The organism is Gammaproteobacteria bacterium (genome assembly GCA_016195665.1).
Lineage (GTDB): Bacteria > Pseudomonadota > Gammaproteobacteria > SURF-13 > SURF-13 > JACPZD01.
This window is the reverse complement of the sequence record JACPZD010000013.1, coordinates 1-51,580: the sequence shown is the minus strand read 5'-3', so window position 1 is coordinate 51,580 and position 51,580 is coordinate 1. Positions and strand designations below refer to the sequence as shown.

Sequence of the window (51,580 nt, the reverse complement as noted above, 5' to 3'; positions counted from 1 at the left end):
CGGTCGGACGTTCCCCGCGCTCCAGCGCACCTAACACACGGTCACGCAAGTCTCTTGAATACGCATACATAGTCGCCCCTCCCCTATGACAGGGACACTATAACACATAAATGTAAATACTTAAATCAAAAATGCTCTAGCGATAACCCTGGAGCGCTTTGCTCCGCTGTGAACAAACTGACCAGCCCTCAGGGTTATATCTTGCAACTTGAATTTACCCGTCCCCAAGTGATGCACTTTGATGTAGAATTCAGCCAACCTAAAATGAAGGGTCGTTCGCTGTGCGCTCCCTGATACTTAAAGAGTTTCCACGGAGCACATCATCTTCAGTTTCTGCTTCTATTTTTAGTTGGCACGGTTCAGAAACGGGCAGGGGCGAAATTGCTATGATCGCCACCACTACATGCTGCTCTGCATCAGAGAGCGCTACTTGATCTTGGTATGATTGCGCCATCTTCTGTGCAGGAACATCAACTTCCGCGATGGACTCACCGTTCAGTACGGCACGTATTAGTAACTTTGTGAACGGCTGGTCAATTGGCGTGAACACCCGAACCTGTACGCATAGTTTTGGTAACAGTGCTGGAAGCTTGTCGATAATCATCTCTCCGCCGTAACAGCCCATCAACGAGTACTTGTTTCCGACTTCGTGCCTGATGTCGTCGCAGAACTGCGCGATGACAACGCGCGATTCATTCATGCTCATGCCTGTTGCCCACGAGAGGCAAGTTGGTTTCGAATCGCACGGAAGGTGTGCGCTTCGTCCGCCCCTAAGGCTTGCGCGATGCGCGCAATAATGTCAGTGCCAGGGTCTGTCTGCCCACGTTCAATCCGAGCAATGTAGGGTTGAGTCGTGTCAGCACGAGCCGCCAGTTGAGCTTGTGATAGCCCAGCCGCTAGACGCAAGGCGCTAAGTGTCTCGGGCTCGTCCGCGTATAACGTAGCAGCAATATCACGCCGAGCCTTCACCATATGCTTAGCCATTTCGGAGTCTGACTCAAACTCGCTAACCAGTGAATCGAGACTAATGGTGTGTGGCAATGGTAGTGGTCTAGAGGTGCTAAACTCCCTATACAGCACTGGCGCAGCGGAAGCCGAGGGACTAGAGGGTGCGCCAATCGGCAAGAATTCTGCGGGCGAGGTCGCTGTTGAGGTCGTCATAATCGAATTTCTCCTTATGCGCTACGGCCAAGACGCAAATCTGTCGTGTTTGCCAGTGGTATCCATAAACGATGCGGTAGACCGTTGCGGGGGTGTCCAATACTCTAAAGCGCCATAAGTTACCTTGGCCACGGACGCTCTCCCATCGCTTGATATTGAGACGTGCTGCACCAACAGTGTTATTACCGAAAGTCGTAAGCTTATCAATTGCCTTGGGGTCTACTTGAATCTGCTCCAGAGCAACCGTCACCGCAGCGGCAGCCCCCGGATTGACCACCCGTAAGTCACGCAGGTCCTGGGCGGCGTTTTGGTGAATATCAAGATGCATTATATACAATTACATATAATAACGGCAAATATGGGGGGCAGCTTGAGCATTTTACGTCATGGTATTTCCCAAGTATCACACTATCTTATTGTTTATAAAAGTCTTTTTAATAAATTTGTAATCAGCGAATTGGGTGCAATTCCGCTCGCCAGCTCCATCTAAATATAAGCAACTAACTGCCTAATCCACGCGCGAGGTCGTTCTTTAAGTCCTCGATATCTTCCAGCCCCACGCCGGTGCGTATCAGGCCGTCGGTGATGCCCGATGCTGCGCGCGCTTCGGGGGTAAGCCGCCAGTGGGTGGTGGTGGCGGGGTGGGTGATGGTGCTCTTGGTGTCGCCGAAGGTGGCGGTGATGGAGAGGAGGCGCGTGGCGTCTATCACCTTCCATGCGGCCTCGCGTCCACCCTTGACCTCAAACGCCAGCACGCCGCCGAAGCCGGACTGTTGACGCGCCGCCAGCGCGTGCTGGGGATGGGACTTGAGGCCGGGATAATAGACGCATGCGACCGCGGGCTGCTGTTCCAGCCATTGTGCGAGTTGCAGTGCATTCTTGCTGTGCGCCTCCATGCGCAGACGCAAGGTTTCCAGGCCCTTGAGATAAATCCAGGCGTTGAACGGGCTCATGCTGGGCCCGGCGGTGCGCAAGAAACTGTAGATGTCGCCACCCACCAACTGCTGACTGCCGACCACCGCGCCGCCTACGGCGCGCCCCTGTCCGTCTATATATTTACTCGCCGAATGCACCACGATATCGGCCCCCAGCTCAAGCGGCCGCTGCAGCGCGGGGGTGAGAAAGCAATTGTCCACCACCAAGAGGCATCTGTGACGGTGTGCGATGTCAGCGAGCGCCTTGATGTCGGCGATTTCACTGAGCGGGTTGGACGGCGTTTCCAGAAACAACAGGCGCGTGTTGGGCTTTATCGCCTGTTCCCAAGCGGTATTATCCGTGAGCGATACAAACGTGGTCTGCACGCCAAAGCGCGCGAGGATGGTGTTGAATAAAATCACGGTCGGCCCAAACAGGCTGCGCGAGGCGACGATGTGGTCGCCGTTCTTTAGTAAGCCCATACACGCGGTGAGTATCGCGGCCATGCCGGAACCGGTGGCGACACAGCGTTCACCGCCTTCTAAACTCGCGAGGCGCTGTTCGAAGGTGCGCACCGTGGGGTTAGTGAAGCGCGAATAGATGTTGCCGGGCTCGGCGCCTGAAAAACGGGCGGCGGCTTGCGCGGCGCTGTCGGCGACAAAACTTACGGTGGGGAAGATCGGCTCGGACTGTTCACCTTCCTGGGTGCGTACCTGTCCGGCGCGTACCGCGCGTGTGTCGAAGCCGTAATTGTCATTGTCGTCTAAGGGCATGGCAGCGGGTACAACACGCAAGTCTGTAGTAAGGGGATGGCGATTTTATACCAAGTTTTTTTGTTTCTCCACTCCTTAAGAAGTGTTGTACAAATCCAATGCCGCATTGCTGTTGGAGTGTTGTGGCTTGGCCATGTCGCAGCGGATTTTCTCCAGATAGTCGAGATAATCCTGGCTCACGCTGCCGGTAATGTATTCGCCGCTGAAACAGGAGGTATCAAACCCGCCGATCTTCGGATTGCCTTCACGGACGGCCTCGATAAGGTCCGGGAGGTCCTGATAAACCAGCTTGTCCGCGCCTATGGCGTGTGCGATTTCTTCTTCGTTACGTCCGTGCGCGATGAGTTCGTTGACCGAGGGCATATCTATGCCGTACACGTTGGGATAACGCACGGGTGGCGCGGCGGAGGCGAAATACACCTTGCGCGCGCCGGATTCACGCGCCATCTGGATGATCTGCTGGGAGGTGGTGCCGCGCACAATGGAATCGTCCACCAGCAGCACGTTTTTGTTTTTGAATTCCGAGCCGATGGCGTTCAATTTCTGGCGCACGGATTTTTTGCGCTGGCTCTGTCCTGGCATGATGAAGGTGCGGCCGATGTAGCGGTTCTTTACGAAGCCTTCGCGGTAGGGAAGATTCAATACCTGGCAGAGCTGCAACGCGGCGGTGCGGCTGGTGTCGGGGATGGGGATTACCACGTCTATGTCATGATTCGGCCAGATGCGTTCGATCTTGTGCGCCAGCTTTTCGCCCATGCGAATGCGCGCCTGATACACCGAGATGCCGTCTATCACCGAGTCCGGGCGCGCCAGATACACATATTCAAAAATACAGGGCGAGGATATGGGATGCTGCGCGCACTGGCGGGTGGAGAGCTTACCATCCACCGAGATGAACACTGCCTCGCCGGGCGCAATGTCGCGCACCACTTCAAAGTCGAGCACGTTCATGGCTACGCTCTCAGAGGCGATCATGTACTCCGTTCCCTGTTCCGTTTCGCGCTTTCCGAACAGGATGGGACGGATACCGTAAGGATCGCGGAAACCGACGATGCCGTAGCCGTTGATCATGACGATCGCCGCGTAGCCGCCTCGGCAGCGCTCATGCACGCGCGTCACCGCGTGGAAGATGTCGTTTTCATCTATGCGCAACTTACCGGGGTGTTGCAGTTCATGTGCGAACACGTTGAGCAGCACCTCGGAGTCGGAGTCGGTGTTGATGTGGCGCTGCTCGTCGCGGAAGATTTCTTTTTTTAACTCATCGGCGTTGGTGAGGTTGCCGTTGTGCGCGAGACATATCCCGTAGGGCGAGTTCACGTAAAACGGCTGCGCCTCGGCCGAGGTAGAGCAGCCTGCGGTGGGGTAGCGCGCGTGACCGATACCCATGCTGCCGTGCAGGTCGCGCATGTGACGGGTATGGAACACGTCGCGCACCATGCCGTTGTCCTTGCGCATAAACAGCCGGTCGCCGTCACAGGTCACAATCCCGGCCGCATCCTGACCGCGATGCTGGAGTACGGTGAGGCCATCATACAGCGCCTGGTTAACCGCGGACTTGGCGACGATTCCGATGATCCCGCACATCTACCACCACCTCGTCAAATCATCAAAATATACATTCATCAACGCGCCCTCGATCGTACTGGTAAACCCTTCATGAGTCCTGGTAGGCAAAATGACTGGCAATGTCGGCGGGCAACAGGTTGCGCGCTACCATGGCCAAATCCTCGAAGTAAAAGATCAGCATAGACTGACGCCACCACGGGTCCTTGGGAAACGGCGTGGCGCCGGCCAATAACACCAGGATGGCGATTACGACGACACCGCGAGCGATGCCGAATACGACTCCGAGCATTTGGTCGGTGCCGCCCAGGCCGGTCTTGGCCAGCAGCCGCACGATGAGAAAATTGATGATCCCGATCAGGATCAAGATGCCTAGAAACAGGGCCGCAAAGGCGGCAATCAAGCGTAGCGAAGGCACCGGAATGTATTGCGTCAACACCGGCGCGAGCCGGCCGCTAAATTCCACGGCGACCCAAATGGCGACCACCCATGCGGTGAGCGACAGGGCCTCTCGCACAAAGCCGCGTAGCAGGCCGATCAGCGCGGAGAGGGCAATAATCCCGATAATGGCATAATCAACCCAGGTCATGGCGGCCTTTGCCGGCGCATCAAATCAAACTGTGATTATAACACTGCAACGGTCAAACAAAAACCGCGCAGGAAAGCAGTGCGGCCTTCGGCCGCAGGATCATGGGGAGGGATAGCGCTCAACGATACCCTTTTGTTTGGTTTCCTTTTCCAACTTGTCGCGTAGGGCATCGGCGCGGGCGCGCTCCAGCTCGGGGCCCACGCGCACCCGGAACAACTGGCTGTCGCCGCTCTTGATCTTCTCGACGAAGGCCGTATAGCCCTTGGCGCGCAATTGATCGCGCAGCGCCAGGGCGTTCTGCTCGCTGCTGAAACTGCCCAGCTGGATAATCCAGGCGGTGATATTCATGCGTTCATTGGAGGGTGCGGTTGCCGCTGGCGCCGCAGAAGCGAGCGGCTTGCTGGGAGCCGGTTTACCGGCCTTGGGTTTATCTGTGGGTGACTTGTCGGCTACCGGCTTATCGGTCACCGGTTTATCGGATTGGGGCAGGGTATCCGGCTTGGGTGACGTCGCTCCCGGCATCCTGCCTCCCGCGACACTAGTACGTCCCTGTACGTCGTCGGATTTAGCGGCCGACTGGGTGTCCGTTTTATCTGCCGATGGCGCTGTAGCGATGGCCCCCGGCGCCTTCTCACTCATCTGCGGGGACACACTGGCGGGCGCTGCAGAGTTGTCCGCAGACGGAGCAGGCACGGGCAACGGCGTGCTATCAATGACGGCAGGTTTCGGTGGAGCAGGGGCGGGTTCCAACGGTGTGATCCTGGAGCTGAAGCCGGTATCCAGTTTGGGCGGTATAGTGGCAACGCTGCTATCGTCTTCCTTCCCCCCCGTCAACAACATGGGAATAAGGATTATCGCCAGAACGACCAGCACCGTCGCGCCCACCAGGCGCTGCTTCAATTTATTCCCTTCCATATCTTGATCTCATGGTCTGCAAGCCGTTACTTATTATAGTCCTGACGCAGCGCCTCGGCGACAGTATAAAACGAACCAAACACCACTATCCGGTCTTGCGCCCCCGCCGCAAGCAACGCGGCGTGATAGGCCTGTTCCACCGTCTCATGGCTGCTGTATACCTCGGCCTCGGGGATGACATCCCGCACGTGTTGCGCCACCCGCTCAGCCGAGCTCCCGCGCTCCACGGAGAGGCTCGCTGCATACCAGGCATCCACCACATCGCGCATCTCCCGCACCACGCTTGCGATATCTTTATCGGCCAGCATACTGAACACCGCCAGGGTGCGGCCCGCGCACGGCTGCTCGCGCAAGGTCCGGGCGAGCGCGGCGGCGGCGTGAGGATTGTGCGCCACGTCGAAGATGCGCGTGACCATGTCTGTGCCCGTTGAGACCTGGAAACGCCCCGGCAAGTTCACTGTGCTGAGCCCTTGCTTAATGTCGTGCCCGGACACAGACAACTGCGCTGGTCGCTCCCGGTGTCCTGCCTCCCGCGACACTAGCACGTCCCTGTGCGTCGCAAGTGTCTCCAGGGTCATCAGCACGGCTGCGGCATTTTGGAGTTGAAAACCACCTTGCAATCCCGGTATCGGCAGCGCTTCGATGACACGGCCCGGCCCCCACCACGACCAGTCTTGACCCTGAGTTTTATAATCAAAGTCGCGCTTGAAACAATAGAGCGGCGCGGCAATCTCTTTGGCATGAGCAACAAGACTCTGCGGCGGATCGGCTTCACCATAGATAGCCGGACGTCCTGGGCGAAAGATTCGGGCCTTCTCAGCGGCGATGCTCTCGCGGTCCGGGCCCAGCCACTCCATGTGATCCAATCCGATGGTGGTCACCAACGCGGCGTCGGCATCGAACAGATTGACCACGTCGAGCCGGCCGCCCATTCCCACCTCCAGTATGGCCACATCGAGTTCCGCCCGGTGAAAAATGTCAAAAGCAGCCAGCGTACCGAATTCAAAATAACTGAGCGAGATCCCGCCGCGCGCCTCGTCTATTCGGGCAAAGGCGGCGCACAGTTCGTCATCGGTGGCCTCTATGCCGTTAACACGAATGCGTTCATTGTAACGCAGCAAATGCGGCGAGCTGTAAGCGCCCACCCGGTAACCCGCCGCCAACAAGACGGCCTCCAGCATCGCCACACTGGAACCCTTGCCGTTGGTGCCGCCGACGGTGATGACCGTATACGCCTGAGGCTTCAGGCCCATACGGCGCAACACCTCGCCCGAGCGCTCCAGGCCCGGATCTATCTTTTTGGGGTGTAAGGTCTCTTGCCAGGACAACCAGTCGGCGAGTGTAGTAAAGCGCATAAATACAGGGGACAGGGAAAAGATACAAGACACAAGAAAAAAAGAGCAGCCCTTAATTGCTTGTATCTTGTACCTTGTATCTTTTACCTAGTTTTGATGCGTAAGCAAGGCAAGCAATTTCGCAATCCGGTCGCGCATCTCACGCCGGTCAACGATCATGTCCACCACCCCGTGCTCGAGTAAAAATTCGCTGCGCTGAAATCCCTCGGGGAGCGTCTGACGCACGGTCTGTTCGATCACCCGTGGGCCGGCGAAACCAATCAGGGCCTTGGGCTCGGCGATGTTGATATCACCCAGCATGGCGAGACTCGCCGACACGCCGCCCATGGTGGGATCGGTGAGCACCGAGATGAAGGGGATGCCGCGCCGGCTCATCTGCGCCAGCGCCGCGCTCGTCTTCGCCATCTGCATCAGCGAAAGCAGCCCTTCCTGCATGCGCGCGCCGCCGCTTGCCGCGAAGCACACCAGCGGCACCTTCTCCTCCACGCAGACGTTTACGCCGCGCACAAAGCGCTCGCCGACCACCGAGCCCATCGAGCCGCCCATGAAACGAAACTCAAAGGCGCAGGCCACCAAAGGCATGTCCTTGAGTTGTCCGCGCATCACCACCAGGGCGTCCTTTTCCTGCGTAGCGCGCTGCGCCTGGAGGAGACGATCCTTGTAACGCTTGCTGTCGCGGAATTTAAGGGGATCTAGCGGCGCCAGGTCGGCGGCAAGCTCGGTGCGCGGTTCCGGATCGAGGAAACTGTCCAAACGGAGCCGCGCGCCGATGCGCATGTGATGACCGCATTTCGGACATACGTCGAGATTGCGCTCCAGCTCCGCGCGGTACAGCACCGCACTACAGCCCGCGCACTTGGTCCACAGCCCCTCCGGGACGGCCTTCTTGACGCCGTTGCCCTGGGTGCGGATGCTGCTGGGCAGTAATTTTTCAAACCAGCTCATGGCGTGGCGGCGCCGGTCGCTCCCGGCATCCTGCCTCCCACGACACTAGCAGGATCCTTCGCTAGCGCTCTTCCTTGTGCGTCGGAAGTCGCCTTGTCCATCGCCGCGCGCATCTCTTTCAACAGCGCGGGTATTTCGGAGAGGATCTGGCCGGGTTGTGCGATGAGCGCCTCGATTTTCTGGACCAGCGCGCTGCCCACAATGACGGCGTCGGCGAGTTCGGCGATGCTCGCGGCGGAGGCGGCGTCCTTGATGCCGAAGCCTACGCCGAGCGGCAACGAGGTGATCGCCCGGATATCTATAAGCTTGCGCCCGACGTCCTCGACATCGAGCGTCGCCGCGCCGGTCACGCCTTTTAACGAAACGTAATAGAGATAGCCCTGCGCCAGCGCACTGATCTTTACAATGCGCTCCGGCGTGCTGGTGGGTGCAAGCAGGAAGATGGGCGCGATACCCTGCGCGCGCAGCGCGTGGATCAAATCCTGCGCCTCTTCGGGCGGCATGTCTACGGTAAGCGCGCCATCCACGCCGGCTTCTCGCGCGGCATGCGCGAAGGTATCGTAACCCATGACCTCAATGGGATTGAGATAGCCCATGAGTACGATGGGGGTGACGTTATCGTTGATACGAAATTCACGCACCAAATCGAGCGTGTGGCGCAGGCTCATGTGATGTTTAAGCGCACGTTCGCTGGCGCGCTGAATCACCGGGCCGTCGGCCATCGGATCGGAAAACGGCACACCCAATTCGATGATGTCCGCACCCGCGCTTACCATCGCGCGCAGCAACGGCACGGTCACTTCCGGACTCGGATCGCCGGCGGTGATAAACGGGATCAGCGCCTTGCGCCCTTGCGCGCGCAACCGGTCAAAGCAGTGCGTGATGCGATTGCCCGCTTGTTCAGGCTGGACCCTGACTTTCTCGCGCGGGGCGCTGTTCATACCTTAATGCCCTCGCGCGCCGCCACGGTGTGGATGTCTTTATCGCCGCGGCCGGACAGATTGACGATGATAATCTGGTCATTTTTCATGGTGGGCGCGAGCTTGGCGGCATAGGCGAGCGCATGGGACGATTCCAGCGCGGGCATGATGCCTTCTATTCTGGTCAGATCATGGAATGCCTGGAGCGCCTCGTCGTCGGTGATGGCGACATAGTTCGCGCGTCCGCTGTCCTTCAGCCACGCATGCTCCGGGCCGACGCCGGGATAATCGAGACCGGCGGAAATCGAATGCGTCTCGATGATCTGGCCGTCGTCGTCTTCGATAAGATAAGTACGATTGCCGTGCAGCACGCCGGGGCGGCCCTTGCACAGCGTCGCCGCATGATGACCCGTTTCGAGACCCTCGCCCGCTGCCTCGACGCCGTAGAGTTTGACGTTCACATCTTCCAAAAATGAATAGAACAATCCGATGGCGTTGGAACCGCCGCCCACGCAGGCGACCAGCGCATCAGGCAGCCTGCCTTCCTGTTCCAGAATCTGCGCGCGCGCCTCGCGGCCGATCACGGACTGGAAATCACGCACCAGCATCGGATAGGGATGCGGCCCGGCCACGGTGCCGATGATGTAAAAGGTGTTGTCCACGTTGGTCACCCAATCGCGCATCGCCTCGTTGAGTGCGTCTTTCAGGGTTTTAGAACCCGATTCGACCGGCGCCACGGTGGCGCCCAGCAGCTTCATGCGAAAGACGTTGATCGCCTGGCGTTTGATATCTTCGCTGCCCATGTACACCACGCACTCCAAACCCAGCCGCGCGGCCACCGTGGCGGTGGCGACGCCATGCTGCCCCGCCCCGGTCTCGGCGATGATGCGCGTCTTCCCCATGCGCTTGGCGAGCAGCGCCTGGCCGATGGTGTTGTTGATCTTGTGCGCGCCGGTGTGATTCAAATCCTCGCGCTTGAGATAAATGCGCGCTCCGCCCAGTTGCCGGCTCCAACGTTCGGCGAAATACAGCGGCGAAGGCCGGCCTACGTAGTTTTTTAAATCATTTTCAAATTCTGCGATGAAATCAGGGTCGTTTTTGTAACGTTCATAGGCTAGTCGCAACTCTTCGAGCGGCTGCATCAGCGTCTCGGCCACAAAGCGTCCGCCGTAGGGGCCGAAATGCCCGTTGGCGTCCGGTAATGATCCGAAAGGCGCGCTTTGCATGGATTTAGGAGATGCTGACATGGTTGACCTCGTTGATAAATTTCGCCATCTTTCGATGATCCTTAATGCCCTTTTCAGATTCCACGCCGCCGCTCACATCCACGGCGTAGGGCCACACCCTGCGTATCGCATCCGCCACATTTTCGGGGTTGAGCCCGCCGGCCAGGATCAGCGGTTTATCCAAACCGGCCGGCGTCAGCGACCAGTCAAATGTCAGGCCCGTACCGCCTGGGACCCCTTCGACATGAGCATCCAATAACAGCGCGGCACTGCCGGCATGGTCGCGCGCGTAAGCGGCTACATCCACCCCTTGGCGCATCCTCAGGGCCTTAATATAAGGCCTGCCATAGCGACCGCATTCGGCCGCCTTTTCATTACCGTGAAATTGCAGCGTATCGAGACGCACTGCATCCAGGACTGCGGAAATTTCTGCGGGCTTGGCGTCCACGAACAGGCCCACCACCGTGACAAAAGGCGGCATCGCGGCGACGATGGCCCGCGCCTGCTCCACGGTTACCGCGCGCGGGCTGGACGGATAAAACACCAAGCCGATCGCATCGGCGCCCAGCCTCGCGGCCTCAAGGGCATCTTGAGGTCGGGTAATGCCACAGATTTTAACCCGTGTACGCATAATAAGGCAGAGAAAAGTGCAAGATACAAGAGAAAGGGGAAGAAAACGCCACTATTATAGATTATTCTAACTCAAAAAAACGGTTCTGCGCCGGGCGCGGGCAGGGCAAAGGTTTCAGGGTATTCAACAGCCATCAGGGTCAACCCCTGGGGCGGCGCGGTGACGCCGCCCAGCGTGCGATCACGCGCCTCCAGCACCTCTTTTGCCCAAACCGGTTCGCGCTCACCGCTCCCTATCGTCATCAGCACACCGGCGATGTTGCGCACCATGTGATGCAGGAAGGCATTGGCGACAATGTCAATGACGACCCTCTCCCCGTGGCGGGCAACGTCCAGCCGGTGAACCGTGCGCACCGCATGTTTCGCCTGACAGGCCACTGCGCGATAGGAGGAAAAATCATGTTCGCCGATCAAATAGCGCGCGGCCTCACTCATGCGGCCTTCGTCGAGCGGCCGATAACACCAGCTCACCCTATTTGCAAAGACGCCGGAGCGCACCGTCCTGTTGAAAATCACGTAACGGTAGTAACGGGAGACCGCCGAATAACGCGCATGAAAATCATCGCTCACTACACGTGCCCAGATCACGCTGCAATCCTTGGGGAGATGGGTATTCGCGCCGAACACCCATCCGCGTTCGTTGCGCACGGCCTCGCTATCAAAATGGATTACCTGGCCCAGCGCATGCACACCCGTGTCGGTGCGTCCCGCGCAGATCACGCGCACAGGATGATCGGCGACCTTGGCAAGAGCCTGCTCTATACACGCCTGCACAGTGCGGACACCCTCTTGCACCTGCCAGCCGCAGAAATCCGTACCGTCGTATTCCACTCCGAGGGCGATTCTCATAAGGAAGCTCTGGAAGATATATCGCCAACCGCCAAGACGCCAAGGTCACCAAAAAAAGCTTGAATTGTAAGTAAAAATCTTGGCGTTCTTGGCGTCTTGGCGGTTCAACATTAGAAGTCATACGCCCAACGCGCGCAGTTCCGGATCCGGCTCGCTGCGCTCCCAGACCTCATCAAAAAAATTCAGCAGCAGGGCGGCCTCTGACGGCGCATTGAAATTCACAATCGCGCGGTAACTCTCGCCGGTCTTGTTATGTATTACCCCACGCCGGTCCACCACTAGAAAAGAGCCGTTGTAGTGGTGGTATTCTTCAGTAACTTTACGAATCTTGATTAGACTCTCCAGGCGGCGGCTGAGTTCGATGAGACGATGCCCTTGTTGCACGATGCGCTCCGAATTCTGCACCAGGATCTTGATCTCCGAAACCCGGCTGCGGATGGCCAACTGCCGGACTGCTTCAACCAATTCGGGGTTGTCATACACGGCGTGGTCGAGATCGCGGCTGTAGATAGTAAGAGCACGCTTGCTCTGATTGATTGAGGAAAGTGCAGCGTTGCGCTGGTCTGCGCTGGTGCTGACCTCTATCGGATCCGCATCGCGCCCTAGCATGAATTCATCCCATTGCTGCATAGCGGCTCGAGGGCGAAGGGTCTTCTACCCCATCCTCCAAATCACGAAAGCCAGCGCGAGGGGGTAGAGCCATTGATACAGTGGCGGGTGATAACTCTCCGGCAGCACAATGACCTGCGCCGTCATGGACTCGGCCCGGGCGACGGCCGTTTGGAAAAGCGTTCCGGCGGTATCCGTGATGCGCCGCCAGCGCGAAGACCTTTCTTCTTTTAAGCGTTCTTGGATAAATATACGCCGGGCGTGAGTGACGGTCTCCAACGTCAGCACCGCACGTACCGCGAAGCGGTCGCCGGCGCCGCTGAAGATATTGAGGGGCTTGGCTAACCAGCATAGCGCCGCCACCCATTGCGCGCGCCCTGTGGTCTGCAACAGCAGATGCACCGCGAAGACGAGCAGGATTAACGCGGCGATGCGGAGTGCGCCGTCCTCGACGCCTTCTACGGTGGGCATGCCGTAATACGGTAACACCGCTCGTCCGGGGGAAAACCAAAAGTAGAGGATCAACAAGGAAAGGAACAGCCAGCGTGCGCGCCGCAGCAGTGGCCAGGCGCCGGCGGGTGAAGTGCGGCTACCGAGATAGAGCGCCGCCACCAGCAACGCAAGCACCGCTATTTCTTTCACTCCGCCTGCCATCAGCCCAGCCCCTAACACCATGAACCCAATGAGGCGTATTACCGGATGCATGGCCGGCTAGCCGATCTTGCGGAGCAATTCCTCGGCCTCTCGACGTTGAGGCTCGTTACCCTCTTTCATGACCTCATCCAGGATGCCTTGCGCGCCGTCGGGATCGCCCATATCCATATAGGCACGCGCGAGATCGAGCTTGGTCGCCACCTCGTCCTCCGCCGTGAGATCATCGGATTCGAGATAAGAAGGCCTGTCTACGTCTGGAAGCGGGGCCGACTCGGCGCCGGCATCGGCCAATCTCTCGGCCTCCTTCTCCAGATCGAGATCGAGCGGATAGTCCCGGCCCTTGTCCTGAGCGGTATCGAAAGACCACGTCGGGGTCTGTTCTGAGCTGGGTTGCGGTTCAAAAGGCTGGAGTGGACTGGCTTCGGTTTGCGCCGGCGAACCCTCCAGAAGGTTCGGTTCGGGCTGGCTGGCGGCCGAGGCGGCCTGCTCCACCGCGGGCGGGGTTAGGGAGGTCTGATCGAACTCGATGACGTGGCCGGTATGTTCGCGGTCGAGCCAGGAGCCGCCGGTCTCCACGGCAGGAGGGGGAGACGGCGGGACCTCCAGCGTTTCATTGGCGGCAAAGCCGGTAGCGCCCGCCATACTGGTTACCACCGGGGTCTGACCGCCGAACAAGGGCTCGTTGGGATCGAGTTCCTTGCCCATGGCCAAGACCTTGTCCCACAAAGGCCCGTCATGGCCGCGTAAGTGGTCGTGCAGATCTCGCGCCTGCGAGGTAAATGCCTCGACATCTTTAGTGCGGGAATACACTTCGAGCAATTTGAGACGGAGTTCATTGCGCTCCGGTTCGTTGGCGATGGCTTGCCTCAGCACGGTCTCCGCTTCAGCATAACGCTGATGGTGGATATACGCTTCGGCCTCGTCAAGCGGATCAGTCACCTCTGGAGCAGGCGCTATGACAGCCAAGGCCGGCGCCTCAGTAGTAAAGGTCTGAGCCGCGACCCTGGGCTCGACCCTCTCCTCGGCTACGAAGGTATTCGCTTCGTGACGCCGTTTGATGAGCCAGAGCATGCTCACGAGCAACAAACCCACCGCCGCCACCATGCCTTGACCCAGGGGATTGCCGATCAGGGCCGACCACATCGCCTCCAGGCTGGACTCGCCGGCGGCATCCGCGGCGAGCTGCGGCTTTTCCGCTCCGGAACCCGCATTTGCGGCGGTCTTCGTTGCCGAGGATTGCCGGCCCTGCTCGATCTCCTTCATCTTGGCCTGCAGGGTGGCGAGTTCCTCGTCCTTGAGTTTAATCAGCCGCTGAGTAGAGGCGGTCTGTTCTTCAAGCGCCGCGAGCCGTGAGCGCAACTCGTCATTCTCCTGGCGCCTGGCCTCCACCGCTTCGTTCGCGAGCGTAAGCTCTTTGTGTACCCTGTCCAACTCAGCGGCCTGCATGGCGGTGGTATCGGTCGTAGAGGCCGCATTAGGCGTTGCTGCGGACGGAGGCGGAGTGGAGACAGTGGCGGATGGGCTTGCCGTGGTTGCTGTAGCGGGCGGCTGCGTAGACGTCGCAGCGGGCGGGCTGGGAGAACCGTTTGCAGGCGTCCCCGCAACCGCGGCCGGCGGGGCTGGCTTGACCTCCTCCGCCGGCGCGACCAGCTTTAATTTGGCCCCCGACTCTTGCTGCGGCGCAGATTCAATCTGCGGCTCGGCGGGTTTAGCCTCAGCCGCGGCGGGCTTTTGATTCGAGCTCCTCCAACCCGCGTTATGTTCCTTGACGATGCCCTTCGCCTCATCCTTGGTCAGGGCGATGATCGCGTCGAAATCCGGGATAGTCAGTACGGCGTGGGCCTTGAGGGTGTTGACGTTCTTATTCAAAAAGGCGTCAGGATTTTGCTTTAAGATGGCCAGCATGATCTGCTGGGCGCTGACCGTATCATCCGGTTTCAGCCTTTGGGCGATGGACCACAGCGTTTCACCCGGCTTGACGGTGTAGTCCTCGCGCGGTTCGCTCGCTCGCGACCCGCTCACAGGCGGGATAGTTGATTCTGGAGCTACCGCAGCCGGAGGGCTTATCTCGATGGGCGCTTCCTGCACTGGGCTCGGCGCCGGTTCAGCCGGCGTGACTGGCGCGGGAGTCGCCACTGCCGCCTTGGGCGCCCGGATGGGAGGCGGAGCAATCTCGGCCAGCGTGGGAGGATCCAGCAGGACGGTGAACTCTTTCACCAGGCGTCCGCCCCGCCAATTCACCTCAAGCAGATACTGTAGATAAGGTTCCTTGATGGGCTCCTGACTGTATGCGTGTATATAAGGCTTACCGCCCTTTTGCTCGACCTTAAAGCGCAACTGCGTGAGGTGGAAGGGGCGCTCCACCCCGGCCTGCTCAAACGCCTCGGGCGAAGCGAGCCCTACATTCAGGGTATCAATCTCGTCGCTAGCCACCGACAGCAGTGGGATCTCGGCCTCTAAGGGCTGATTCAGCCCGGAGCGCACATTGATATCCCCCAGCCCCAGAGCCAAAACACTCATGGGCATCGCCAGCAGCGTCATCACAAACATTCTACGGATCATGTGTACACCCCTTGCCAGCCATAGTCGCTGGGTATCCTGCTTCTGGGACAAGTAAGATAGGCAATGATATCTCGAATCACCTTTATTTATATCGGCTAAGTATATAGTCTATAAATAGTCTTTTACCAGAATTTCGGCGATTTGGATACTGTTCAGGGCCGCCCCCTTGCGCACGTTGTCCGACACCACCCAGAGGTCCAATCCGCGCGGATGAGAGATATCCTCGCGGATGCGTCCGACAAACACGGGGTCATGCCCTGCCGACTCGGTCACCGCGGTGGGGTAGCCGCCCGGTTTGTGTTCGTCGTAGACCACCACGCCGGGGGCATGCTCCAACAGATCGCGCGCCTGTTTGGCGCTGATCTTCTTTTTGGTCTCGATGTGCACCGCCTCGGAGTGGCTATAAAACACCGGCACGCGCACCGCGGTGGGATTGACGAGTATGCCCTCGTCTTCCATGATCTTGTGTGTCTCCCACACCATCTTCATTTCTTCCTTGGTATAGCCGTTGTCCTGAAACACGTCAATCTGCGGCAGCACGTTGAAGGCGATCTGCTTGGGATAGACATGCGGCGCCGACTCTTTACCGCTTAACAACGCTGCGCTCTGTACGGCCAACTCTTCAATCGCTTCCTTGCCGGTGCCGGAAACCGATTGATAAGTACACACGTTGATACGCTCAATGCCGACCTTATCGTGAATGGGTTTCAGCGCCACCAGCATTTGAATAGTCGAACAGTTCGGATTGGCGATGATACCGCGTTTTTTGTACTGCGCGATCGCGTGTGGATTCACCTCCGGCACCACGAGCGGAATGTCATTGTCGTAACGGAACTGCGAGGTGTTATCAATCACGACGCAACCCGCCGCAGCGGCCTTGGGCGCATAGATGGCCGACACCTCGGCGCCGGCCGAAAACAGCCCGATCTGCACCTTGGAAAAATCAAAGCTGGCGAGGTCTTCGACCTTGTAATGCTTGCCCTTGAACTGCACCAGCGTGCCCGCCGAGCGGCTGCTCGCCAAGGGGTAAAGATTGCGCACCGGAAAATCGCGCTCTTCCAGTATCTCAATCATGGTCTCGCCCACCGCGCCGGTGGCGCCGACCACGGCGACGTCAAATAACTTACTCATGTTCAGCTATCCTGAAAAATAAAATTTAATGCAATGCGGCAATCACCGCATCGCCCATTTCCTTCGTACCCACCTTACGCATACCGTCGGTGTAAATATCGGCGGTACGACAGCCTTCATCCAGCACGCGGCTCACCGCCCGTTCCACGCGCGCGGCCAGCTCGGTCTCATGCAAAGTGTAACGCAACATCATCGCCACTGACAGCAGCGTGGCGAGGGGATTGGCGATGTTCTTGCCCGCGATGTCCGGCGCCGAACCGTGTATCGGCTCGTACATGCCCTTGCCGTTGGCGTCGAGCGAAGCCGAGGGCAGCATACCGATGGAGCCGGTGAGCATCGAAGCCTCGTCGGACAAAATATCTCCGAACATATTACCGGTCACCATCACGTCGAATTGCCTGGGCGCGCGCACCAGTTGCATCGCGGCGTTGTCCACGTACATGTGGGTAAGCGTAACGTCAGGATAATCCCTGGCGAGGCGCGTCATGACCTCGCGCCACAGTTCCGTGCATTCCAACACGTTCGCCTTGTCCACCGAGCAGAGCTTTTTGTTACGCTTGCGCGCAATATCAAATGCGACACGTCCGATGCGCTCGATCTCCGATTCTCTGTACACCATCGTGTTGAAACCTTCGCGCTCGCCACTCGGCAAATTGCGTACGCCGCGCGGTTGGCCGAAGTAAATGTCGCCGGTCAATTCGCGGACTATCATGATGTCGAGCCCCGCGACAACTTCGGGCTTGAGTGTGGAGGCGGAGGCAAGCTGCGGGTACAAAATGGCCGGGCGTAAATTGGCGAACAGATTTAATTCCTTGCGTAATCCAAGCAGACCCTTTTCCGGCCGCACGGAAATATCGAGCGTCTCCCACTTCGGCCCGCCCACCGCGCCGAGCAACACCGCATCGGCCTGCTTGGCGAGCGCGAGCGTTTTCTCCGGCAGCGGATAACCGCTGACGTCTATCGCTGCGCCGCCCACCAGCGCCTGTTCCATTTCAATCCGGAGACCAAAGTCGCGGCGCAGACATTCCAAAAGCTTCACCGCCTCGGCAATGATTTCTACACCAATACCGTCGCCGGGCAAAACTGCAATTTTTTTTGCCATTTTTTAGCTAAATAACCAGGGAATTTCCGCACGTCTCCGCGCTTCGTAGGCTTTGATTTCGTCCATGTGTTTCAAGGTAAGGCCGATGTCATCCAGGCCGTTCATCAAACAGTGCTTGCGAAAGGCATCCACTTCAAAAGAAATAGTTTCGCCTTTGGGTGTAGTGATGCGCTGCGCAGGCAGGTCAATGGTAAGTTGATAACCCGGCGCGGTTTCCACTTCCTCGAATAAACGGTCAACAGTTTTACTATCGAGCACAATAGGCAACAGGCCGTTTTTGAAACAGTTGTTATAAAAGATGTCGGCATAGCTCGGCGCAATCAGTGCGCGAAAGCCATAATCCTCCAAGGCCCAGGGCGCGTGCTCGCGCGACGAGCCGCAGCCGAAATTGTCGCGCGCGAGCAAGATGCTCGCGCCCTGATAGCGCGGCTGATTGAGCACGAAGTCGGAGTTAAGCGGGCGCTTGCCGTTGTCCCCGCCCGGCTCGCCGTGATCGAGATAACGCCACTCGTCAAACAGATTCGGCCCGAACCCCGTGCGCTTGATCGATTTCAGGAACTGTTTGGGGATGATGGCGTCGGTGTCAACGTTGGCGCGATCCAGCGGCGCGACGAGGCCGGTCAATTTCTCAAATTTTCGCATTAGTCGCTACTGTAGTCTCACATCCACAAAATGTCCGGCAATCGCTGCGGCGGCGGCCATGGCGGGGCTGACCAGGTGCGTGCGGCCTCCCTGACCCTGGCGGCCTTCAAAGTTGCGGTTCGAAGTCGAGGCGCAACGCTCGCCCGGCTCCAGCCGATCCGCATTCATGGCGAGACACATCGAGCAACCTGGAGCACGCCATTCAAAACCGGCGGAGACAAAAATTTTGTCGAGACCTTCCTTCTCCGCCTGCTGCTTCACCAGGCCGGAGCCCGGCACCACCATGGCGAGCTTGATGCTCCTAGCCACTTTCTTACCGCGCACCACGGCCGCCGCTGCGCGCAAGTCTTCGATGCGCGCGTTGGTACAGGAGCCGATGAAGATTTTGTCGAGCGCGATATCGGTGATGGCGGTGCCTGGTTTCAAGTCCATGTAACTCAGCGCGCGCTCCATGCCGCCGCGCTTCACGCTGTCTTTTTCCTGCGCGGGATCGGGCACGCGGCCGTCTACGGTCGTCACCATCTCCGGCGACGTACCCCACGTGACTTGTGGCTTGATCTCGGCGGCGTTGAGCCGCACCTCTTTGTCAAACACCGCATCGTTATCGCTCTTTAACTCGCGCCACGCCACGACGGCCTGCTCCCACAATTTTCCTTTCGGCGCATAGGGACGATCTTTCAGATAGGCAATGGTGGTGTCGTCCACCGCCACCATGCCGCAGCGCGCACCCGCCTCGATGCTCATGTTGCACACCGTCATGCGCCCGGCCATGGAGAGCGCGCGGATCGCGGGGCCTGTGTATTCGATGGCGTAACCGGCGCCACCCGCGGTGCCGATCTTTCCGATGATGGCGAGCACGATGTCCTTGGCGGTGATGCCCGGTGCGAGCACGCCATCCACGCTGATGCGCATGTTTTTCGCCTTTTTCTGCAACAGGCACTGCGTGGCGAGCACATGCTCGACCTCAGAGGTACCGATGCCTTGCGCAAGCGCGGCGAAGGCGCCGTGCGTGGAGGTGTGCGAGTCGCCGCACACCACCGTCATACCGGGGAGTGTCGCGCCCTGTTCCGGACCGATCACGTGCACGATGCCCTGGCGCACGTCGCTCATCTTGAATTCGGTGATGCCAAACTCCGAGCAGTTTTCATCCAGCGTTTCGATCTGTATGCGCGAAACGGGATCGGTCACACCATGCTCCAGCCCCGTGGTCGGCACATTGTGATCGGGCACGGCAAGGATGCTTTCCGTGCGCCATGGTTTTCGCCCAGCGAGGCGCAGGCCTTCAAACGCCTGCGGCGAGGTAACTTCGTGCACCAGGTGACGATCTATGTAGAGCAGCGTCGTGCCGTCGGGCTCGGCGTGCACCACGTGGGCGTCCCAGAGTTTGTCGTAGAGAGTTTTGCCGGCCATGTTGCTTTAATGACGTTCAGTCAGGAGAATTTCAAGAGAAGTCGGTATTTTACGCCGATTACGCTTGGCGCGAAACAGCAGGCTTTAAACGTGCTCGCGCAACAGGCGCCATGCAATCAGAAACGAGCCCAGACTGAGGAGAGCGGCGACGGAAAAGGTGAACGTAGGCCCGGCGGACTCCCACAGATAGCCGCTATACAGGCTCCCCGCCGCGCCGCCGCCGCCGAAGCTCAGACTGCTGTAGATGGCCTGGCCGCGGAACTGGTGGCGCCCGGTGAAGAAGCGGTACACCACCTGCATACCGGCGGCATGAAAGGTGCCGAAGGTCGCCGCGTGCAGTGTCTGTGCAATGACGAGCATCAGCAGGCTGTCGGGGAAATGCCCGATCAATAACCAGCGCACGGTGGCGAGTGCGAAGCTTGCCATCAAGACTTTGCGCAGTGACACGCGCGTCATCAGCCGCTGCATCAACAGGAAGACGCCGATCTCGCACAACACGGCGAACGCCCACAGCGCGCCTATCACCGTTTTGCTGTAGCCGTGGTCTACCAGATAAATGGAATAAAAGGTGTAATAGGGGCCGTGGCTCGCCTGCATCAGAAAACAGGCGAGCAAAAAAAGCGCAACTTCCGGGCGCAGAATTGTTTTCAGGAACGGCGAGGGGTGCTCCGCACGCCCGCCTACTTCCGATTCCGGTAAGACCAGACTGAACACCCAAATGCCGGACATGAATACCAGCAAACTCGGCAGCACCCACCACGGCCCGTAGGCGTCTATCACCGGCCCTAGCGCCGACACGCTCAAGATAAAACCGATGGAGCCCCACAAACGCACGCGCCCATAAGCGCCGGCGCGCTCACCCAAGTGACGCATGGTGGTAACTTCAAGCAGCGGCAGCGAGGCGTTCCAGAAAAAGCTGAACACCAGCATCACCAAGCCGAGCCACCAGAAGCTCGCGCCAAAGAATACACCGGCGAAAAAAACAATGGTAAGTAAGGTGGTGAGCCGCACCATGCGCATGCGGCTCTCGCGGTGATCGGCAATCCACGCCCAGATGTTGGGCGCGACGATGCGCGAGATCATCAGCAGCGACATCAGGTGCCCGATATCCACCGCACTGTAGCCGACGGACTTAAGGTAAAGTCCCCAATACGGCACCAGCGCGCCCAACACGGCGAAATAAAACAGATAAAAACCGGAGAGGCGCCAGTAGGGCATAGGGACGGTTACAAGTGGCGAGTTGCAAACGGCAAGAATGGGAACCGCTCATTCTTGTATGGGCGGAAGTGTAAATTCATCATGTTGTCTTACCTGCGCTGTTCTTTTCGTATCAGCTTGAAGGTTTCTTCATAGATACGCTCGCGCGGGCCGACGGCGATGATCTCGATCTGTTGCGCGCCGCGCATCCGGTAAATAATTCGGAAGCGGCTGACCCTGAAGCTCCATAATCCGCTAAGCTCTTCTTTCAATGCCTTGCCGGAAGAGAGGTCGGACAGTATGGCCTGTAAGGAAGCCCTGAGTTTTTTCTCTAAATGCGGATGCAGGCTACGGATCAATCCTGCCACCTCGTCAGGAAGCTTGAGGCGGTAAGAGCGCTGATTCATCCGTGATCCGGTAGGATGGGCAAACGGCTAGACAGTTACTTGAATAGCTGCTCCAGGGTATAGAGCTTCGCCTTTTTCCCCTTTAGCGCAGCCAGCCCGGCCCTGATTTCGCGCCGCAAGGCTTCGTCACCGCGCACGGCAACCGTTTCTTTCCAGCTGTCGAACTCTTCCGGGCTCACCAGCACCGCGGCAGGCCGGCCGTTCTTGGTGATGACCACCTCTTCGTCGCTGCCCCCTATTTTTTCCACCAGCGCGCTCAGCTTCATCTTGACCTCGGACAGCGGCAGGGTAATCATGGATGGGCTCCTTTCAGGTTAACCATAATTCGGTCTATATTAGCGCAACGCGGCACGACGGTCAACCAGACCCTGGTATTATGGGCGTAGTCCGCGTCACATCCATATTCTGCGCGCGATGGCGCAAGGCGTGATCCATCAGCACCAGCGCCAGCATGGCCTCGGCGATGGGCGTGGCGCGTATGCCGACGCAGGGGTCGTGGCGGCCGTGGGTGACCATCTCCATCGGCTCACCTTGTAAATTGATGCTGCGCGCAGGCAGGCGCAGGCTGGAGGTGGGCTTGAGTGCGATGCTCACCAAAATATCCTGCCCCGATGAAATGCCGCCCAGGATGCCGCCCGCGTTGTTACTTAAGAATCCCTTGGGCGTGATCTCATCACGGTGCTCGGCGCCTTTTTGTTCGATGCTGGCAAAACCCGCGCCGATCTCGACGCCTTTTACGGCGTTGATGCCCATCATGGCGTGCGCAATGTCGGCATCGAGCTTGTCGAATACCGGTTCGCCCAAGCCTGCCGGCATGTGGCTCGCCACCACGTTGATACGTGCGCCTATGGAGTCGCCTTCTTTGCGCAGGCGATCCATGAATTCCTCCATCGCGGCGACTTTGCTTTTATCAGGACAAAAGAATGGATTATTTCCGACTTCATTCCAGTCGAAGCTTTCGATTTTGACCGGCCCCAATTGCGCGAGGTAGCCGCGTATCACAACGCCGTAACGCTCATGCAGATATTTTTTGGCGATCGCGCCCGCGGCGACGCGCATCGCGGTCTCCCGCGCGGAAGAGCGTCCGCCGCCACGATAATCACGAAAGCCGTATTTTTGCGTGTAGGTGTAATCCGCATGGCCGGGGCGGAAGGTCTGGCCGATGTTGGAGTAATCCTTGGGGCGCTGGTCGGTGTTATGTATCAGCAGACCAATCGGCGTGCCGGTGGTCTTGCCTTCGAATACGCCCGACATGATTTGCACCTGATCTTCCTCGCGCCGTTGACTCACATGGCGTGACTGACCCGGCTTGCGCCTGTCCAGGTCGGGCTGAATATCGGCTTCGGATAATTCCATACCGGGAGGACAGCCATCTACGATGCAGCCGAGCGCGGGCCCGTGGCTTTCACCAAAAGTAGTTACCACGAACAGTTTTCCAAAGCTATTACCGGACATATTCTTTATATCCTTATTATTTCGTAAGGCGGACGGTTGATGCTGGCGCCGACGTTGATGAGATGCTCGTAATCGCGCAAGTGTTCTAATGTAAATTCAGTGATGGCCGCCACCCCGTCGCGCGCATAGGGGAACAGAGGGTGGGCGGTCGCTCCCGGCATCCCGCCTCCCGCGACATTAGTAGAACCCTTCGCTGCCGCTCTTCCCTGTACATCAGGGTCGCTCATTGCCAAAACGATCGCGGTATATTCCAGAAATTCGTCTTTAGTCCAGGCGGGATAATCCGGGGCTTCGCTGAACCGCCCGGTGCGCTGCATGAACTTGAACCAGCGTTTGTGCTGCGGACCACTCGATTTGATACCCAGTTCCTTCAATACGCCTAGCGCCATGAGGCCGTGAAACACGATATCGTCCACGTCAAAGCTGTTTTTGACGAGCTCAATCCGAGGGCTGTCTATCATCGGGGGGTAGCCAGACGCATCACAAGACCAAGCCCCGCGCCAGACGCGATTGCCAACCGGCGATGCCCATGCTGCGGCGCATCAGCGCCTGCTTGAGCGGCGGAAACAGGCCGGCCAGCACCATGCCCGCGCTGCGCGCCATCGAAAGCGGTGCAAAGCTCTTTGAGAAAAGGCGAACGGGCGTATCGGTGAGCGCGGTGACGGCGAGATGGTCTGCGCGCCGCGAGCGCGCGTAATCCTGCAGAACTTGATAGTCACCCGGATCTCTACCTGCACGCCTTGCACTCATCAGTATCTCCGCAAACGCCGCCACATCGCGCAACCCCAGGTTGAAACTCTGTGCCGCAATCGGGTGATGAGTACAGGCGGCGTTGCCTAACAGAGCGACACGCGGCCGCACCAGTTCCTGCGCCCGTGAGAGGACCAGCGGATAGGCATGACGTTCCCCCGCCTTTTGCAAACGTCCCAGGCGTTCGCCGAAGTGGGCTTGCAGCAGATCGGGAAAGGCAGCATCATCGAGGGCCATCACCGCATCGAGGTGTTCATTGTTGAGCGACCACACCACGGCGCAGCGTTCTTCACTCATCGGCAACAACGCGAGGGGGCCGCGCGGGGTAAATCGTTCATAGGCCGTATTGGCGTGGTGTCGTTCCGGAGTAATGTTGGTGATGATCGCAGTCTGCAGGTAGTCGTGTTCGCTGCTGGATATGCCGAGCAATTCACGCGCGGCGGAGTTGCGCCCATCCGCCACCACCAGCAGTCGCGCGGTCAAACGCACTACTCCGCCATGCTCATGCTCTGCCGTTACCGTTACGTGTTCTGTTTCGATGTTTAACCCGCTCACGCGCGCCGGGCAGATAAGTTGAATATTATTTGCTGAATTTAAGGTCTCGGAAAATAGCTGACCCATGCGCCGGTTCTCGATAACGTAACCCAGCGCCTCCACGCCTTGCTCAACGCTGTCCATGCGCAAAAAACCGGGCCTGCCCTGTTCGGAGACGTGTATTTGCTTGATCGGGGTGACGTGCTCCACGATACGCCCCCACAAATCCATGCCCGCGAAGATGCGGCGCGAGCCATAAGACAAGGCGATAGTGCGATCGTCATAACTGGGTTGGCGGCCGGAGCGGAACGGGACGGCCTCGATGACGCCGATACGGAGCGGCTGACCGCGCAGCGCACAGGCCAGGCTCGCGCCCACCATGCCGGCGCCGACAATCAGGATATCGTAGTCGGTGTCCACGTTTTGCTACTATACCCGGCCTTTAGCCATCCAGCTTTCGATCTCCGCGACGGTCTTGGGAGCACCGGCACTAAGCACTTCATGGCCGCTGCGAGTGACCCGCACATCGTCTTCGATGCGGATACCGATGTTCCACCACTTTTTCGCAACGCCCTTGCTCCCTGCCGGGATGTACAGGCCGGGCTCTACGGTCAGCGCCATGCCGGGTTCCAGCACACGCCACTCGTCCCCGATCTTGTAGTCGCCGACATCATGCACGTCCATCCCCAGCCAATGACCGGTGCGGTGCATGTAAAAACGCCGGTAGGCTTCATCTTTTATAAGCGTGTTCAACCGGCCCTTGAGCAGGCCCAGCTTAATCAGGCCTTGCGTCAACACACGCACCGCCGCCGCGTGCGGATCATTCCAGTGATTACCGGGCCGCACCTTGTCCAGCGCCGCGAGTTGGGCGGCAAGCACCACCTCATACAGCGCGCGTTGCGCAGGGGTGAACCGGCCATTGACCGGATAGGTGCGGGTGATGTCCCCGGCATAGCAATCGAACTCGGCGCCGGCATCCACCAGCAGCAGATCGCCGTCGTTAAGCGGTTCATTGTTCCCGGTGTAGTGCAGGATGCACGCATTGGCGCCGCCGCCCACGATGGGATTATAGGCCGGGGCGGCGCTACCGGAGCGGGTAAACTCATAACGCAATTCGGCCTCGATCTGATACTCCATCATGCCCGGCCGGCAGGCCTGCATGGCGCGCCGGTGACCGGCGGAGGAGATCTGCGCCGCGCGGCGCATGGCCTCGATCTCGGCGCGGCTCTTGAACAACCGCATCTCATGTAACACATGATCGAGCGCCACAAATTCATGGGGCGCGTGGGTGCCCGCGCGTGACTTGTTGCGGATCTGATTTACCCACTCCATGACACGTTGATCGAAGTCGGGATAGAGGCCCATGGTGTAGTACACCCGCTCGCATTTTTCCAGCAGGCCCGGGAGGATTTCATTGATATCGCTGATGGGGAAGGCGTCATCGGCGCCATGTAGCGCGGTCGCGCCTTCAGTTCCCGCGCGCCGGCCGTGCCATGTCTCCTGTTGCAGATCGCGCTCGCGGCAAAACAGGATGTACTCACCCTGCTTGCGGCCGGGGATGAACACCGCCACCGCTTCGGGCTCCGGGAATCCGGTCAGATAGTAGAAATCGCTGTCCGCGCGGTACGGATACTCCGCATCACGGTTACGCAGGCGCACCGGCGCAGCGGGCAAGATGGCGATCGCGCCGGCGCCCATCATCTGCATCAGGCGTTTGCGGCGGTTGGTGAATTCTGTTTGCTGCATCGCCCTATTATGCCTCACTGGCTCGTAAGGCGTAAGGCGTGAGGGGTGAGTTACGCTGCTTTGCAGCGTGGCGCTTTTTTACGCCTCACGCATTACTCCTCACGCCTCACCTTTTTCTAACGCCTCACATTTCTGCCATACACGGCCCGTTCCGTCACCACAGCATCCAAGGGCACATCCCACGGCGCGGACTCAATGTTATCCACCCGCTGGAAATCATAACCCACGCCAATTAACCGCGGCCGGCGCCAATGACGGCGGCGGTTAAGAAAGGCGAGCGTCCGGTCATAGTGCCCTGCGCCCCAGCCAAGACGATTCCCCGCCGCATCGAACGCAACCAGCGGAACGATGATGAGGTCAAGCGCCGCCGCAGCGACACGCTTATTACCCGGCGCACGGGGCTCGGCTATACCCAAGTGATTCAGGCGCAGCACCGCATCGGGTTCGTGACGGGCGAAGCGCAGAGTTCGGGGATAGCGGCTGGATACAAGGGGTAAATAACACTGCTTGCGCAGCTCCCAGATGCGCTGCATAAAGGGGTGAAGATCCAGCTCGCCCTGATACGGCCAGTAACACGCGATACGGCGGCCGGTGCGAAATACCCGTAACCTCGTCAGCCGCCGGGCAACGGCGAGAGCGGCTGCGGCGCGGTCCCGGAGTGGCAACGCACGGCGTTGCGCGCGCATCCGGGCACGTAAGCGGTTGCGATCATTCATAGGGCGCCTCTAAAAATGCGTCTTTCCACTATTTTTAGAGGCGCCCCATAGAAAAGGTAGGGGGCGCCCTCCGCATGTGCCGTCGTAGATTTTCGTCCTTGAACCAACGGTTCAGGTGGGACCCTATGCGATGTATCAGGCTTTCCGTCGCGCGGACATGCACAACAACATCGTTAATGTAGGGCCCCGGGGCATTGAATTAGGCTCAAGAAAATACCCAATCTACTAACAAACACCGCAGGGGACGCCCAAACTGTCAACGGCCGGGGCAACGCGCCCAACAGCCGTTCAAAACTCCATCTGCTTACTCTTATGCAGCGCAACCTCAATCTTGTCCTGCAAGGCGCGGATCTTATTCCCGAAGACCTGAGAATAATCCTCTTTGCGCCCACGCTGCTGCAGCAATTCATGCGCCATGTTCAAGGCCGCCATCACCGCGATGCGCTCCGTTCCTATTACTTTACCACTGTCGCGGATCTCTTTCATCTTGCTATGCAAGTAGTGGGCCGAATCGAGCAACGCCTCCTTCTCGTTCTCGGCACACACCACATGGTATTCCTTTTCCAGAATATACACCGTGACCGGCGCGGCGTCGCGGCTCATGCCCGCTGCTCCAGCAGCTTGAGCCGTTGGATCATGGTCTCGACGCGCGTCTGGCTCAGCGTCGTCTTCTCCAGCAGCTTGGCCCGCTCGGCCATCAGCGTACGCTGCTGCTTGCGCAGCGATGCATTCTCCTCACTGAGCCGCGCACAGGCGCGAAGCATCTCGTCTATGCGCGTCTCCAGTTTTTTGAGTTCCGATTCCGCCATGCTGATCTTTGCGTTGCTTTTCATGTCCGACATCTGCAATGTCATTCGGTGAATATAGGTACCAATATAGAACGGCATTCATGCAGCGTCAACCACTGGTGCGCTGGCCGAATGAATTCGGCCCTACCCAACCTTCAGCCCGCTACCGCTCACCTGTAAACTGAGCCGTCCCTCCACGATGCCCAGCAGATCATCGCCGACCAGCGCGCGACGCCAGCCGTGCAACGGTGCGACGTCGCGCCGCCCCAACACAATGTGTTCGAGATCCTTGCGTGTCGCAAGGCTGGTGGAACTTACCCTGCTCTCCTCGCCGCGCAGACGCACTACCGCCATCAGCACATCGGCCAGGGCCGCTTGACTGCTGTCCAGCCGCGGCGGTACCTGGGGTTCCGGCCATTGCTCTTTGGGTAACTGCGCCGCGCGCGCGATCAACTCCAGAAGGTCGGCCCCATGGCGCTTAGCGGCGCCCGCCTCCAGTCCGCGTATCTTGGCGAGCCCCGCGTCATCCTTCGGCATCTGGCGCGCCAATTCAAACAGGACTTCATCGGCAAGCAACCACTTACGCGGTTTATTGGCCGCCTTGGCGCGTTCCTCACGCCAGGCGGTCAAGGCCTGCAAGATCGCCATCTGGACGCCTTTCAAGAGATGCGCATGATGAACTTTACGCCAGGCCAATTCCGGGGAACCGGCGTAACGGCGGCTGTCGGTGAGTCCGGCAAAGTCCTCGCTCAGCCAGTCCAGCCGCCCCATGCGGGACAGTTCATCGTGCTGGGCATGATAGATGTGACCCAAATAGCGCACGTCATCGGCGGCGTAGTGCACCTGCTCGGGGTCGAGCGGCCGCCGGCACCAATCGGTGCGGGTGTGCGCCTTGTCGAGTTGCACGCCGCACATCGCACGCACCAGCGCCCCGTATCCGACCTGATCGCCGTGACCCAACAGGGTCGCGGCGATCTGCGTATCGAACACGGGCCGCGGCAATTCGCCGCGCAGATCGTAGAAAATCTCCAAATCCTGCCGCGCCGAGTGCATGACCTTGACGATCACGGGATCATGAATCAGCTCCAGCAGCGGGTTCATATCAGCCAAAGCGAGCGGGTCCACGCAGGCGATAATGTCCTCGCTCGCCACCTGCAACAGACACAGTTGCGCGTAATAGGTCTTCTCGCGCATAAACTCCGTGTCTATTGCAAGCCAGCGGCTATCCTGCAACGCCTGACACAACGTAATCAGTTGTTGCGGTGTGTTAACGTAAAATTCTTGCATGAAATTATTGCGTGATAAGTAGGGGTTCCGGGGCGTGCAATTGCGCCGCCATGGTATAGAATAAGCTGTTATGCCCCGAGAGTCACGGACGCACCCGCCAGAAGGTCATGCGCTTGCTGAACATATTTAAGCTGTATATGGACATCTGTTTGCTGCGCGCCGGCCCGCAAGACCTCCCCGCTACTCAATCCGCGCTCACGTTATCGTTGCTCGCCTACACCGCCACGAGCATCGTGCTCAGCGTCACGACACAGTCGTTCGGGAGCGCCGTAGTATACGGACTCGCGGATACCTTGACCCTCGCGGCGCTTACTTATACCCTGCTGATGGTGCGCCGTCTTCCCCAGCGTCTGACGCAAACCCTCTCCGCCCTCGCGGGAACGGGGGTGGTGATCGGACTGTTCGCCCTGCCGCTCGTGCTCATCCAAAACGCCCCGCCGTTGCTGCTGTTGCTGATCACGGTTTGGAGCTTGACGGTGATAGGCCACATCTTGCGTCACGCGCTGAATGTGTCTCTGCCGATGGGTATCCTCGCCAGCATGGGCTATCTGCTGGCCTCGCTCGCGCTGGCGTCGCTGTTGGCCCCTTCGGGCCTGTAGCTATGCGCCTGCACATCCTGGGCATCTGCGGCACCTTCATGGGCGGCATCGCGCGGCTGGCCCAGGAGCTGGGCCATGAGGTCAGCGGCTCGGACACCGGCATCTATCCGCCCATGAGCACGCAGCTTGCGGACATGGGCATCACCCTCATGCAGGGTTACGAACCCGCGCATCTTCAGCCGCACCCGGATTGCGTGGTAATTGGCAATGCCTTATCGCGCGGCAATCCTGCGGTCGAATACGTGCTCGATCAGGGCTTGCCCTACACTTCGGGCGCACAATGGCTGGCGGAGCACGTGTTAAGTGACCGTTGGGTGCTGGCCGTCGCGGGCACCCACGGCAAGACCACCACCTCGGCGATGCTGGCGTGGATATTGGAGTATGCGGGGCTGAATCCCGGGTTTTTGACTGGCGGGGTGCCCAACAACTTCGACGTCTCGTCTCGGCTGGGCCGGACGCCGTTCTTTGTGGTCGAGGCCGATGAATACGACACCGCCTTCTTCGACAAGCGCTCGAAATTTGTCCATTATCGCCCACGCACCGCCATTCTGAACAATCTTGAGTTCGATCATGCCGACATCTTCTCCGATCTTGCAGCCATTGAATAGCAATTTCACCATTTCGTGCGGACTATTCCGGGTACCGGCTTGATCGTCGCCAATGACCGGGACGAGGCCATCAAGCGGGTACTGGCGCGCGGCTGCTGGACGCCGGTCGAGCCCTTTGCCAGTGAACAGGGCTGGAGCTGCGGGCCACAAGCCGCGGATGGCGGTTTTGAGACCGCCTGGCAGGGCAAGGTTCTAGGGAAAGTAACGTGGGAATTGCTCGGCGAACACAACCAGTATAATGCCCTCGCCGCAATCGCCGCCGCCCGGCACGTGGGCGTTCCTCCCACACAGGCCATCGCGGCGCTGGGGGAATTTAAGAACGTAAAGCGCCGCATGGAGGTGCGGGCCGTTGTGAAAGGCATCACTCTGTACGACGACTTCGCCCACCACCCCACGGCGATTGCCACGACCTTAGAGGGCCTGCGCCGCCGCGTAGGCGAGGCGCGCATCATCGCCGTACTCGAACCGCGCTCCAACACCATGCGTATGGGTGTGCACCGGCACACCCTCGCGCCCGCTCTCGGTCTCGCCGACAGCGTGGTGCTCTATCAGCCCAAGAATCTCGGCTGGGATTTGGGCTCCGTCGCAGCCGCCCTAGGTTCCAAAGCGCAGGTATTCGACTCCACACCCGCCATCGCGAATTATCTTGCCAGCTCCGCGCGCGCGGGCGACCATGTCGTCATCATGAGCAACGGCGGCTTTAACGGCCTACATGAAAAATTGATGAGTGCCCTAGCCGCTGCCGGCTAAATCGCATAAGGCCGCCATTCACATATTTCATGCAGGATTTACTTCAGAGAGTTAAATGCGTGTTCTTGAAAAGCTAAAGCAGCAGACTAAACGGCTTAAGCAAGAGATTTATGTCCTTTATCTCGCTGCCAAAGATCCTAGAACGCCGTGGTATGCAAAACTTATGGTCGCATTCGTTGTGGCCTATGCGCTCAGCCCCATCGATCTCATTCCAGATTTCATTCCTATACTTGGATACCTTGATGATCTGGTGTTAGTGCCTCTGGGTATTATGGCAGCAATAAGATTAGTTCCTCCCGATGTTTTAGCCGAGTGCAGAGCACAAGCGCATATTGTGATGACACAAGGCAAGCCCGTAAACTACGTTGCTGCTGTAGTGATCGTTTCTATTTGGTTAGCAACAGCGGTCTTAATTGCCGTTTGGTCATTCCGTATGCTGGCATCTTGAGTACCAGATTGAAGAGTTTCTGATATGACTGCCGCAGCCATCAGCCTTGCCATCACCGGCGCCTCCGGCGCAGTGTATGGTTTGCGTCTGCTCGAGTGCCTGCTTGGGGCGGGCAAGCAAGTGTACCTTATGGTCTCCGCGCCGGGGCAGATGGTCATCGCCATGGAGACCGGTCTCAAACTTCCTAGCAAACCCACTGAAATGGCCGCGCTGCTCAGCGCGCGTTATGCGGCGCAACCGGGGCAATTGCAGGTGTTCGGCAAGGAGGACTGGATGGCGCCGGTGGCGAGCGGCTCGAACGCCCCGGCGGCGATGGTGGTCTGCCCGTGTACCGCGGGCACCCTGGCCGCGATTGCCAATGGCATCAGCAACAATCTCATAGACCGCGCTGCCGACGTGATGCTCAAGGAGCGACGCAAACTGATTCTGGTGCCGCGCGAGACGCCCTATTCGGTGATTCACCTCGAAAACATGCTGCGCCTCGCGCGTGCGGGCGCGTTGATTCTGCCCGCCAACCCCGGCTTTTATCATAACCCGCAGCGCATCGAAGACCTGGTGGATTTCGTGGTCGCCCGTATCCTCGATCATCTGGAGATTGCGCACACCCTGACACCACGCTGGGGTGAATCTCCTCCCGACTCGGGTGAGTGAAATCGCGCTTCCGTTATTTCCCCTGAACACCGTGTTGTTTCCCGGCGGCGTCTTGACGCTGCGCATCTTTGAAGCCCGCTATTTGGACATGGTGAGCGCCTGCCTGAAACAGGACAGCGGATTTGGCGTGTGCCTGATCCGTTCCGGCGCGGAGGTAGGCCAGGCGGCCGACATCTATGAGGTCGGGACGCTGGCGAAAATTACCGACTGGACTCAGTGTGAGGACGGCTTGCTGGGCATTACCTGCCGGGGCGAGCGGCGATTTCGTATCCGCTCCCGGGCCTTGATGCCGAATCGGCTTTTGACAGGCGATGTGGAACTGCTGGCCGATGCACCCGAGCAGCCAGTACCGTCGCGGTTGCAAATGCTGGTCGCCCTATTCAAGGAATCGAACGAGCGGACGGGCTACAGTTCTTCCGCCACGATGCAAAAAGCCACACAGGCGAATTGGCTGAGTTATCGCCTCACGGAACTGTTGCCCGTTGATTTACCGGAGAAGCCAATGTTGTTGGAGCTAGACGATGAGCTGCAACGCTTGGATCTCATCGCGACGATTTTGGGCAGTGCCGGCAATCGCACCACAGAGAACGCAGAGGAATAAGATCAAAACAGTTTATTTCCCTCGGCGTCCTTCGTGGCGACGGTTTTGTCGGGCTGAACCGCCGCGCATAATTGTTAGCACCGCCCATCAGTACCTTACCCTTACTTTTTCTTACTCGCTCGCAGGACCTCTGGCTGTTGAGACCGTACCAACAGTACCTCGCCATTCCACCCGCGCGCAGAAATCGTACTCAGCGGCGTGCGCTGCACCTTCTGCCAAGAGAGATCGCCGAGCGCACCCTGTAACTCATCAAGCAAGCCATTAATCTCCGGCTCGGCGCGAGCGACGGTGAATAAGGGGAGCGGCGAGCTGAGATGCTCGCGCGTCACATTGCCTACCCATATCCCCGCGCCGCCTTCTCGCAATACCGTATCGGCATTCCACAACCGTAACACCAACCGCCTGTTCGCCTCCTGTGCAGGTTTAATCATCAGCAAGGACTCATGACGCCCATCATGCACCTTCGGCAACACCGGGAGTTGCGCGAGTTCGGGGCTGGGCGACAACCACAGCAAAAATGTCGCGGGGCCGGATGCGGGAGGCACGCTCCACCCTTGTGTCTCCAGGCGAGCCTGCAAGTCGGTCAACGATCCCGCCCATTGCAAGGTCAGGGGCTGGCTCGGTTCACCTCTTAAATCTATACGATAGGCGGGCAGCTCTTGCCAGTCGCGCTCCCACCAAGCCTGTGTGCTGAGCGCGCGGACCGGGTGCCGCGGAGCATAGTTCTGCAGGTCGTGCTCATACTGTTGAGTGATGTACCAGCCGGCGCTGATAAACAATGCCCCGGCCGCGGCGGTGATGATCGCCGATGTGCGTATCGGAGCGCCTGGGTGACGCCGGTAACTTACCCCCAGCAACGCCGACCAGATGAACGCCACGACCACACCAGCCAACAATTCTGTTAATCCCTGCGTACCGAGATAAAGACGCGACAGCGCCACCGCAATCACCATCACGCTGGCCAGGGTGTAAGGGATCCAGCGCCGCGGTCGCGGCAACTCGCGCGCAAGCAGCACCGCCAGGAACCCGTACACGACCACGCTCATGTGGGCATGCGAGAATGGAGTCGCCGTTGCTGCCACGGAGAAGCCGTTGCCACGCGGCACTTGCAGAGCGAGTTCGAGCACCGTAATCAACACCGCCCCGAACGCCCCGGCGGCGAGCCAATGCGCGGCGGCGTGCCAGTGACGCTGCGCAACCAAGCCGACTAATACGAACACCACGACAGCCCCTAGCGCACGGCCGCTCCCCAGCTCACCGAGCAACACCATCACCTCATCGGCCCACGGTGTACGCAGTCCCTGCATGATGTAGAACACGGCGGTATCCGCATGCGCCAGCGGCGCGCCCATCCATTGCGTCTCAAGCAGAGCGAGGATACCCGTTACCAACAGAATCAGCAGCGCTGCCCATATCAGCATGCCGCGCGCCTCCGGCCGCTGCGGGTCCACCAGTACAGCGGTGATTCCGCCTAACACGGGGTGCGAGCGGCTCCAGGCCATCAACCGTATCGCCATCACCTCGGCGCGTGGCTGCAGCAAACTCACCATCCGCCGTACCAGCCACACGGTAAACCACAGCAGCAGCAGCACGATCACGACCAGCACCGCCAAGCGCGTGGCCACCGCCGAGGCGAGACTGAGCGAGGCGCCGAAGATCACGCCGGGTAATATATAGCCCGGCGCCCAGGCCAACGCCGAAAGGACATTGACCACGAAGAAGCGTGCCGGAGGCATTCCCAGCATGCCGGCCACCACCGGAATCACGGGGCGCACCGGCCCCACGAAGCGGCCGAGCAGCACGCTCTTCCCGCCATGCCTATGAAAAAAGGTTTCGCCGCGGGTCAGCATCTTCGGATAGCGGCTGAACGGCCACATCATCCGCAACTGTTCATGATAGTGATGACCGAGCCAATAGCTGATCCCGTCACCCACCACGGCCCCTGCCGCGGCGAGCCCCAGCGTCGTCCAAAGCTCCAACGCTCCGGCGGCGATCAACGCGCCCACGCCAAACATCACGATAGTGCCTGGAATAAAGAGGCCAACGAAGGCCAGGGACTCGGCCAGCGAGATCAGGAAGACCGCCGCCCCGGCCCAGTGCGGGTGCAGGGCGATCCAGTCCAGGAGTGGGGCGAGATTAAGGAAATCCATAGTGCTTATGAATTGTTAATGGGCTGTGGCGTGCGCGTCAGCAAATAGAGAGCAAAGGCCACGCACACCGTCAGCGCGCCGGAAATGACGAACGCCATAGTCATCCCGAAGAACTCCCACACCGCCCCAAACCACAGCGCACCCGGCAGGGCCAACAGGCCGACCATCATATTATAAAGCCCAAACGCAGTGCCTTGAGCCCCCTTCCCGGCGAAATCGCCAATGATCGCGCGCTCCGCGCCTTCCGTAGCGGCAGTCGAGGCGGCGTAGAGAAAAAACAAGGTGATCACAGCCGCCGGATGACTGACGAAGGGCAGACCTATCAGCAACAGCGCGCGCACGCTCCAACCTACCAACACCACGGGAACGCGCCCATGATGGTCAGACCAATGTCCCGTGGGTAAGGCGACCAGGGCGCGCACCGCATGGGCAAAAGCCCACAGGATGGGAATCCAAAACAGGGTAACGCCCTGCTGGCCCAACCATAGGATGAGAAACGCATCCGGCACGGCCACCAGGGCGAGGCTGCCGGCCGTGATGACCATCGCGCGCAGCCTGGGGTGCAACAAAGACCACTGCAACGGGGGCGGTGTAATACGCTGTTTTACTGCGCGCGCGGTGCGCAATCCAAACACCAGCAAGACGACCGCCAATACCCCAGGGACTACTGAGGCCAAAAAAACCTGTTGCATAGTGAGTCCGTATGCGAGCAGGCCGCTCGCCAACAGCGGTCCGATGAACGCGCCCGTATGGTCCATGGCGCGATGCAGGCCGAATGCCTGTCCACGCTGATCGGCATTGACCGAACCCGACACCAGCGCGTCACGCGGCGAGGTGCGCAGCCCTTTACCGGCACGATCTGCGAAGCGCACCGCCATCACTACACCCCAGCTGCCCGCCACACTTAGCAGAGGTCGCACCAGATTCGATAACGCATAGCCGGTCACCGCCAGTGGCTTATGCCCCACGCCGCCGTCGCCGAGCCGGCCGGCCCATAGCTTAAGCAGGCTTGCGGTAGACTCGGCGACCCCCTCAATCAAGCCAAGAATCGCCGGACCCGCACCCAGTGTGGCCGTCAAAAACACGGGCAGCAGCGGCATAATCATGTCGCTGGCCATGTCGTTCAATAGACTGACCGTGCCCAACAGGATAACGGCGGAGGGAAGTTTGCGCATATAAAAACAGATACAAGGGAAAAGATACAAGGTACAAGGTACAAGGTAAAAAAACCGTAGGCCTTTTTGGTTATCTCATATTTTCTTTTCTCTTGTATCTTGTATCTTTTCTCTGCTTTTACGAGCGCGAGGGTGCGCCTTATCATACACCTTGGCCAGGTGCTGAAAGTCGAGGTGGGTGTAGATCTGGGTGGTGCTGATGTCGGCATGGCCGAGCAGTTCCTGCACTGCGCGCAGGTCGCCGGACGATTCCAGCAGGTGGCTCGCAAAAGAATGTCGCAACTGATGCGGATGAACCGGCGCGTCCATCCCCTGCCGTTGGGACCACTCGCGCACCCGCAACTGGACTGCGCGCGCGGTCAAGCGTTTCCCGCGCCGGCCGACGAACAGCGCGGGCTCGTCTTCTTTCGCGGACTTGATGCGCTCCTTAAGCCAAGTCTGCAGCGCGCTACGGGCATAGCGGCCAATTGGCACGACACGCACTTTATTGCCCTTGCCGGTGATGCGTGCCGTGGCGTCGGTGAGATCAATATCCCGCACATCCAACCCGACCAGCTCGGCCAGACGCAGGCCCGAGGAATAACACAACTCCATCAGCGCGCGATCGCGGCACGCCAGTCCTTCCGTCATTTTGATATCCAACAAGCGCGCCATTTGATCTACATCCAGGGTAGCCGGCAGCCGGCGCCCCGACTTGGGCGCGAGGATGCCCAGCGCCGGATTGTTGGTAAGCGCTGCTTCACGCATCAAGTAGTTGTAGAATGCGCGCACCGCGGACAATCGCCGCCGCAGACTGCGGCCGCCCAAACCGCTGCGCTGACCGCTGCTCACAAAACCGCGCACCTGGCGGCCGTTCAATGCACGCCACTCGGAAATATTTCCGGCATCGCAAAATTCAACCAGCCTTTCCAGATCGTGACGGTAGGCCGTTACTGTGTGAGGCGAGAGATTCCGCTCGTGGATGAGATGGTTGAAAAAACGCTCCAGCCAAACTTGTTCAGCGTCCTGCATGTGACTACGCTAGGTGTGGTTGCAAAGCCCGGCTGAGCAGCGCGGACAGATAGCTGAGAAATACCGTCCCCATCGCCGGGTGAAAGCGCTCGCCGTTGTAACTGCCGATGGCAAGTAAGCCGTAACTGAGTGGAGAACCCTCTTGCCCCCCCGGATGCAGCGGCAAAAGGGCGGCAGAGGCGATATCCTTGGCCTGGGATGCGAATAGATAATGCAATTGCGCAGGAGAGAGTCTGCCGCATACCGGTTTTCCGGCTTCCAGTATTTTTCTGAATATCTCCAGTTCCGCCGCATCACGCGCCACCCAGGCGGCATTCACCAGTTCGGCGTCTTCCAGTTCGGCCGCACCATTCCCGAACAGGCGCAAGTCCACAGCGTCTGCGTTCAGATCGCTCCGCAGCGTGTCGTACAACGTGTTGAAGATTTCACTCAGCGTGGCGCACCCCATCACGGCCAGCGCAAAGCGTTGCAGACATTCATTGAGACGATCATTGTCGCGTGCGATCTGCACCAGATCGGCCATCTCGCGGCGTACCTGACGGTTCTGATCGCGCAATACCGCTACCTGACGCTCGATCAGCGAAACCGCGCCTCCGCTTTCGTGCGGCACCACCAGATCCGCCAATAGGTGGGTATGAGTGATGAAGAAATCGGGATGCGCCTGCAGATATTCAATCACCTCCTTGTCGCTCAACCCCCCCGCCAACCCGTGTCTTTGTTGTGTGGTCACAGTTCGAGACTCCCCTCAAATACGCGGGCCGCCGGCCCGGTCATCCATACCGGCTCATTCGGTCCCTGCCAACTCACCTGAAGCCTCCCTCCAGGTAAATCAACCGCCACCTTTTCATCTAACCACCCTTGCCGCCGGCCCGCCACCACCGCGGCGCAGGCGCCGGTTCCGCAGGCCAGCGTCTCACCCACGCCGCGCTCGTAAACGCGCAGACGGATATGCGAGCTATCCACCACCTCCATAAACCCCACATTGATCCGCGCGGGAAACCGGGCGTGGGATTCCAGTAACGGCCCCAACTCGGCCACCGGTGCACGGCTCACATCCTCTACCCGCAACACCGCATGCGGATTGCCCATGGACACCACGCTCAACTCGACGCTACAACCATTCGCTATAACAGCATAGCTCAATGATTCAGCTTCCGCCACAAAGGGAATGTCTTTTGGATGGGTACGTGGCACGCCCATCTCCACACTCACCTGTCCATCGGTTTCGATGCGGGGCCGGATCACGCCGCACATCGTCTCCACAACGAGTTCGTTTTTGGCGGTCAATCCCTGGTCACGCACGAAACGCGCAAAACAGCGTGCGCCATTGCCGCACTGCTCCACCTCGCCGCCATCGGCGTTATAAATACGGTAGGCGAAATCCACTCCCGGCGTGCGTGGCCGTTCAATCAACAACACCTGATCGCAACCCACGCCGAAATGCCGATCGGCGATAAAGCGCGCCTGCTCAGGAGTAAGGGAGATGGACTGATTGATGGCGTCTATCACCACAAAATCATTGCCCAGGCCGTGCATTTTGGTGAACTTGACTAACATGCTCGCTAGGTTACAGTGTACGTTCAGGAATGCAAGTAGTGGCAATCACCACGCTCCTGCCGGTATGCTGACAGGAGCAGGCAGATAGACTGTACACATCTATCAACCACCATGAGGAACCAACATGAAAATTTCCAGCCCGCTGGATGCCGTCACCCACTTCGTCAACGCCATGAACCGGGGCGACCTTGAAACGGCGCTGAGCATGTATGAACCGGAGGCATCCCTCGTCATCCAACCCGGCGTAGTGGCAACGGGAACTCAGGCACTACGCGAAGCACTCGCGGGATTCGCAGCATTAAAGCCGGCGATTACGACCGAAGCGTATAAAATCATGGAGGCTGACGGTGTGGCACTTTACTCCTCGCGTTGGACTATGCGCGGAACAGACCCCACCGGAAACCCCGTGCAACTGGGTGGCCTCTCCTCAGACGTCTTCCGGCGTCAGCCCGATGGCAACTGGCTCATCGCGCTCGATAATCCTTTCGGTGCGGAGATACTAGCCTAGTGATGCCTCGGCACAGCGAGTTTGTGGAGTTTGTCATCGAACACATGGCACCTCTCGGCAGAGTGCACGCACGCGCCATGTTTGGCGGACACGGCATCTATCAAGACGACTGCATGTTTGCCATCGTCGTTGACGATAGACTGTACTTCAAAGCAGACTCCACGACTCGCGCTGAATTTGAGGCTAAAGGCTTGAGTCCGTTTACCTACATTGCGCGCAGAAAAACCGTCACCCTGCAATACTTCGAAGCCCCGCCAGAAGTCTTCGAAGAACCGGAGGCCATGCGAGATTGGGCGCAAAAGGCCTACGGGGCTGCGCTAAAAGCCAAGAAAACAAAGGTTACTCCCTCTCCCTTCGGGAGAGGGTTGAGGTGAGGGACTGCCCCGTATCCAAACCACCGTCCGCTTCGCCATTGCACAAAACGCGTCACTTATCAGCCCCGCGCGAGCACACTCCTGGCACGCTGCTCCACCTGCTTACTGGCGTTTCGCGTTTGAAAGATGATGTAACATTACACGTCATATAGAATGGCTATTTTTAGTTTGACCTGCAAAGGATCGGCCCCGGATAGAGACATGATAAAAGACCTGTACACATTGCCGAATAATCTGCCTGTGCCTGTAGATGACGGCGCGTGCGATCACCTTATGGGAAGCGCTCTACCCTCGCTTCCACTGACCAGCACTGCGGGCAGAATCGTGGATCTCAGTGCCTATACTGGTACGCTGGTCTGTTATTTCTACCCCATGCTGGGTCGTCCCGATAGTCCGCCTCTCGTCGGCTGGAACGAGATTCCCGGCGCTAGGGGATGCACACCTCAAACATGTGCGTTCCGGGATCACCATGCCGCGCTGAAACAACTCGGCGTCGAGGTATTCGGCGTAAGCGCACAAGCCCTGGAGGACCAACAATATGCCTATGCAAGACTGCATCTGCCCTTTGAGTCACTCAATGATAGGCATCTCGCTTTAACCCATGCGCTGCAACTACCCACATTTGAGTATGCGGGCTCATGCCTAATAAAGCGGTTAACAGTCGTTGCTATAGATGGCGTTATCCGAAAGGTTTTCTATCCGGTGTTTCCGCCTGACGAAAATGCGCGTGAAGTCATTGCATGGCTTACGGCGCAGCAGGTCTAACATATCGTCCCACCGAAGCGCAAAAATGACGCGCCGGCGAACTGGGGCGTTAGCCGTCACAGAAAGGAGACATTATGCTCGAACTCAGACCAACCTGCGAACACTGCAACAAACTCCTGCCACCCGACTCACTGGAGGCACGCATTTGTTCTTATGAGTGTACGTTCTGTGCCGCCTGTGTTGATAGCGTTTTGGGCAACGTCTGTCCAAACTGCGGTGGTGGCTTTGTTCCCAGACCAATCAGACCGTCGAAAAACTGGAAAGGCGGTAACTTCCTTGGCACACAGCCAGCGAGTAGCCATATTAAACACCGGCCAGTTGATCGAGAAGCTCATGCGAAGCTTGCAGCCTCAATTGGCGGTTTACCTCCTGAAAAGCGGTAGACATAAAATGAAAGCGGCTAACAAAAGCATCAGCACGGACAGTAAAGGATACGACATCAGGCTTTTTGCCAGGGAGATTTATTTCCCAATTGGATGTAAAACCAGCCAAGCCGCATAATAATAGCAGTACTTCGCACCCTTTTTAAAAACGCCCAGAGGAGAGCTCTATGAAAAGATCCGCATTAGCCGTAGTGTTGGGTGGGTTGGTGTTATTCCTGTGGGGCTTTGTTTCCTGGGCCGTATTGCCTTGGCATGAAAGTGTCGCGCACAAGTTCAGCGATGAGGCGGCGGTCGCCCAAGTGCTCAAAGCCAATGCGCCGGAACAAGGCGTTTATTATCTGCCCTTTGCAGAGGAAGATCACAAACCGGGTGAGACGGCGGCGTTTGTCAATGTCTTGCCGCAAGGCTTCGATATGAACATGGGCAAATTGATGGGCATCGGACTGATAACGCAAATCATATCGGCCTTTCTGGTATTTGTGTTGCTGCGCCAGACACGAGGTTTGAATTACCTGAGCAAAGTGATGTTTATTGCTCTCGTCGGCCTTATTATCGGTTTTGTAAGCCATGCCCCGTATTGGAACTGGTTTGGGTTTTCCACCCCTTACGTCATCGTAATTATTCTGGATACTGTCATAGGCTGGACGCTAGCGGGTTTGGTCATGGCGCGATTTACCGAAGAAAAAACGGCATAGCCTGACGTGTAGTTATACGCCATGCGCCGCGCGGATCGCCTGTTCCAAATCATCCAGATCCTGCGCACGCGCCGCATGGCGATCACGGCGCATGATCTAGCCGGGCGCCTGGAAATTTCCGAGCGCAGCGTCTACCGGGACATTCGTGACCTGATGGCTTCCGGCGTGCCGATAGACGGCGCAACGGGTGTGGGCTATGTGCTGCGGCGCGGTTTTGATTTGCCGCCCTTGATGTTCACGCGCGAGGAGATCGAGGCGCTGGTGGTAGGCGCACGCTTGGTCATGAGCCGGACGGACGGCAAACTTGCGCGCCAGACTTTTTGACGCTTTCATATAGCGGACGCTGTAAGCTACCTATTTTTTGTCTGGCAAATTGTATCCCCGATCATGCGCAAATGGGTTATTCACGCCCGCCCATTCGTGAGCCGGTACATCCACGCCCAGCTCCACTACATGCCCATCGGGATCCTGAACATAAAACCCTCTCGAGATAGTGTGATCCACCGCGCCGAGGATGCTCACACCGGCGGCCTCGCAACGTTTATGGAGTTCCGCTAACGCCTGTTCGTCGCTGACATCCAGACAAAAATGAAACAGGCCGGTATCCATCCGATTGGGTGGTTGTGCCTCTGGCCCGACCTCAACCAGCGCGAGGTCGTGATGGTGGCCACCGGCGTGGTAAAACCACATGCCAGGCCGCTCGCCGACGCGCTGCATGCCGAGCACGTCACGGTAAAAATGATCCGAGGTGCTCAGATCCTTTACCTTGAGTACTATGTGATTAACGCCACGCAGACTCATCGGAGCTTGCCATACGTTCTGATGGGTATATAGTCCTCCGTGGGTAGGCAAACGATTTTTTGTTTGCCTACCCAGGATTCAATAACAATCTCATCACAAGATGTGATCCTTATTCCCCACTTACCAGGAATGATCACCACAACTGTGTTGACCGTCTTGATGATTGAAGGTATTCGCGCAGGGTGAACCACACGTGGGGCAGACGGCGTTGCACGCAGCCAGGATTGCATGTGTTACTCGGTGGATGAATTTGATTATCTTGCTCATGGTTACCTCCATTAATGACTAATCAGTCTTAAGGACAAAACCCAGATGCACACATCAACTTCGATTTATAATCATACCACCTCCTTAGACTACGCCTAACGAGGGTGTTTATCCCCTCTCAAGGTCGTCATCAGTAATATCGCTACCCCGACTGTTATTGCCGAATCCGCGACATTAAACGGCGGCCAGTGCCACTGTTGATAATAGAAATCGAGAAAATCCACGACATAGCCGAGGCGTAGGCGATCCATCACGTTACCTAGCGCGCCACCGAGTATGAGCGAGAGCGCCGCTGCCTGCCACTTATCCGCCGCCGGCAGACGCTCCAGCCACACAATAATGGCGATACTCACCACAAGCGCGATGAGGGTGAACAGCCAGCGTTGCCAGCCGCCGGCACCGGCCAAAAAGCTGAACGCCGCGCCGGGATTATGTAGCAACGTGATGCTGAAAAAAGGCAACACGGCCACCGTCTCGTAGAGACGCAGAAAATTGCTGACCACATATTTGCTGAGTTGATCGAGAACGATCACCAGCAACGACAGCCACAACCACTTAAGCATAATACCTGACTTCGCCGTGGCCTGTAACATTGGTGACACATCTTGCGCAAATATCGGGATGCGCAGGGTGAGTACCGACATCCTCGCGATGGTGCCAGCAGCGGATACATTTTTTATGTTTGGAAGGCATCGCCCTGATCCACAGCCTGCCGTTGAGACTTAAGGCCGGTTCGGCATCAGCGGGGCGTTCTTGAGCAGAGTGTACACGGGCATAAGAGGTAATCAATACAAAGCGCAATTCGTCATCGAGACGGGTCAACACATCGCTTAGTTTCTCGTCGCAGTAAAGATCCACTTCCGCGTCCAGCGAAGAGCCGATACTACCCGCGGCGCGCAGCTTTTCAAGCTCACGGCCGACATCCTCACGCACGGCGCGGATTTGTTCCCAGAGATTCATGTGTCTTTCCGCTTCCTTCGTAGAATAAACGCCGGGCAGTTCGTACCAGCCTCCCAAAAAGACCGACGCGCCTCTGTCCCCCGGCGCATGACGCCAGATTTCCTCCGCGGTAAAGCTCATAATGGGCGCAAGCCAGCGCACCATCGCCTCCAACATGTAATAGATTGCGGTTTGCGCGGATCGCCGCGGCTTGCTGTTTTTCTGCGTGGTGTATTGGCGGTCTTTGATGATGTCGAGATAAAAGCCACCCAAATCGAGCACGCAGAAACTGTGCAACTCCTGATAGATCCGGTGAAACTCAAAAACATCATAAGCCTGTTTGATATTGACTTGCAGCGCGTCGGCGCACGCCACCGCCCAACGGTCTAGGGCCACCATATCAACTGCCTCAACCTTGTCCTTGGCCGGATCAAAGCCGTGTAGGTTGGCCAGCAAAAAGCGCACAGTATTCCGGATGCGCCGATAGGAATCGGCCGTGCGCTTTAATATTTCGTCCGATACGTTCATCTCGTAACGATAATCGGCGGAGGCGATCCACAGGCGCAAAATGTCCGCCCCCAAGGCGCCGATGACCTTCTGTGGCGCCACCACGTTGCCCTTGGACTTGGACATCTTCTCGCCCTTGGCATCCACGGCAAAGCCGTGTGTGAGCAGGGATTTATAAGGCGCATCGCCGCGCATGGCAACCGAGGTTAACAAGGACGACTGGAACCAGCCTCGATGCTGATCGGAGCCTTCCAGATATAAATCGGCAGGCACGCCATTCAACTCGGCACGCTGTTCCAGCACGCAGGCGTGCGTAACGCCGGAATCAAACCACACATCCAGCGTATCCGTGACCTTATCATAGTGCGCCGCTTCGTCTCCCAACACCTCGTTAGGAATGAAATCAAACCAGGCGTCAATGCCTTCTCGCTCGACCCATTTAGCGGCCTGTTCGATGAGCTTCTCGGTGTCAGGGTGCAGTTCACCGCTCTCTTTATGGACAAACAGCGCAATCGGCACACCCCAGGTACGCTGACGCGAGATACACCAATCGGGACGTCCTGCCACCATGCCCTCGATGCGCGCCCGGCCCCAATCCGGCACCCATTTTGTCTGCTCAATCGCATATAAGGCGGCACTGCGCAGACCTTTTTGTTCCATGCCGATAAACCACTGCGGCGTGGCACGAAAGATAATCGGGGTCTTGTGGCGCCAACAGTGCGGATAGCTATGCCGCAGCGCTTGGTTGTGCAGCAGCGCGCCGCGTGTCTTTAGCATTTCGATCACCGCATCATTGGCCTGCCAGACATGCAGGCCGGCGAAGTGCTGCGTGCTGGGTAAAAACTTGCCGTCACCGCCCACCGGGTTGTCCACGGGCAGACCGTAACGCTGACCGACGACGTAGTCATCCTGACCATGCCCCGGCGCGGTATGCACGGCGCCGGTGCCGGCCTCGGCCGTGACATGATCGCCCAGAATGACCGGCACTTCCCGATCATAAAACGGGTGTTGCAACTTGACGCCTTCAAGATCGAGGCCGCGTGCATAGGCAACCACATGATAGTCATCCATCCCGTAGCGCATCATGACATCTTTCATCAGTCGCTCCGCCAACACCAAGCGCTCAGGGCCGAGTTCACCCGAGCATTGCACGACGACATAATCGAACTCCGGATTGAGCGCCACAGCGTGATTCGCCGGCAAGGTCCACGGCGTCGTGGTCCAGATGACCACCGAGATAGGTCCTTTCCCTTCATGCTCCGGCGCCACGCGGCAGCGGCTCAACAACGCCGCTTCGTCACACACGGCAAAGCGCACATCTATGGCGGGCGAAGTCTTGTCCTCGTATTCGACCTCAGCCTCGGCCAGCGCCGAACCGCAGTCCACGCACCAGTGCACCGGCTTAAAGCCTTTGTAGACATGACCACTCTTAACTACACGCCCGAGTGAACGAATGATGTCGGCCTCGAACTTGAAGTCCATGGTGAGATAAGGATGCTTCCAATCGCCCACCACACCCAAACGTTTGAAGTCTTCGCGCTGACTGTTGACCTGAGTGGTCGCATATTCACGGCAGGCCTTGCGAAAGGTCTTGGCGTCCACCTTAACACCCGCCTTGCCGATCTTTTTCTCGACCATCAGCTCGATGGGCAGGCCGTGGCAATCCCAGCCCGGCACATAAGGCGCGTCAAAACCGCTCAAGGTCTTGGCCTTGACGATAATATCCTTGAGCACCTTGTTGACGGCGTGGCCAATGTGGATCTCACCATTGGCGTAGGGTGGACCGTCGTGCAGGACAAACTTTTCCCGCCCCCGCCCGGTTTCACGCAATTTGCCATACAGCCCGATCTCATCCCAATGGTGTAAAATCTCCAACTCGCGCACAGGCAAGTTCGCCTTCATCGGAAAATCAGTCTGCGGCAAATTCAAGGTATCTTTGTAATCAATCACTACCAGCCTCTCACCTAAACTCTAAAAGCCCAACGCAAAGTTGCAAAGACGCTAAAAATCTTTGCGACTTTGCGTTCTGCATTTTTTATTCTAACGTGCGTGATAATTCAGAAAAAACTCACGCGTCTGTTCGCAATCCTTGGCTATCGCATCTTTCAATTCGTCCAACGAATCATAGCGCACCTCATCGCGCAACTTGTGTAAAAACTCCACTTGCACATAGCGCCCGTAGATGTCCTCATTAAAATCCAGCAGGTGGACCTCCAGCAGGCAGCGCGTCCCCTTGAGGGTGGGCCGGGTCCCGACGTTGGCGGCCCCCGAAACAGGCTCCCGGCTGAGGCCGAACATCTCCACTACAAACACGCCTTGCAGGGGCGCCGTCTTGCGGTGCAAATGAATGTTCGCCGTCGGAAAACCAAGCCTGCTCCCCAGCTTATCACCGTGCGCCACACGTCCTGACATGCGGTACGGCCGTCCCAATAATTTTTCCGCAGTAGTGAAGTCACCCGCTGCAAGCGCCTCACGAATGCGCGTGCTGCTCACGCGGATGTTGTCCACACTAAAGGCATGCATGTTCACGACTTGGAATCCATATCGCGCACCCGCCGTTTGCAACATGGCGAAATCTCCCCGGCGGTCATGCCCGAAACGAAAATCATCGCCGGCCACCAGATAGCGCACCCCTAGTCCCTCCACCAGCAGTCTTTGTATGAAATCCTGTGCCTCCATACTGGCCAGTTTCTCATCGAAGCGCAGACACACCACCCGATCCACCGAGTAGCGCCGCAAGGCCTGCATTTTCTCCCGGAACCGGGTCAACCGGGCCGGGCTCTGGCTATGGGCGAAAAACTCCCGCGGCTGCGGCTCAAAGGTCACTACCACGGAAGGTAACCCAAGCTCGGCCGATTTCCCGGCTAACTGACCTAATACCGCCTGATGACCGAGATGCACTCCGTCAAAGTTGCCGATGGTCGCCACACAACCGTGGTGGCGAGGGCGCAGATTGTAAAGACCCCGGATAAGCTCCATGTGGCCACGCATGCATTTATAAAACGCTTATTGTAACGGACATCCTGTATTCATCACCGACTTCCTGGTTTCAACACCAAGGCCTTTAAGCGCAACCCGAACATCCATAAGCTGACGAGGTACGCCAAGGCGGCGGCGGCAATGAGTAAAACCAAGCGCCCGCCGCGCGTCACGGCTGGCCATTGCAACCACTGTGATAAATCCCCCATCGCCACCCACAGTACGGCCGCCATGATCAGACTGGCCCCCGCGATGCGCGCCGCAAACGCCCTCCAGCCCGGCGCGGCCTGATAAGCGCCGGTCTTACGGAGCGCGCCATACAACAGCCCGGCATTGAGAAACGCGGCGAGCGCCGTGGCCAGGGCGATACCCGCATGGCCCACGCCGAATTTGGCAAGCGGAATCACAAACAGCACGTTGAGCAGCATATTGGTCAGCATGGCAATCACGCCGATGCGCACCGGCGTGCGCGTGTCCTGCCGCGCGTAAAACGCGGGCGCGAGTATTTTGATAAAGATATAACCGGGCAATCCCACGCCGAAGGCCATCAAGCTGTAGCTCGACATTAGCACATCGTGCGCATCGAATTCGCCGTAACGAAACAGCGTTGTGAGCAACGGCCCCGCCAATAGCACCAGCCCTATGGTAGCGGGCGTACTGATCAGTAATACCCAGCGCATCGCCCAGTCCAAGCTCTGCGAGAATTTCTCCGTCGAGGCCTGCGCGTGCTCCCGCGAAAGATTCGGCAGCATCACAGTGGCGAGCGCAATGCCGAACACACCGAGCGGAAACTCCACCAACCTATCAGAGTAGTACAACCACGATACGCTGCCAGCCACCAGAAACGAGGCGATCAACGTATCAAACAGCAGATTAATCTGCGTCACCGACACGCCGAAGATCGCGGGCAACATCAGCTTGATAATGCGCCGCACACCGTCGTCTCGCCAGCCCCAACGCAAACGTGGCAATAACCGCAGACGCTTGAGATACGGCAACTGAAACAAGAGCTGCATCAAGCCGCCAAGAAATACACCCCAAGCGAGCGCGGTCACCGGGTGTTCGAGGCGCGGCGCCAGCCAGATCGCGCAACCGATCATGGCGAGATTCAAGAACACCGGAGTAAAGGCCGGCACCCCGAAGCGGCCATACGTGTTTAATATCGCACCGCTCATCGCCGCCAGAGAAACAAACAACAGATAGGGAAAGGTGATACGCAGCATCGTCACCGTTAAATCATAGCGATCCGCCTCATCCAGAAAACCGGGGGCGAAGATCACCACCAGCAACGGCGCGGCGATCACCCCGAACAGGGTGACGCCGAACAAAACCAGGCCCAGCGCACCCGTGACATGATCGGCCAGCAAGCGCACCTCCTCATGGGCGCGCTGTTCCTTATATTCCGCCAGCACCGGCACAAAAGCCTGCGAAAACGCGCCCTCGGCGAACAGCCGCCGCCAGAAATTGGGGATGCGAAACGCGACAAAAAAGGCGTCCGCGCCGCTCCCCGCGCCGAACAGGCGCGCGATAACCATGTCGCGGACAAAGCCCAGCACACGCGAGATCATGGTCATGGAACCCACTACAGCGGTGGACTTAAGGAGGTGTCGGCTCAGCGTAATACTCCATCGAAAGGGCTACTGATGCAGGCAGTTCGGCAGGTCATCTCTATCTAATCTTGGCTAAGTCATTATTATCTCAGAATTTAGCCTGCCCCCGCGCGGCCTTAATGCGCGTGAGGGCACGGTTGCCATAGATTACTCTAACTTTGACAGGGAAGGCCAAAATTGGGATAATAACCGGCTTTCTGGTAAGCAATTTTGGGAGTTACATCTTGGCTAACACACCACAAGCAAAAAAGCGCGCGCGTCAGGCGGAAAAGCACCGCCAACATAACGTGGCCATGCGCTCCATGGTACGCACCACCATCAAAAAGGTCGTCAATGCCATCGCCGCCGGCGACAAGGTACAGGCCACGGCCGCTTACCAAGCCTCCGTACCCTCCATCGACAGCATGGCGCGCAAGGGTCTCATCTCCAAAAACAAGGCTGCCCGTCACAAGAGCAGATTAAACAGCCGCATTCGTACTCTAGCCGCGGGTTAGATCACAGGGTTCGCTGGCCCCAGCGAGCTGTGCCCGGTCTCGGCCTGAATCACCCCGAAGCCGCCGCTTCCTTCAGCTTTTTCAGGTAGGCTTCGATCCTTCTGGCATTCGTGCCCAAGTCGCTCACCCCGACACGCGACACGGAACGCACATCCACCCGGCTGCCCTGCTCCGCCGGGGTGATGCGTATCACCACGTCATCCTTGAACCCGAACCAGCGCGTAGTGGCGGTCGCCTCGATACGGCCTTCGCTGGGATTTTCGTCCACGATGAACCAACCCATCTCCCGTGCGGCGCTCAAGGCATGCTGAAAGGCTTGGCCGGGCGGTATACTCAGCAACATCGGCACGATGTACGGATAGGCCTTGGCCTGTAAGGCGGCAACTTCCGGTCCGGCATACTGCGCCGAATTCCGCGCATTTTTACGTAGCGGCAACACCGCCACAAACTGCGGAGGATTTTGCGTATCCGTCGTAATATCGTGGATGGGCGGCGCCTGGCTCGCGGTACGCAACCAGTTAAGCGGCGCCAGAACAACCACAAGGGCGATCACCAGTCCAGCCCCCGCCCAGACCAGCCCACGCCGGCGGCCTGCCTTATACCCCAGCAAGAGACCCACGAGTGACAGCAAAATGGCCGCAATACCGGCATAGACCGCCCACTTAAGAAATACAAAACCGGTTCCAAATTCCCACCACTTCCATCGCGATCCCAGCCCGGACAACAGCGCCGTCAGCGCGCCACTCGCGGCGAGCCAAAAAGCTGCGATGGCTACGTACCGGTATGGTGTATGCTGCCCTTGAGAACCGCTTTCTATCCGCTCCATAGGCGCATCAAACCTTCGTTTGATCCCAAAGGCCTTATCTAACTCCAATAGCGGCCAAAACACAAACGAATTGTGGAATCAGTATAATGACGGTAGAGTACCTCTAGAAATAGTGACGCATTCTTAGAGGGCCCGGTATTACCTTTCAACCGTTAGGATTCCCATGAAACCCGCCGGCCGCACCACTCAATCCTTCAGGCAGAAAACCCGCCTCTGGCGAAGAGTATTGATCATTGCGCTCATACTGGGGGCCGCCGGCATTCTAATTAGCCTGCTGCCGCGCGGCTATTCACGCGATCTATCCCTGATCGGCAAGGGTGGCAATGTGGTGGTGCAGATCCACGACCACAACCAGGTCTCCAGTCAATTACTCATGGATGAAATCAATAAAGTGAGGAGTAACTACGAAGGGCGTGTGACCTTTCTGGTGGCGGATGTATACACAGCGGAGGGTAAGGCATTTGCCGATAAACAGAATATTCACAGCGCGGCACTGGTTTTCTTCGCCCCCAACGGCGAAAAGCTAACTACTCTTTATGGACAGCAGGATGCGGAAACCATTGGCAAGACCTTGAACGAAACGTTTCATTACTAAAACCCCTGCAAGGCACTTCTTGCAGGGGCTATCGATTCTCTCCTGGTCTTCAATGCCCAATAGAAGCGGCTTTATTTTCGCCAGTGAGCTCTGCGACGAGCAGTTCTGAGAATTTTTCATAAAGCCAGTTCATCCGGGTGTCGTCTTGCCCTCCACCGAATCCACCCAAGGCATAAGAGGCTGACACCTCAAAGTGGTTGACCGGTTTATTCCCCGGGCCCTGGACCTCTACATTCCCAACGATTCTGTCATCACCGGCCATAAAGCCCCACATGATTGCATTAAATGTCGAACGTACCCGCACATCCGTAATAGTCACTTTCAAATTGCTCTGAGCGGAATTGCTCATCAAACCCTTATTCTCCAAACGGCGCTTCACCATGGTACTCAGCGCATCGGGGCTGAATTTTATATTCTCATCCAGCTTGCCTTTTACCTCCGGTGTTAGATCCAGCGTCACGCTGCTGAATTTCTGCGTTGCGTAGGCTTGTACCATTGTGGGCTTGGGATCATTTTCCGATCGTTTAACTGTGCCTGCGCAAGCACTTAGCGCGGTTATCATTGGAAGCAGTAACAAGAGTCGGTAGGTTTTGGTCATTTTTCTCCCCTTAAGATTAGAAGTTGAGGTCGTAATGGTTTGAAAGGATGACTCAGGATACTCAAAACTGTCGCATGATTCCAGGGGGTGAGCAGCGAACGCCGCGCCAGGAAAGGTTACTTGAGATGCCTTAAAAACAACGAGCAATAAAAAACCCCGATGGTTTAAGCCATCGGGGTTCGGATATAAAACCTGGCAGTGACCTACTTTCGCATGGGACCTCCCACACTATCATCGGCGCTGAACGCTTTCACTTCCGAGTTCGGGATGGGATCGGGTGGTTCACGCTCGCTATTGCCGCCAGGCAAACTGGCTACCGACAGCGCTCACTGTCAGTAAAAAATCGGGAAGTTGTTGCAAGGCTTTGGGTATATACACATATTCAACCTTCTAACACTTCATCCAGTCTGGTTAGACTGCTTGGGTGTTATATGGTCAAGTCTCACGGTCAATTAGTACTGGTTAGCTACGCACATTACTGCGCTTCCACACCCAGCCTATCAACGTCGTCGTCTTCGACGGACCTTTAGGAGAGTCAAGCTCTCAGGGAGATCTCATCTTGAGGGGGGCTTCCCGCTTAGATGCTTTCAGCGGTTATCCCGTCCGTACATAGCTACCCGGCGGTGCCATTGGCATGACAACCGGTACACCAGAGGTACGTCCATCCCGGTCCTCTCGTACTAAGGACAGCTCCTCTCAAATCTCCAGCGCCCACGGCAGATAGGGACCGAACTGTCTCACGACGTTCTAAACCCAGCTCGCGTACCACTTTAAATGGCGAACAGCCATACCCTTGGGACCGGCTACAGCCCCAGGATGTGATGAGCCGACATCGAGGTGCCAAACTCCCCCGTCGAT

At 58.1% G+C, this 51,580-nt stretch carries 56 protein-coding genes, 2 rRNA genes, 1 other RNA gene and 1 pseudogene; 14 read left to right on the top strand and 46 right to left on the bottom strand.

Annotation, left to right across the window (positions count from 1 at the left end; genetic code table 11):
• Positions 1-259 precede the first annotated feature (259 nt).
• The 32 genes from HY028_04660 to rnd all read right to left on the bottom strand — a co-directional run bounded on the left by HY028_04660 (position 260) and on the right by rnd (position 28,831).
• A complete protein-coding gene (locus HY028_04660) occupies positions 260-700 on the bottom strand; it encodes a hypothetical protein (protein MBI3344137.1) in 441 nt (146 codons plus the stop codon).
• Between the two features lie 2 nt (positions 701-702).
• Positions 703-984, bottom strand: a complete 282-nt coding sequence (locus tag HY028_04655; protein ID MBI3344136.1) for a helix-turn-helix transcriptional regulator — start codon at positions 982-984, stop codon at positions 703-705.
• A 118-nt stretch (positions 985-1,102) separates the two neighbouring features.
• The gene (locus HY028_04650; GenBank protein MBI3344135.1) at positions 1,103-1,489 is read right to left on the bottom strand and encodes a hypothetical protein; all 387 of its coding nucleotides are present in this window, start codon (positions 1,487-1,489) and stop codon (positions 1,103-1,105) included.
• Positions 1,490-1,661: 172 nt separating this feature from the next.
• Positions 1,662-2,849, bottom strand: a complete 1,188-nt coding sequence (locus HY028_04645; GenBank protein ID MBI3344134.1) for an O-succinylhomoserine sulfhydrylase — start codon at positions 2,847-2,849, stop codon at positions 1,662-1,664.
• A 75-nt stretch (positions 2,850-2,924) separates the two neighbouring features.
• Positions 2,925-4,433, bottom strand: a complete 1,509-nt coding sequence (gene purF / locus HY028_04640) for an amidophosphoribosyltransferase (protein MBI3344133.1) — start codon at positions 4,431-4,433, stop codon at positions 2,925-2,927.
• 70 nt (positions 4,434-4,503) lie between these two features.
• Entirely contained in the window at positions 4,504-5,001 is a 498-nt protein-coding gene (locus HY028_04635) for a CvpA family protein (protein MBI3344132.1), read from the bottom strand.
• Positions 5,002-5,100: 99 nt separating this feature from the next.
• On the bottom strand, positions 5,101-5,916 hold the full coding sequence (locus HY028_04630) for an SPOR domain-containing protein (GenBank protein ID MBI3344131.1): 816 nt from the start codon (positions 5,914-5,916) through the stop codon (positions 5,101-5,103).
• A 26-nt stretch (positions 5,917-5,942) separates the two neighbouring features.
• Positions 5,943-7,271 carry a bifunctional tetrahydrofolate synthase/dihydrofolate synthase gene (gene folC / locus HY028_04625; protein MBI3344130.1) on the bottom strand — a complete coding sequence of 443 codons (1,329 nt, stop codon included), beginning with the start codon at positions 7,269-7,271 and terminating at the stop codon, positions 5,943-5,945.
• An 87-nt stretch (positions 7,272-7,358) separates the two neighbouring features.
• Complete coding sequence (locus HY028_04620) at positions 7,359-8,216, bottom strand: acetyl-CoA carboxylase carboxyltransferase subunit beta (GenBank protein ID MBI3344129.1); 858 nt, start codon at positions 8,214-8,216, stop codon at positions 7,359-7,361.
• Positions 8,213-9,157, bottom strand: a complete 945-nt coding sequence (locus HY028_04615; protein MBI3344128.1) for a tryptophan synthase subunit alpha — start codon at positions 9,155-9,157, stop codon at positions 8,213-8,215. The genes HY028_04620 and HY028_04615 overlap by 4 nt, the downstream gene beginning before the upstream one ends.
• Positions 9,154-10,362, bottom strand: a complete 1,209-nt coding sequence (gene trpB / locus HY028_04610; GenBank protein ID MBI3344127.1) for a tryptophan synthase subunit beta — start codon at positions 10,360-10,362, stop codon at positions 9,154-9,156. The genes HY028_04615 and trpB overlap by 4 nt, the downstream gene beginning before the upstream one ends.
• A 4-nt stretch (positions 10,363-10,366) precedes the next feature.
• Positions 10,367-10,996: a phosphoribosylanthranilate isomerase gene (locus HY028_04605; GenBank protein MBI3344126.1), complete on the bottom strand. Its 630-nt coding sequence runs from the start codon at positions 10,994-10,996 to the stop codon at positions 10,367-10,369.
• Positions 10,997-11,064: 68 nt separating this feature from the next.
• Positions 11,065-11,841, bottom strand: coding sequence for a tRNA pseudouridine(38-40) synthase TruA (gene truA, locus HY028_04600; protein MBI3344125.1), 777 nt, complete (start codon positions 11,839-11,841; stop codon positions 11,065-11,067).
• Between the two features lie 117 nt (positions 11,842-11,958).
• On the bottom strand, positions 11,959-12,471 hold the full coding sequence (locus tag HY028_04595; GenBank protein ID MBI3344124.1) for a hypothetical protein: 513 nt from the start codon (positions 12,469-12,471) through the stop codon (positions 11,959-11,961).
• Positions 12,472-12,495: 24 nt separating this feature from the next.
• The gene (locus tag HY028_04590; protein ID MBI3344123.1) at positions 12,496-13,155 is read right to left on the bottom strand and encodes a hypothetical protein; all 660 of its coding nucleotides are present in this window, start codon (positions 13,153-13,155) and stop codon (positions 12,496-12,498) included.
• 6 nt (positions 13,156-13,161) lie between these two features.
• Positions 13,162-15,666, bottom strand: coding sequence for a FimV family protein (locus HY028_04585; GenBank protein MBI3344122.1), 2,505 nt, complete (start codon positions 15,664-15,666; stop codon positions 13,162-13,164).
• Between the two features lie 108 nt (positions 15,667-15,774).
• Positions 15,775-16,797, bottom strand: coding sequence for an aspartate-semialdehyde dehydrogenase (locus HY028_04580; protein MBI3344121.1), 1,023 nt, complete (start codon positions 16,795-16,797; stop codon positions 15,775-15,777).
• A 25-nt stretch (positions 16,798-16,822) separates the two neighbouring features.
• Positions 16,823-17,899 (bottom strand): 3-isopropylmalate dehydrogenase, encoded by a 1,077-nt coding sequence (gene leuB / locus HY028_04575; GenBank protein ID MBI3344120.1) that lies wholly within the window; start codon positions 17,897-17,899, stop codon positions 16,823-16,825.
• A gap of 3 nt (positions 17,900-17,902) precedes the next feature.
• Positions 17,903-18,541 (bottom strand): 3-isopropylmalate dehydratase small subunit, encoded by a 639-nt coding sequence (gene leuD, locus HY028_04570; GenBank protein MBI3344119.1) that lies wholly within the window; start codon positions 18,539-18,541, stop codon positions 17,903-17,905.
• A 6-nt stretch (positions 18,542-18,547) separates the two neighbouring features.
• Positions 18,548-19,951, bottom strand: coding sequence for a 3-isopropylmalate dehydratase large subunit (gene leuC / locus HY028_04565; GenBank protein MBI3344118.1), 1,404 nt, complete (start codon positions 19,949-19,951; stop codon positions 18,548-18,550).
• Positions 19,952-20,035: 84 nt separating this feature from the next.
• On the bottom strand, positions 20,036-21,169 hold the full coding sequence (locus HY028_04560) for an MFS transporter (GenBank protein ID MBI3344117.1): 1,134 nt from the start codon (positions 21,167-21,169) through the stop codon (positions 20,036-20,038).
• 89 nt (positions 21,170-21,258) lie between these two features.
• Positions 21,259-21,555, bottom strand: coding sequence for a type II toxin-antitoxin system RelE/ParE family toxin (locus HY028_04555; protein ID MBI3344116.1), 297 nt, complete (start codon positions 21,553-21,555; stop codon positions 21,259-21,261).
• 35 nt (positions 21,556-21,590) lie between these two features.
• Positions 21,591-21,851: a type II toxin-antitoxin system Phd/YefM family antitoxin gene (locus HY028_04550; GenBank protein ID MBI3344115.1), complete on the bottom strand. Its 261-nt coding sequence runs from the start codon at positions 21,849-21,851 to the stop codon at positions 21,591-21,593.
• A gap of 61 nt (positions 21,852-21,912) precedes the next feature.
• Entirely contained in the window at positions 21,913-23,010 is a 1,098-nt protein-coding gene (aroC, locus tag HY028_04545; GenBank protein ID MBI3344114.1) for a chorismate synthase, read from the bottom strand.
• A gap of 5 nt (positions 23,011-23,015) precedes the next feature.
• A complete protein-coding gene (locus HY028_04540) occupies positions 23,016-23,471 on the bottom strand; it encodes a hypothetical protein (GenBank protein MBI3344113.1) in 456 nt (151 codons plus the stop codon).
• Between the two features lie 19 nt (positions 23,472-23,490).
• On the bottom strand, positions 23,491-24,675 hold the full coding sequence (gene ubiH, locus HY028_04535) for a 2-octaprenyl-6-methoxyphenyl hydroxylase (protein ID MBI3344112.1): 1,185 nt from the start codon (positions 24,673-24,675) through the stop codon (positions 23,491-23,493).
• A gap of 48 nt (positions 24,676-24,723) precedes the next feature.
• Positions 24,724-26,040: a Xaa-Pro aminopeptidase gene (gene pepP / locus HY028_04530; protein ID MBI3344111.1), complete on the bottom strand. Its 1,317-nt coding sequence runs from the start codon at positions 26,038-26,040 to the stop codon at positions 24,724-24,726.
• Positions 26,041-26,156: 116 nt separating this feature from the next.
• A complete protein-coding gene (locus HY028_04525) occupies positions 26,157-26,756 on the bottom strand; it encodes a 5-formyltetrahydrofolate cyclo-ligase (protein MBI3344110.1) in 600 nt (199 codons plus the stop codon).
• A gap of 63 nt (positions 26,757-26,819) precedes the next feature.
• Positions 26,820-27,003: non-coding RNA, 6S RNA (gene ssrS / locus HY028_04520), on the bottom strand.
• A gap of 41 nt (positions 27,004-27,044) precedes the next feature.
• Complete coding sequence (locus HY028_04515; GenBank protein ID MBI3344109.1) at positions 27,045-27,359, bottom strand: cell division protein ZapA; 315 nt, start codon at positions 27,357-27,359, stop codon at positions 27,045-27,047.
• Positions 27,356-27,565: a TIGR02449 family protein gene (locus HY028_04510; GenBank protein MBI3344108.1), complete on the bottom strand. Its 210-nt coding sequence runs from the start codon at positions 27,563-27,565 to the stop codon at positions 27,356-27,358. The genes HY028_04515 and HY028_04510 overlap by 4 nt, the downstream gene beginning before the upstream one ends.
• Positions 27,566-27,688: 123 nt before the next feature.
• Positions 27,689-28,831, bottom strand: coding sequence for a ribonuclease D (rnd, locus tag HY028_04505; protein ID MBI3344107.1), 1,143 nt, complete (start codon positions 28,829-28,831; stop codon positions 27,689-27,691).
• Between the two features lie 137 nt (positions 28,832-28,968).
• On the opposite strand from rnd, the gene HY028_04500 reads away from it, so the two are divergent.
• From HY028_04500 to HY028_04480, 5 genes and pseudogenes are all read left to right on the top strand, one after another.
• Positions 28,969-29,430, top strand: coding sequence for a hypothetical protein (locus HY028_04500; GenBank protein ID MBI3344106.1), 462 nt, complete (start codon positions 28,969-28,971; stop codon positions 29,428-29,430).
• 2 nt (positions 29,431-29,432) lie between these two features.
• Positions 29,433-30,788 (top strand): annotated as a pseudogene (gene mpl / locus HY028_04495) (UDP-N-acetylmuramate:L-alanyl-gamma-D-glutamyl-meso-diaminopimelate ligase).
• 55 nt (positions 30,789-30,843) lie between these two features.
• Positions 30,844-31,236: a DUF1232 domain-containing protein gene (locus tag HY028_04490; protein MBI3344105.1), complete on the top strand. Its 393-nt coding sequence runs from the start codon at positions 30,844-30,846 to the stop codon at positions 31,234-31,236.
• A gap of 24 nt (positions 31,237-31,260) precedes the next feature.
• A complete protein-coding gene (locus HY028_04485) occupies positions 31,261-31,887 on the top strand; it encodes a UbiX family flavin prenyltransferase (protein MBI3344104.1) in 627 nt (208 codons plus the stop codon).
• 1 nt (position 31,888) lies between these two features.
• Positions 31,889-32,488, top strand: coding sequence for an LON peptidase substrate-binding domain-containing protein (locus HY028_04480; protein MBI3344103.1), 600 nt, complete (start codon positions 31,889-31,891; stop codon positions 32,486-32,488).
• Between the two features lie 101 nt (positions 32,489-32,589).
• Here the strand turns inward: HY028_04480 and HY028_04475 are convergent, their stop codons facing one another.
• The 5 genes from HY028_04475 to dapF form a co-directional block, all read right to left on the bottom strand.
• On the bottom strand, positions 32,590-34,638 hold the full coding sequence (locus HY028_04475; protein ID MBI3344102.1) for a VTT domain-containing protein: 2,049 nt from the start codon (positions 34,636-34,638) through the stop codon (positions 32,590-32,592).
• Between the two features lie 5 nt (positions 34,639-34,643).
• The gene (locus tag HY028_04470; GenBank protein ID MBI3344101.1) at positions 34,644-35,813 is read right to left on the bottom strand and encodes an MFS transporter; all 1,170 of its coding nucleotides are present in this window, start codon (positions 35,811-35,813) and stop codon (positions 34,644-34,646) included.
• Between the two features lie 75 nt (positions 35,814-35,888).
• On the bottom strand, positions 35,889-36,824 hold the full coding sequence (gene xerC / locus HY028_04465) for a tyrosine recombinase XerC (protein ID MBI3344100.1): 936 nt from the start codon (positions 36,822-36,824) through the stop codon (positions 35,889-35,891).
• Between the two features lie 4 nt (positions 36,825-36,828).
• Positions 36,829-37,554, bottom strand: a complete 726-nt coding sequence (locus HY028_04460) for a DUF484 family protein (GenBank protein ID MBI3344099.1) — start codon at positions 37,552-37,554, stop codon at positions 36,829-36,831.
• Positions 37,551-38,381 (bottom strand): diaminopimelate epimerase, encoded by an 831-nt coding sequence (gene dapF, locus HY028_04455; protein MBI3344098.1) that lies wholly within the window; start codon positions 38,379-38,381, stop codon positions 37,551-37,553. Before dapF ends, HY028_04460 begins: the two co-directional genes overlap by 4 nt.
• 124 nt (positions 38,382-38,505) lie before the next feature.
• Between dapF and HY028_04450 the strand changes: the two genes are divergently transcribed.
• The 7 genes from HY028_04450 (at position 38,506) to HY028_04420 (ending at position 41,430) form a co-directional block, all read left to right on the top strand.
• A complete protein-coding gene (locus HY028_04450) occupies positions 38,506-38,889 on the top strand; it encodes a DUF4440 domain-containing protein (protein ID MBI3344097.1) in 384 nt (127 codons plus the stop codon).
• Positions 38,890-38,891: 2 nt separating this feature from the next.
• On the top strand, positions 38,892-39,263 hold the full coding sequence (locus HY028_04445; protein ID MBI3344096.1) for a TfoX/Sxy family protein: 372 nt from the start codon (positions 38,892-38,894) through the stop codon (positions 39,261-39,263).
• 201 nt (positions 39,264-39,464) lie between these two features.
• Complete coding sequence (locus tag HY028_04440; protein ID MBI3344095.1) at positions 39,465-40,028, top strand: peroxiredoxin; 564 nt, start codon at positions 39,465-39,467, stop codon at positions 40,026-40,028.
• A gap of 74 nt (positions 40,029-40,102) precedes the next feature.
• Positions 40,103-40,411 carry a DUF1272 domain-containing protein gene (locus HY028_04435; protein ID MBI3344094.1) on the top strand — a complete coding sequence of 103 codons (309 nt, stop codon included), beginning with the start codon at positions 40,103-40,105 and terminating at the stop codon, positions 40,409-40,411.
• A complete protein-coding gene (locus tag HY028_04430) occupies positions 40,305-40,529 on the top strand; it encodes a hypothetical protein (GenBank protein MBI3344093.1) in 225 nt (74 codons plus the stop codon). The genes HY028_04435 and HY028_04430 overlap by 107 nt, the downstream gene beginning before the upstream one ends.
• Before the next feature lie 49 nt (positions 40,530-40,578).
• Complete coding sequence (locus HY028_04425; GenBank protein MBI3344092.1) at positions 40,579-41,106, top strand: hypothetical protein; 528 nt, start codon at positions 40,579-40,581, stop codon at positions 41,104-41,106.
• 21 nt (positions 41,107-41,127) lie between these two features.
• Positions 41,128-41,430: an HTH domain-containing protein gene (locus tag HY028_04420; protein MBI3344091.1), complete on the top strand. Its 303-nt coding sequence runs from the start codon at positions 41,128-41,130 to the stop codon at positions 41,428-41,430.
• A gap of 30 nt (positions 41,431-41,460) precedes the next feature.
• Here HY028_04420 and HY028_04415 read toward each other — a convergent pair whose 3' ends face one another.
• The 5 genes from HY028_04415 to murJ form a co-directional block, all read right to left on the bottom strand.
• A complete protein-coding gene (locus tag HY028_04415; GenBank protein ID MBI3344090.1) occupies positions 41,461-41,907 on the bottom strand; it encodes a VOC family protein in 447 nt (148 codons plus the stop codon).
• A gap of 362 nt (positions 41,908-42,269) precedes the next feature.
• The gene (locus HY028_04410) at positions 42,270-42,737 is read right to left on the bottom strand and encodes a lipoprotein signal peptidase (protein ID MBI3344089.1); all 468 of its coding nucleotides are present in this window, start codon (positions 42,735-42,737) and stop codon (positions 42,270-42,272) included.
• Positions 42,730-45,570 (bottom strand): isoleucine--tRNA ligase, encoded by a 2,841-nt coding sequence (gene ileS / locus HY028_04405; protein ID MBI3344088.1) that lies wholly within the window; start codon positions 45,568-45,570, stop codon positions 42,730-42,732. Before ileS ends, HY028_04410 begins: the two co-directional genes overlap by 8 nt.
• Before the next feature lie 90 nt (positions 45,571-45,660).
• Entirely contained in the window at positions 45,661-46,599 is a 939-nt protein-coding gene (gene ribF / locus HY028_04400) for a bifunctional riboflavin kinase/FAD synthetase (GenBank protein ID MBI3344087.1), read from the bottom strand.
• A gap of 53 nt (positions 46,600-46,652) precedes the next feature.
• Positions 46,653-48,215: a murein biosynthesis integral membrane protein MurJ gene (gene murJ / locus HY028_04395; GenBank protein MBI3344086.1), complete on the bottom strand. Its 1,563-nt coding sequence runs from the start codon at positions 48,213-48,215 to the stop codon at positions 46,653-46,655.
• Between the two features lie 218 nt (positions 48,216-48,433).
• Here murJ and rpsT point away from each other — a divergent pair, with 218 nt between their 5' ends.
• A complete protein-coding gene (rpsT, locus tag HY028_04390; GenBank protein MBI3344085.1) occupies positions 48,434-48,703 on the top strand; it encodes a 30S ribosomal protein S20 in 270 nt (89 codons plus the stop codon).
• A 49-nt stretch (positions 48,704-48,752) separates the two neighbouring features.
• On the opposite strand, the gene HY028_04385 is transcribed toward rpsT, so the two are convergent.
• On the bottom strand, positions 48,753-49,529 hold the full coding sequence (locus HY028_04385; GenBank protein ID MBI3344084.1) for a DUF1499 domain-containing protein: 777 nt from the start codon (positions 49,527-49,529) through the stop codon (positions 48,753-48,755).
• Positions 49,530-49,692: 163 nt separating this feature from the next.
• Here HY028_04385 and HY028_04380 point away from each other — a divergent pair, with 163 nt between their 5' ends.
• A complete protein-coding gene (locus tag HY028_04380; GenBank protein ID MBI3344083.1) occupies positions 49,693-50,124 on the top strand; it encodes a hypothetical protein in 432 nt (143 codons plus the stop codon).
• A gap of 49 nt (positions 50,125-50,173) precedes the next feature.
• Here HY028_04380 and HY028_04375 read toward each other — a convergent pair whose 3' ends face one another.
• The 3 genes from HY028_04375 to HY028_04365 form a co-directional block, all read right to left on the bottom strand.
• Positions 50,174-50,722: a DUF4410 domain-containing protein gene (locus HY028_04375; protein MBI3344082.1), complete on the bottom strand. Its 549-nt coding sequence runs from the start codon at positions 50,720-50,722 to the stop codon at positions 50,174-50,176.
• A gap of 190 nt (positions 50,723-50,912) precedes the next feature.
• Positions 50,913-51,027, bottom strand: a 5S ribosomal RNA gene (gene rrf / locus HY028_04370).
• 110 nt (positions 51,028-51,137) lie between these two features.
• Positions 51,138-51,580 (bottom strand): 23S ribosomal RNA (locus HY028_04365); the annotation flags it as partial.

Bases quoted from the DNA above. Each gene is read 5' to 3' on its own strand.
- HY028_04660 (MBI3344137.1), bottom strand. From the start codon at position 700: ATGAATGAATCGCGCGTTGTCATCGCGCAGTTCTGCGACGACATCAGG.
- HY028_04655 (MBI3344136.1), bottom strand. From the start codon at position 984: ATGGCTAAGCATATGGTGAAGGCTCGGCGTGATATTGCTGCTACGTTA.
- HY028_04650 (MBI3344135.1), bottom strand. From the start codon at position 1,489: ATGCATCTTGATATTCACCAAAACGCCGCCCAGGACCTGCGTGACTTA.
- HY028_04645 (MBI3344134.1), bottom strand. From the start codon at position 2,849: ATGCCCTTAGACGACAATGACAATTACGGCTTCGACACACGCGCGGTA.
- purF (MBI3344133.1), bottom strand. From the start codon at position 4,433: ATGTGCGGGATCATCGGAATCGTCGCCAAGTCCGCGGTTAACCAGGCG.
- HY028_04635 (MBI3344132.1), bottom strand. From the start codon at position 5,001: ATGACCTGGGTTGATTATGCCATTATCGGGATTATTGCCCTCTCCGCG.
- HY028_04630 (MBI3344131.1), bottom strand. From the start codon at position 5,916: ATGGAAGGGAATAAATTGAAGCAGCGCCTGGTGGGCGCGACGGTGCTG.
- folC (MBI3344130.1), bottom strand. From the start codon at position 7,271: ATGCGCTTTACTACACTCGCCGACTGGTTGTCCTGGCAAGAGACCTTA.
- HY028_04620 (MBI3344129.1), bottom strand. From the start codon at position 8,216: ATGAGCTGGTTTGAAAAATTACTGCCCAGCAGCATCCGCACCCAGGGC.
- HY028_04615 (MBI3344128.1), bottom strand. From the start codon at position 9,157: ATGAACAGCGCCCCGCGCGAGAAAGTCAGGGTCCAGCCTGAACAAGCG.
- trpB (MBI3344127.1), bottom strand. From the start codon at position 10,362: ATGCAAAGCGCGCCTTTCGGATCATTACCGGACGCCAACGGGCATTTC.
- truA (MBI3344125.1), bottom strand. From the start codon at position 11,841: ATGAGAATCGCCCTCGGAGTGGAATACGACGGTACGGATTTCTGCGGC.
- HY028_04595 (MBI3344124.1), bottom strand. From the start codon at position 12,471: ATGCAGCAATGGGATGAATTCATGCTAGGGCGCGATGCGGATCCGATA.
- HY028_04590 (MBI3344123.1), bottom strand. From the start codon at position 13,155: ATGCATCCGGTAATACGCCTCATTGGGTTCATGGTGTTAGGGGCTGGG.
- HY028_04585 (MBI3344122.1), bottom strand. From the start codon at position 15,666: ATGATCCGTAGAATGTTTGTGATGACGCTGCTGGCGATGCCCATGAGT.
- HY028_04580 (MBI3344121.1), bottom strand. From the start codon at position 16,797: ATGAGTAAGTTATTTGACGTCGCCGTGGTCGGCGCCACCGGCGCGGTG.
- leuB (MBI3344120.1), bottom strand. From the start codon at position 17,899: ATGGCAAAAAAAATTGCAGTTTTGCCCGGCGACGGTATTGGTGTAGAA.
- leuD (MBI3344119.1), bottom strand. From the start codon at position 18,541: ATGCGAAAATTTGAGAAATTGACCGGCCTCGTCGCGCCGCTGGATCGC.
- leuC (MBI3344118.1), bottom strand. From the start codon at position 19,951: ATGGCCGGCAAAACTCTCTACGACAAACTCTGGGACGCCCACGTGGTG.
- HY028_04560 (MBI3344117.1), bottom strand. From the start codon at position 21,169: ATGCCCTACTGGCGCCTCTCCGGTTTTTATCTGTTTTATTTCGCCGTG.
- HY028_04555 (MBI3344116.1), bottom strand. From the start codon at position 21,555: ATGAATCAGCGCTCTTACCGCCTCAAGCTTCCTGACGAGGTGGCAGGA.
- HY028_04550 (MBI3344115.1), bottom strand. From the start codon at position 21,851: ATGATTACCCTGCCGCTGTCCGAGGTCAAGATGAAGCTGAGCGCGCTG.
- aroC (MBI3344114.1), bottom strand. From the start codon at position 23,010: ATGTCCGGTAATAGCTTTGGAAAACTGTTCGTGGTAACTACTTTTGGT.
- HY028_04540 (MBI3344113.1), bottom strand. From the start codon at position 23,471: ATGATAGACAGCCCTCGGATTGAGCTCGTCAAAAACAGCTTTGACGTG.
- ubiH (MBI3344112.1), bottom strand. From the start codon at position 24,675: ATGGTGGGCGCGAGCCTGGCCTGTGCGCTGCGCGGTCAGCCGCTCCGT.
- pepP (MBI3344111.1), bottom strand. From the start codon at position 26,040: ATGCAGCAAACAGAATTCACCAACCGCCGCAAACGCCTGATGCAGATG.
- HY028_04525 (MBI3344110.1), bottom strand. From the start codon at position 26,756: ATGAATGATCGCAACCGCTTACGTGCCCGGATGCGCGCGCAACGCCGT.
- HY028_04515 (MBI3344109.1), bottom strand. From the start codon at position 27,359: ATGAGCCGCGACGCCGCGCCGGTCACGGTGTATATTCTGGAAAAGGAA.
- HY028_04510 (MBI3344108.1), bottom strand. From the start codon at position 27,565: ATGGCGGAATCGGAACTCAAAAAACTGGAGACGCGCATAGACGAGATG.
- rnd (MBI3344107.1), bottom strand. From the start codon at position 28,831: ATGCAAGAATTTTACGTTAACACACCGCAACAACTGATTACGTTGTGT.
- HY028_04500 (MBI3344106.1), top strand. From the start codon at position 28,969: ATGGACATCTGTTTGCTGCGCGCCGGCCCGCAAGACCTCCCCGCTACT.
- HY028_04490 (MBI3344105.1), top strand. From the start codon at position 30,844: ATGCGTGTTCTTGAAAAGCTAAAGCAGCAGACTAAACGGCTTAAGCAA.
- HY028_04485 (MBI3344104.1), top strand. From the start codon at position 31,261: ATGACTGCCGCAGCCATCAGCCTTGCCATCACCGGCGCCTCCGGCGCA.
- HY028_04475 (MBI3344102.1), bottom strand. From the start codon at position 34,638: ATGGATTTCCTTAATCTCGCCCCACTCCTGGACTGGATCGCCCTGCAC.
- HY028_04470 (MBI3344101.1), bottom strand. From the start codon at position 35,813: ATGCGCAAACTTCCCTCCGCCGTTATCCTGTTGGGCACGGTCAGTCTA.
- xerC (MBI3344100.1), bottom strand. From the start codon at position 36,824: ATGCAGGACGCTGAACAAGTTTGGCTGGAGCGTTTTTTCAACCATCTC.
- dapF (MBI3344098.1), bottom strand. From the start codon at position 38,381: ATGTTAGTCAAGTTCACCAAAATGCACGGCCTGGGCAATGATTTTGTG.
- HY028_04450 (MBI3344097.1), top strand. From the start codon at position 38,506: ATGAAAATTTCCAGCCCGCTGGATGCCGTCACCCACTTCGTCAACGCC.
- HY028_04445 (MBI3344096.1), top strand. From the start codon at position 38,892: ATGCCTCGGCACAGCGAGTTTGTGGAGTTTGTCATCGAACACATGGCA.
- HY028_04440 (MBI3344095.1), top strand. From the start codon at position 39,465: ATGATAAAAGACCTGTACACATTGCCGAATAATCTGCCTGTGCCTGTA.
- HY028_04435 (MBI3344094.1), top strand. From the start codon at position 40,103: ATGCTCGAACTCAGACCAACCTGCGAACACTGCAACAAACTCCTGCCA.
- HY028_04425 (MBI3344092.1), top strand. From the start codon at position 40,579: ATGAAAAGATCCGCATTAGCCGTAGTGTTGGGTGGGTTGGTGTTATTC.
- HY028_04420 (MBI3344091.1), top strand. From the start codon at position 41,128: ATGCGCCGCGCGGATCGCCTGTTCCAAATCATCCAGATCCTGCGCACG.
- HY028_04415 (MBI3344090.1), bottom strand. From the start codon at position 41,907: ATGAGTCTGCGTGGCGTTAATCACATAGTACTCAAGGTAAAGGATCTG.
- HY028_04410 (MBI3344089.1), bottom strand. From the start codon at position 42,737: ATGCTTAAGTGGTTGTGGCTGTCGTTGCTGGTGATCGTTCTCGATCAA.
- ribF (MBI3344087.1), bottom strand. From the start codon at position 46,599: ATGGAGCTTATCCGGGGTCTTTACAATCTGCGCCCTCGCCACCACGGT.
- HY028_04385 (MBI3344084.1), bottom strand. From the start codon at position 49,529: ATGGAGCGGATAGAAAGCGGTTCTCAAGGGCAGCATACACCATACCGG.
- HY028_04380 (MBI3344083.1), top strand. From the start codon at position 49,693: ATGAAACCCGCCGGCCGCACCACTCAATCCTTCAGGCAGAAAACCCGC.
- HY028_04375 (MBI3344082.1), bottom strand. From the start codon at position 50,722: ATGACCAAAACCTACCGACTCTTGTTACTGCTTCCAATGATAACCGCG.